The organism is Photobacterium sp. 53610 (assembly GCF_036409375.1).
Classification (GTDB): Bacteria; Pseudomonadota; Gammaproteobacteria; order Enterobacterales; family Vibrionaceae; genus Photobacterium.
Genome location: NZ_JAXOFS010000016.1, coordinates 1 through 57,671, shown reverse-complemented (window position 1 = coordinate 57,671; position 57,671 = coordinate 1). Strand labels below are relative to the sequence as shown.

Sequence of the window (57,671 nt, the reverse complement as noted above, 5' to 3'; positions counted from 1 at the left end):
TAGAAAAAGGTGCCGAGTCATTACCGCTTACGATGACTCAGCACCCATTAGTTGGCCCAAACGGTCAGGCATTGCAATGTCGCCCGGGGTTACCCGCTTCAAATTGTGTAAGACGCCACATATTACAAAATATTGAGCTGCGACAGGCGGGATGCCTTGCTTGAGCTGACTAATCCTTGGGTTTCAGGCGGCTTTATGGGCCGCCTTTGCCATTCTGAACCCGCCCGACGGGCAGGTCAGAACGGTGTCGCATCAGATTTTGATCGCGGTTTCCAGAGCAACCTGCATCATCGCGTGGAAAGATTTCTGACGGTCGTCAGAGCTCAGGTGCTCACCACGGGTAATGTGATCTGAAACAGTCAGAATCGTCAGTGCTTTTGCGCCCAGCTCAGCAGCAACGCCGTAGATACCGGCCGCTTCCATGTCGACACCCAGAATGTTCAGTTTGTTCATTTTGTCGAACAGGTCAGCTTCAGGGCTGTAGAACAGATCGGCAGAGAAGACGTTACCAACGCGAACCGGTACATTTTGCTCACGTGCTTCAGTCACTGCAGTTTCCAGCAGATGGTAATCTGCGATGGCTGCGAAGTCATGGTTATTGAAACGGATGCGGTTTACTTTCGAGTCAGTTGATGCGCCCATTGCGATCACGATATCCATTAGTTTGATATCATCGCTCACAGTACCGCAGCTACCGATACGAATAACGTTTTTCACGCCGAAATCTTTGATCAGTTCGTGTACATAGATTGAGCAGGATGGGATACCCATACCATGGCCCATGACAGAAAGCTTCTTCCCTTTGTAAGTGCCGGTGTAGCCGAACATGTTTCGGACATTACACACTTCTTTTGCATCTTCCAGGTATGTTTCGGCGATCAGTTTCGCGCGCAGCGGGTCACCTGGCATCAGTACAGTTTCTGCAAAATCACCAAGTTCAGCATTGATATGCGGGGTTGCCATAGCGGACTCCTGACAAGTTATTCGTAAAAAAAGTTATGAAAAGAAACGTTCAACTACTGCCTGGTACGCAATACCACCGAGGTAAACACCAACGATACCCATAATACCAGGCAGAACAGGTGGTGCTGGTAATGGCAGCTTCACCGCACTGAAGAACAGTCCTACAATTAATCCTGCAACAGTTGCGAGCAGAATCTCGTTCATGTGTTTACCCTCTGTATGTCGTACTCAGCGGTACATCTTGTCTGAAAAACTTCAACACAGCGGCGGCAATAAATGAAAGCATGCCAAAAGGCTGTCGTTGAATCTGGGGCCAGTCTAGGAAAGTTATGCCCCTTAACTTTTGAAATCGATCACATTTTATTGATTATCTGCGGTGTAATCCAGCATTACTTACCAATTCTGTTGAAAGTATGAAGCGAATCGTTTGCTTTTTATTCGATTTTCTGGACTCAAAAAGTGAGGAATGAAAATGCTCAATAAGCATTATTTCTTTTTTTAACAGTAATTTAATGCAAAAACTTTGAATTTTAATACTTTGACGACGGGAAGTGCCTGAAAGTTTTACAACCACACAATTGTAATCGATTTCATTTTTACGGGAGGAAAAACTGTGTTTGTGACAGAGTCATGAAAATTGCCAGTATCTGATTGTTTTTCCGGCAGCTTTAGTTGGCGAAAGTGGATAAATGGACTAAAGGTTTATGGGGCACAGACTGTTTTGGACTTTTTCTTCGAAGGGATCATGACCATGAAAAAAGTATGGATGTCATTGGCAATCGGAATGCTCAGCCTGCCAGCCAGTGCAGATATTCTGGGATTGTCAGTTGGCGCGCACGCTGGTGCTGCGCGGCTGGAGTACGATGGCAATTCTGATTACGGCTATGAATACGGTGTGGATGCATCATATCGCCTGACCAGTATTTTCAGCGTCAATGCCGGGCTGGCTATTGGCAGCGGGGAAGTGGATTCAGATTTAACCACAGCAAAAAACGACATTGATTATACGTCTGTGCCGATTACGCTGCAGGCCGATATCCCGCTGCTGGTCGGCAGTATCTACGCAAGAGCCGGCGGAAACTATTACGAAGTTGATCGCAAGCTGGCCGGGGTGAAACACAGCGATGACGGATGGGGATTCGCGGGCGGCGCCGGATTCGTACTAGGGATCATTCCACTGCTGGATTTGTCGTTGGGTTATGAATACCGTGATATGGGCGATGTGGACAATAATGCCATTTTGCTGAGCGTAGGTTTTAGTTTGTAACTGTGTTTCACAAAAAATCTCATCTTCGTGAAACCCGCAGCGAGATCAACGATCAGCGAACCAGAAACACTTAAACTTTAGGTATAGGGTGGCTGCGGAGGTGAATATGACAAACTATGAACGTTATCAGAAAACCTGCCAGGCTGTGTTTCTTGCATTGCAGGACTCGCAGCCTGCGCAGCAGTTATGGCTGCAGCAGCATATCCGATCGGAGTACCAGCCATTTGTGCTGCGTGGCTTGTCTCGCTTGCTGCCTCTCCGCCAGAATATGTATCGTCATGCCATTCAGCCCTGGCTGGAAAGTGCACACAGTGCACTCCAGCATACCGGGATGCCGGTGAATCAGCTGCTGACCAGTGATGCCTATCCATTTCCTTGCCGGGTCAACATTCAGGGCAATTACTTACCTTGCTGGGTTTGGGGAGAGTCCCGGGACTTGATGGTGCTCAGCGTGATAGAACCCAGAACCGGACAATTCGGTCCCCCGCGTCAAGTGCCTGCCGAACTTTTGGTTGATCGCCAGCGCTGGTTTGATGCGCAGGTCATTGATAGCGAAGAGGACTGTATCACGGAAGGACTGTCGCAACTGAACCTGGCCGGGACGGGAAGCGGACATACCGATGAACCATCCGTGATGGATGCAATCCGGTATCCCAGCCAGCGGACACTCAATCCGGTGATCAGTGTAGCTTTGATTACTGTGGTCGTGGTTGTATTTACCTGGGTGGTGTCTTCACATCTGGGTTTTTAGTCTTTGTGTCCGGGATATTTCTGAGCGGGTGAAAGGCTTCACATTCATACGGAATCCGATACTATGTCGCCCTTAAGCGACTCACACCTCACTTTAGGGATACATCATGCATAATTTGTGTTTGCTGTCGGATTCAGAAAAAAACCGAGTGGAACTGGATAAACAGGCAGCTTATGCCGTTTGGCAGCTGAAAAACGGCAAAGCTGGTCCGGAGGTGTTTTTCAATCAGGCTGAAAAAATTGCTGATGACGACGAACGTGCTTTTTTTGAGCAGTCCGTCGAGACATATAAAAGCATGATGGGGGTGGTCTGATTTCACCCCGCGCGTTGTCTGCGTAATTTTTTCAGCAGGCTGCCCTGATGAACGGACAGTACTTCACTGGCAGCCAGAGCACCCATCACAATCAGCGCCATCGCCAGCATGGTTTGTTCCGTCAGCGGCTCAGAGAATAAAGGAATGGCTATTAAAGCGGCCAGGACTGGCGTAAATGAGCCCAGAGCTGCACTGACTTCTGCCCCCAGCCTTGAAATTGCCATGGTATAACAAAGGCTGGAAATAATACCGACCCCGACCCCCTGCACCAGAAAATGATAAAACACCTCATGATGGTCTGCAGCCAGCAGATTGAAGGACATTTGACCACTCAGAGCGCCTGCCGCTAATAAAAGGCAGCCTGAAATGGCAATGACAGCAGCGCCCTCCATCGCAGTGAGTCCGGATAATCGCATCGCGATGGTAAACCACGCCCAACTGAAACTGGCAAACAGCAAAATGCTGTATCCGAGCAGCATACCAGGCTGGCCAGCAGCGAATGACTTGGCTACAAACCCCGCGACACCAGTGGCGATAAGCACCAGTCCGGCTTTCCGGGCTGGTGAAATGGTCTCCCGGTAACAGAAAACTGCAATCCCTGAAACAAACAGCGGCAGGATTCCGGGGATCAGTGAAGCGCCATCAGCAACCGGAACATACTGTAAGCCTTGTCCGGCAATTAAAAAATAAGGCAGGCCAGCTCCCCAGCAGATCAGGAGCAAATAGCGTTTCGGTGTCTGAAGGATGCGTCTGAACTTGTACCGGCATAACCAGCTGAACAGCACGGCTGCCGGAACGAAGCGAATCAGTGCAATGTCAGCTGTGGTGAGATTTGAATGCGTGGAGGCACGAAGCGAAAGGAAAAAACCGGACCAGATCAGCAAGGTGATCATCATAGCTGACAGCCCTGCCAGCAGTGTAGAGGCGGATTTTTGCATTGGTGTTATCCTGACTGTTGAGATATCTCCAGTATCAACAAATCTCAGTGAGAAATGTTGGCAAAATCAGCCCTCATTGTTTTTATTTTTGGTAAATATTACTAATATTTCATCCAATTTTAGTTTGTTTTCTCTTTCCCCAAACAAACGTCGTTGATGATTCAGTGACAGAACGCAGGCAGCAAGGATGATGGATAAAAAAGACAAGCAGATTTTGCAGGAAATTCAACGCGATGCGCGGCAAAGTACGGCAGAGATCGCTGATAAAGTCGGTCTGTCTGTGTCGCCCTGTGCCAGACGAATTAAAAAACTGGAATCAGACGGCATCATTTCTGGATATCAGGCCACTCTGGACAGGCAAAAGCTGGGACTGATGATGACGTTTTTCGTGAATGTCAGCCTGAATAACCATAATGATCAGCCGATTGATGCATTTGAGAAAGTGATGTGTGAAATGACCGAAGTGATCAGTGCGCATGTCATCTCAGGCGCTTACGACTACCTGCTCGAGGTGGTCGCCAGAGATTTGCCGCATTACGAGGCTTTTGTCCGTCAGCTTCAGATGTTAACGATGGTGAAGGATATCCATACCAATCTGGCGATCAGGACGGTGAAAACCGGCCGGCAGCTCCCCGTTTAGCGGGCCTGGTTCAGCATTGGGCCGGGAGTTTTCAATTCTTAAGGCATTCTTAAGGAACTGTCGTCAGGATAGGGCCATTTTGAGTTGGATGTTCTGACGAAATATCTCAGGAGGCGTGTTAAACATCACAAAATGACAAAACGAGGTCAGTCTGAATTGGAGTAAGCTCATAACTGAGCAACTTGCTGCTGACATCAAAGCAATTTTTCACTATTTTGTCCGACTTTAAAATTAGACAAGGAACACTATGAAGCCTGGTAACACTGGGGTGGTTCGCATCGTCAAGGCAACGGGGTATTCGATGCAAGGCCTGAAAGCGGCGTGGCAAAACGAAGCCGCAATCCGTCAGGAAATTTGTCTGCTTGTGCTGCTCACTGCAATCTCATTTTTTCTGCCTGTCAGTTTCGTTGAACACATCCTTCTTATTGCCAGTTTATTCCTGGTTGTCATTGTGGAGCTGCTGAACTCTGCGCTTGAAGCTGTGGTTGATCGGATCGGCAGCGAAATTCATGAGCTGAGTGGGCGTGCAAAAGATATTGGTTCTGCGGCAGTGTTTGTTTCGCTGCTTCTTGCCGGCGGGATCTGGCTGGCGATTTTATTGAAGCTGTACTGGTAGTCCGTTTTCCGGATGCCGTTTATTCGGATGTAGTTCTAATGCAAAAGCTGAAACAAAAAACAGGTTTGATGTTCCCTGTCATCCTGTTTTCTCTCATTTCTCTGTTTTTCCTGAGTCTCTCCCGTGTGCTTCTGACTGCCTGGCAGGCTGAACACGTGACGGGCTGGCAAGATTGGATGATGATTCTGACGCAAGGCGTCAGAGTCGATATCTCGACACTTTGCTGGCTTCTTTTATTACCTTCCCTGCTGGCAACGTTACTGCCTGTTCAGGGTGTTCTGGGAAAAATCTGGGTGTTCCTGCTCAGAGTCTGGCTGGTGGCTGGTCTTTGGGTGCTGGTTTATATGGAACTGGCGACGCCTACTTTTATTACCGAATATAATCTGCGTCCGAACCGTCTGTTTCTGGAATATCTGATTTATCCAAAAGAAGTATTCAGCATGCTGTGGGTTGGCTATAAGGCAGAGCTGGCAATTGGTCTGCTGGGCACTTTGCTGACCCTGTTCCTGGGCTGGAAGCTGAGCGGTTACGCCATGCGTGATCTGAAGGCTCCGAAATGGTACTGGCGCCCGGTGTTGGCAATTGCTGTGCTTGCTTTTGGTGTGATGGGAGCCCGTTCAACGTTTCAGCATCGCCCGCTGAACCCGGCAATGGTCGCATTTTCAACGGACCCGCTGTTGAATGACCTGACCCTGAACTCTGCTTACTCCGTGATTTTTGCGGCGAAGAACATGGGTTCAGAGAAAAATGCAGAAGAATTCTATGGCAAGATGCCGCTGGAAGAGGTTGTTGAAACGGTTCGTCAGGCATCTGGCCGACCAGACAGCTTTATTTCAGATGACATTCCGACGCTGAATACCACCCTGCCGACTTTTGCAGGTAAAAAGAATCTGGTGATTCTGTTGCAGGAAAGCCTGGGTGCGCGTTTTGTCGGCGCACTGGGTGGTCTGCCGTTAACGCCGAATCTTGACCAGCTGATGCAGGAAGGCTGGAACTTCACGCAGGTTTATGCCACCGGCACCCGCTCTGTGCGCGGGATCGAAGCGATGACAACCGGTTTTACGCCAACGCCGTCGCGGGCCGTCGTGAAATTAAGTAAAAGCCAGACCGGTTTTTACACCATTGCGGAACTGCTGGAGCGTCAGGGCTACCATACCCAGTTTATTTATGGTGGTGAAAGTCACTTCGATAACATGAAGTCTTTCTTCCTGGGGAATGGCTTTGAGGAAATCGTTGACCTGCCGGACTTTGAAAACCCGAAATTCGTAGGGTCATGGGGCGCGTCGGATCAGGATCTGTATCAGATGGCGGATCAGCAATTTACCCGTCTGCACAATACCGGTCAGCCGTTCTTCAGTCTGGTTTTCACCAGCAGTAACCACTCACCATATGAGTTCCCGGACGGTGAAATTGAACTGTATGAACAGCCTGAGCACAGCCGTAACAATGCGGTGAAATATTCAGATAAAGCCTTGGGTGAGTTTTTCGCGAAAGCCAAGCAGTCTGAATACTGGAAAGACACCATCTTTATTGTGATTGCAGACCATGACGCCCGTGCAGAAGGGAAAGTGCCGGTGCCGGTTGACCGTTTCCACATTCCGGCTCTGATCCTGGGGGGGGATGTGCAGCCGCGTCAGGATGACCGTCTGGCAAGTAACATTGATATGGCTCCGACGCTGCTGTCGCTGATTGGTGCGGATAATACCTCACCGATGATCGGTCATGACATGACAAAAGCCGTCGCACCGGAATACCAGCGTGCCATGATGCAGTTTGATAAGAACTTTGGTTATCTGACCAAGGACAAGCTGGTTGTTCTTCAGCCGGGTAAAGCGCCGATTGGCTATCACTATGATTTTGCGGCTCAGTCCATGACACCTGCTTCGGTTTCCGAGATCGAATCCAAGCGTGCACTGGCCCACGCACTGCTGGGCGGTAAGCTCTATCGGCAGGGGAGTTACAGACTCCCTCCGGCGACGGAGCAGCAGCTTGTCAGTGCTGAGCAATAAGCGCTGAGTTCTGAATCAACCGATGAAAGCCGCCTGTGATGGGCGGCTTTTTCGTATGCTGGCAGGGAAATCCGAGATGGCCTGAATTGCTGTCAGAATTGATAGGAGGCTGAAATCTTGATGTTGCGTCCCGGTTCAAGATCAGCGGTGTCCAGTCCACGGGCGAGACCTGAGCGGGAGGCGTGTGAGACATAGGCTTCATCAAACAGGTTGTCGATACCAAACGTCATGACCATACCGTCGATCTGCTGCGGAGCCCATTGCGCGTAAATGTTGTGAACATCATAGCTGTCTTTGACTGGCGTGCCCGGCAGGACGTTGTCTTCTTTCAGGACAAACTGACCCCGGTATCCCAGATAGAGATCGTAATCGTACAGGCTGTAATCCAGCGCCAGGCCGATGCTGTCACCCACGTCGCTGCTGCGGCCATTTGAAGCAATGATCGGGGTGTGATTGGTTTTGTTTTTGTTATCTGCTCTGGCGTATGAAAGTTTCGCCATCAGCGCCTCATAGCCATAGTAGAGGCTGGTCTCGAACCCTTTAATTTCAGCATCACCGTTGTTAAAGAAAATATACTTCCCGTCACGGTATTCGTTGGCCAGATAATCATCCAGCCGGGTTTTGAATACCGTCAGGGTTGTACCATAGCTGCTGCTTCCCTGGTGATGGCTCCAGCGCAGTCCTCCCTGAGTATTCTGGCCGCTTTCCGGTTTGATGTCTTCGGCCAGGAAAGTGACGTCCTGGAAGTTGACGAAGGTCTCCAGCAGCGGCGGAGCTTTGAACAGAGAGCGGGTGCTGGCAAACAGCGTCAGGTTCTCAGTGACGTCATAATCTGCGGCCAGTGCCCAGTTGATGTCATCAAACGTCTTCTCACCGGTCAGGGCATCCCGATCGACGGCATCGTAGCGCAGGCCGGGAGTGACGGTGAACGCATCGGTTATCCGGATGGTATCTTCGAGATAGAGCGCCCATGCCGTCAGGGTTTCCTTCATTTTCGGCTGCGTGCCGTAACGGCTCTTGCTGTCCTGAATATTGCCTTCGCCGCCATAACGGAAGGTGTGGCGCATATCAGCCAGATCCACACTGGAAACGGCCTGGATTGTCGTTCCGGTATTGATATTTTCAGCGGTATTCAGACTCTGCCGGTTTGACGGCCAGGGCATGAGTCCGGATTCGTCACGCTTGAGCTCAATCCGGTTCTGGTAAAGCGTGACGGACAGATCCAGTGCATCGCCCTGATCGAGATGGTAACGGGCACTGAAGGTATCGCGATCATAGTGGGTCGGAGCGAGCTGGTCCTGTGTCAGGCCGTTATTGGCTGCGGTCGACATATCCGGCCGGGGATTATAGTCACCCTTATCGCGATAGCGGTCATAGGTGAACTGAAGCCGTTGATTGGCGGCAGGCTCCCAGCCCAGCTTCAGCATCATATCGTCTACAGTGCCGTCATAACCGAGGGTTTCTGTTCCGTTTCCGTCTTTGAAGTTGTCCCGGTCGATCTGGTAGGCATAGAAGAGTGCATCCAGCGACTCAGTAAGCTGCCCATACAGGGACAATGAGCCCTGGGTGAAGGCGTTGCTGCCATATCCGGCAAAAATCCGCGCACCGTACAATTCTCCGGGACGCAGCAGATCTTTGGCGGATTTGGTCTCAAACATCACAGAACCGCCCAGCCCGCTGTTCAGGACTGAGTTTGCCCCAACCTGGACATCCACTGCCTTAATGATGTCCGGGTTCAGGGTCAGATTCCCGACATGGTGGAACATATTGGCGTACTGTGAAGCTCCATCCAGGCGGATATCCAGATCTGTCTCACCGAGCCCGCGGATGTTAATGCGCTGGTTCACGGAATGCGTGCCGCCTACGTCAACACCGGGAATATCCCGCAGCAAGTCTGAGAGGTGATCGGCTTGGCGAACTGAAATATCCTCGTCAGTCATGAATTCAGAAGAGCTGGAGACTTTGGCACCCCAGACGACCACTTCGTCAAGGTGCTGCTCTGCTTCTGCCGCATGGCTGCTGAAAGGGAAAGAGAGTGAAGCTGCGATGGCAATCGTCAGGGCTGAAATTCTGAAAGGTGAAAAATCAAAATGTTGGTCATTGAACATGTGAGCTTGGTCCTACCTGAAACATATCCATAAGAATTATCAATAATGATATTGATTCGCATTCATGATATTTTCATGGGCGGATTTTGAGAAGGCAGGATCGTTATGCCAAATCGTCTAACAGTTATTGGCAAATGACACAGCAGAAAGGGGCAGATGAGCGTGACCAGTCCAGAGAAGAACTCACCGAACTATGCCAGAAAGCGTGTTGTGATGACCCGGTTGAGTCAGGACAGCCAGAGTGCCGATCGCATTCTGTCGGACAATCGTCAGCCCAACGAAACGCTGCTGCAGGGGAAGTTTCAATATAGTCAGTTTCGCAGCGGATTGATTGTCCAGGCTGGCACTTTTCGTGAACTGGCTGATGCAGATGTGCTGTCGAATGCCGGTCCCTGCGTGTGTATTACGCTGTTACTGTCGGGGCGGATTCGTTTTGGTTATGACGGCATGGACAATGTGCTGGATGCCAGTGATGGTGTGAAAGCGCTCGCGGTGAATCTGGCCCGTCAGTGTGCATTCAGACGACACATTGTTGCCAGTGCGCAGGAGCAGGAGATCAGAAAGATCAATCTGCTGGTGAATCCGGAATGGTTTGATAAAAACAGTATCCCTCTGCCTGAATCTGTCCGTCAGTTTTTGCAGACCCATCTGGCCAGCTGGCGGTGGCAGCCGGATCAAGACATGCTGAAGCTCTGTGAAGAGATACTGACTTTAGATCAGGCTGAAGATCCCTGGATGCATCAGTTGATGCTGGAATCCCGAGGGCAGCTGATTCTGATGCAGCTGTGCCGGCAACTGGTGAATTGCTCACCGGCACAGTTTCAGCATGTTGCTGATGCGATGCATCATATCCCGGATCAGTTGTCGGCTGTGGTGGCGTATTTAGAAGCGCACTTGCATCATGACGTACGCTTACAGGAGGTTGCATCAGCGACGGCGATGAGTGTCAGCGTGCTGCAACGCCGATTCCGGACGGGATTAGGGTGTACGGTATTTGATTATGTGCGTAACCGGCGTCTGGAAAAAGCGAGAGATATGATGCAGCTGGAAAATGTCTCGGTCAGTGAAGCGGCCTATTTATGCGGATATAATCATCCGTCGAACTTTATTACAGCATTTAAGCGAAAATTTGGTATCACGCCGGGGGAATGCTGAACTGGCCGGGTTACCGGTTTCTGAGAATCCGTTTTGAGAATCAGTCATGAAGGAGAGAAAACATGACAGCTGTCTGGATCATTGCCATTATTTTTGGGGCGCTTGTCTTACAGCAATATCTGCGCCTTCAGGCGAAACAGCAGGAAAGTGAGCGACTGGCGAGCAAAGAAGCAGAATTGCTGCGCGCAGAGCTGAGTGAGCTGAAAGCACGGGTCGCGGTGCTGGAGAAAATCGTCACGGATAAAGGCTATCAGATTCAGGATGAGATTGATCATTTGCCCTGAATCAGTCAACCAGAGCGGCTTCTTCTATTATTGCCTGGCTGAGCGTCTGTTCCAGCTTGTCCAGTAACGGACCAGAACGCATCAGGATCAGCTCAGCTTCATCGGTCTGGACAAACTGCCCCTGCGAGGCAAGGTTTCCCAGTTTGACGATTTCAAGGAGTGCATCAGCCAGATGTTGCTGAAGGATGTTCTGTTTTGCCAGCTTGGTCAATCGGGCCGTCAGCGCGAAACGGGATGAGGGTAAATCCGGTTGATACCGGCGAACAATTTTTTCAATTTCTACCCGCTGGGCAATAAAAGCAAGTGAAGCGTCAACGCCCTGAAATCCATTGCTCGGGACGGCGCCATCAATTTCTGCGGAAGCCTGTTCAACTTTTTTCAGGACATTTTTCATTTCAACTTTAATGCCGCCCGGTAATTCCAGTGACTTGAGATAAGGAAAAACCCAAGGCAATGCTGCTAACACCATCAGGACAATTGTAATTGCGTCAATCTCTACTGTTTCGACAAAAATATGGGTACAGGCGAGAGAAAGAAAGATCAGAGAAAAACTGGTGGCAATAAACATCGTTCTTTCCTTGAATGACGGGTTATTTTTCGACGAGTGATGTGCTAACAATTTAATGGCAACTTGGTGAGTACGTTTCAAACTGTAGCAGGCGAGATGTCAGACGATGGATTTTTGACTGAAAACCATTGTGATTGTTCTCTCACTTTCAGGAAAGAATTGAAGCATTGCCATGTCCCGGCCACCGGGTTCAGATGGCCCGGATGTGTTCAGATCGCTAATACATTGTGTTCAAATTCCTGAATGCAATGATCAGCCGCGGATCTTAGTTTTGTCTTGAGGACACTGGCGTTATTCTCAACTAATTCTTCATAAGAGGGAGCGGATGCTTCTTCTTCAGGGACGCTTGCACAAAAGCCTTCAGCCAGAGTCGTTTCATTCCTGGCATCAACCAGTCTTAGCTTTGCTGAATAAATCACACGATAGTTGTCCCAGTCGGTCGGATAATAGACAAAGCTCCAATTGATGGTTTCTATGTCTAAAATCAGGTCAGCATCATGATAAGTCCGGGCAATGTCGGCGGCATTGTCTGAGTCGATCAGCTGCTGGCTTTCCGCCACAGAAAGCTGATATTTCTGCGCTAAGACTTTTCTCAGTGTCTGGCTGATATAGCTGGCCGGATCTTCCACATGATTTTGTTCAACAATCTCATTCCCTTCTGAAATCATTGCGGCGGCACCGAAGATACCCAAGTAGGCTTTGCCAGCGGTCATCGCTGAAAAGTCTGGTTTCTCTCGTTGCGTAACGGTAATGGATTTGGGTTGTGCAGATGTTAATTTTGCTTCATCAATCGGGATGTTATTTGTACTGACGCAGCCAGAAAGAATCAAGGTTGCTGCGAATGCAATACTTTTTCTGAACATGATTTTACCTTCTGTCATGATTAATTTTTTCATTGCAATACGGGCTTCAAGAATGAGCGAACCAAAAAACGAAATATGAGCAATCTTGAAAATCTCCCTGAATGGGCAAGTCACCAGTGATTTTTAGGGGGCAGAGCGCTGCATTCCCGAATGGAATGAACGTCCGGAGTCGATGATGAAATCATGCTGCTGTCTTTCAGGTAATTATCCGGATTGTTCCCAGGACCGGTATGCTCAATCGGTTAGGGAAATAAGATCTTCATTTCCCGAATCTTTTTATACATGTTTCATGTATCTGCCGGGTGTGATACCCATTGCACTTTTGAAATGACGGTGGAAATGACTTTGATCGTGAAAACCAGCTTCAATGGCTGCATCTTGAATGGAGCGTCCCTGTTTTAACAGTCGTCTTGCCAGCCTCAGCCTTGCCTGTATTTGATAAGCATGGGGCGGCAGACCAAATTTACGTTTAAAAGCACGCACCAGACTATACGGAGTCATACAGGCCAGCGCAGCCAGTTCCGTGAGTGTTATTTGCCAGTTTGAATATTCATCCAGAAATTCTTTCACCATCGACAGCGATTTGTCTGACCCTTTGGCTGGTTTGATGTCGATTCGCGAACATCCCTGCCGGATAACCAGCTGAGTCAGTGCTGTATAGATCAGTGTTTCTCTGTACAGCGGATCGGTGGAATGATCCAGGGTATCAAACAGCTGCCGAAAATGAGCGGCGAGCTGGTCGTCTCTGACGACCGACTGACGGAAATAAGGGGCGCCGTATTCGGGTTTGCCTAAATCCTGACTGATTTGCTCAAAGAGCTGGGGCAGCGGATACAAGGCCCGGTAACTCCAGCCATGATCTGTGGCTGCATAGCCGGTGTGAATTTCATCTGCATTGACCAGAATGATGGTATTTTGCGGCGCCAGATGCTCTGCATCATTGTGATAAAAACCCTGCGTGCCTTCACTGATCACACCGACGCAATATCCCTCATGGGCATGGCGGGAAAATGTCTGCTCAATGTAACTGGCATTGAGGTAGTCCAGCCCTTCAATTTCACTAACCTGACCATAAGTGACTGCTTGCTTTCTTCTTGACATCGGTACTACCAGACTCCTCTACCCGCATGTTGCCAATGTATCGTATTTTGCCTGATTTGTTTTGTACAAAGTTGTCTGGTGAAAGAACTTCGTTCAAGTGTGCACTGAACGGGAGTGAAAGAGATGATCGCCCTCGAAAATGAGGGCAATCCAGGCTGAAACAGAGAGAGGACGGATATAGAAATGAAATTAAGGCTTCATCGCAATCATTAATCGATTACCCGGGTTGTAGCCGGACAAAATATAAACGATGAACTCTTGGCCTTGATAGGTGAAAGGGAAAGGGTTAATTGCTTCATGTTCGGGAACAATTTTATGAACCACATCCCCATGAATATCGTATTTCCAGATACAGGCCATTTGCATTGCATAATTGTCAAAATAAATGGATTGATTATCTTCACTCCAGACCATGTTATAAATCGCCCATTCAAGAATGGGTTTATCTTTCATGATATTTGGCATGAGTTTGATACGATTCGTTTCACTATCAAAAACTGCGATATTATTTTTCTCTGTAAACGGGTGGCTCTCAGCGAATGATTTTGCTTTTTGGAATAGTGCTTCTACTTTTGAGTCATAAGAATATTTAGTTATTTCTTTTGATGGCAAGAGGTCATTTGTGAGTAAGGCTAGCTTTTTCTGGTCTTCTGAAAGTGCACTCGACGAGGATTCCTGATTTGTCCTGAATGACAATTCGTAATAGTCTTTTAAAGCAATATATTTGCCTACTTGAGGCTCTTCGTAAGCACCAATCACATGACTATGTTCCATTACCATGTCATCGGAAAAGTTAGTGTAGAAATATAACAGATCATTTTTGACGTAGATATCACCACTAACATTTGAAGCGATAAACCTATCTTCATGAGTTAAAGGCTTGTTTTCCCGAAGTTCATAGCCCCCCTTGGAATCATTGTAATATTTATAATAGATATAGATTTCATGATTGACAGAAGTTGCAATCGGAACGGTTGGATTTTTTGCATGATTCACTTCTTTTCTCAACCAGGGTTGATACACTTCTGCCGCAATATTCTTTGCCGCGTCCGCTGATGTTTGATCAAGAGCACTTTCATCAGGCAGCGCCATACCCTGGCTCAGGTGAGCGATATTTTCCTGGGACACTTTGATGAGCAGACGGTTGATCCGGTCTTGAAATACGGTTTCACATCCAGCTCGATCGTCACAACTGTTGTCCCTGAACTTGAGCCAGGAGCGTTGCTCAGTTTTCAGGGTATCGTTCCCCGGTGTTTTGAGTGCGCTTGTGTAGAGCTGATGAATGACTTCATCCATGGTACTTAACGACGGATTTGCACAAATCATTTTTTCAGTTGGTGTTGCGGCCAGCTCACAATTGAAGCTGGCCGCCTGAACAGATGTTGCCAATAAGGAAAGTAAAAGCAATGATTTCTTCATGAAAAAGAGTCCGGTTCATAACTTCAATTTTCCTCAAGCTACACAAAGCAAGAAAAAGACTCAATGCATTGAAATCAAACGTAAAAGTATTCGGAGCAATGTCACGTTTGCTTCGCCCAACCATGGGCAGAGAGGAACGGCGTTGGCAAGGTCAAGCTGGGATTTCAGCGTTGCTCTCTTTCTGCATTACTCACTTTCGACCATCTCAATGATCTTTCTGGCTTTTTCAAAGTGGTCCAGCTGGTGGGTCTGAATCCACCAGGTAGCGGCTTCCATCAGTAATTCCGGGTCATCGTTTTTGTTGGCAAAGAAGGCGTAGAAAGATACGCCGACATTGTCGCCTTTCTGAGCCATTTTCTTTTGGCAGACCTGAATGATTTTTTGTCGTAATGATTCGCGCATGCTGATTTCCTGAATTTTATACGTATTGATTGATCTCCAGTCACCAGCCCATATGTTGGGGTGATGGTCTGAACTGTCTTCGTGCTGAACGGAGTTACCAAGCATAGAATATCGATAACTCCGGTTTTAGGCTTTATTTTACGACATTGGTTTGTTGCTTCAGTATATTGACAGAAAACGGGAAATCCATTTGAAGGATGACATGATTCAGCGAACTTGCATGACCACCGTTGCAGGGAGAAGAGCTGCCCTTTAAATAAATACTCCCTGCACTTTTGCCGAACCTGAGATCGAAAGAATAACAATAGCCCGTATCCCAGAGCTGACCGTTCGGGCTTTTGATAAAAAGTTGATCCAGTGCATAGTGATTGACCCAGGCCCCATCATCTTCAGGCTGGCTTTCATCCGGCGTGACTTGGCTGACATAAAGGATATTGAAACTGGCAATATCATTGATCCCTTCACTTCTGAGTTGGGGTCCGTCTCGTTCATCTCCAATCATGTTCCGGGAATTTTCGATGAACTGAATACAGGAAATTTCAAAGTATTGTTCGTCTTCTGTCCGCCATGCAGCTGGAATAGCTGCCATGTCTTCATAGTCTTTGACAGGACAGGTTTCCGGTTTTGAAAATTGCGCTTCAAGGCTTTTTTCGCATTGAGCCAGATTGGTTTGGAGTGCTTTTTCTACTTTCGGCTCATGGCGGCCTGGGTTGCTCACCATCCATTGCGTATAGACCTCATTTCCCAGAGATACACAGCCCAGATCGTCACCCAGTTTTTTACGGTAAAACATGAGATCACTGATCAGCCACAGACCTTGATTGAAAACTGCATCTGATGTTTTGCTCATCTTGTAATAGTCACAGGTTTCTGAGTAATAGGTACTGAGCGTTTGTTCAGCGCCGGCAATATCCTTGTTTTTGTATGCAGACAGTGCCTGATTTCGAATCTGTTTGAATTCGTCTGCAGTGCACTCGGCGAAAACGTGTTCGGAACTCAGAAGCAGGCCAGCTGCCAGAAGGCGTTTCATCAAGTGATGGAAAGTCATGAATCATCGTGAATCAGGTGAGAAATGAATGCTCCGTACCATATAACTTCATGCGGAATAAGGCGATCAGGTGTCACGTTTTTTAGGTAAGGATCAATGAACTCAGCCAAGGCTGTTTGTGAGCTTTCTTCATTCCCGTTCCCTTTGTAATTACTTCTGTACGCAAAACACTCCGAATTTATTATTGTCGGGATCTCTGAAATACGCGGCAAACACGCCAGGTTTCCGTTCACCGGGTTCACCTTCATCTGTGCCACCCAGTTCGAGTGCAGTCAGGTAAACCTTTTTGACCATGTCTGTCGAATTGGCTTTCAGCCCAACCATGGTGCCATTGCCGTTTGTGGCCATTTCACCATCGTGAGGAAGGCAGACAGCAATACCGACGCTGTCGTTTTTCGTCTGCCATAAAACGGAGCGTTTCGTTTTCATCGTCTTTGTGGCATCAAATAACGCCAGCAGTGCATCGTAAAAGGCTTCAGACCTCGCGATATCATTGGTCCCTAAAAGGATATTGCTCACCATCTTGTCCGCTTCCCAGTTGTGAATTGCTCACAGTAAGTCTGGATTGGCTGACGTCAGTGTCCAATGAGTCAGTTTTAAACTGTGCACTTTGTCAATTCATTGAAGCAGGCGCTTTGAGTACAGCACGGTCCTCACGTGTGTTTGACGCGTTGAACTGGTGATCTGGCTGCAAATTGTTTTTGCCTGCGGCGCCTGGCCAGCAGGAAAAATGGCAGCGTGAGGATGAGGTTCGCCAGCAAAGCTGCGATGACACCAAACGCAATCCCGCTGAGTGTAAAGGGGATGCCGGGTTTGAAGTTGGTCAGTGTTTTTTCGAGATCATGGAGCCGGGCTGGATGGAACATGTAAATCGTTTTTGAAAACAGGTTGCCTTGCCGGAAAATTGTCATGCCGGCTTGCAGCTCCCGGTATCGGGCGAGGGTCGCCAATTTTTGATTGGCATCGGCCCGGACACTGGGTTCTTCATTGGTCAGATGCCTTTCTATCATGGCCTCTACGCTGGCATAGCCGAATCGGTGAGCTGTGGTCTGAAAGCCATTCACCTGCCATTGGGTTGATTCATAGAGTCCGGAAAGATACTGCTGATAATGATCGGTAAGCAGGGGCAGCTGAAGTGCGAGAAGTAATGCAGCGCCAAAAATCAGTTTGTCGAGTAGCTTTCCAATCACGTTTTTGTCTCCTGTTCCGACAACCAGTCGCCCGACTGTGATCCCGGAAATGGTCAATATCTAATGCGCCACTTTACACAGCAAGGTACTGGGCTGCTATGGGGGTATTCGATATTTACGTACCGGATCAACCCATTGACAGTTATTTGCTGATTGATGGTTTCAGGTTCAATAAACATTGATCTTTATTCCACTATTAACGTTGACTGGTAATAAAGTGAAAACGACAGGGTGAAACGACATTTTGAAATGAAAATTATTATTCTAATCAATGTCTTACGGTGATATTTTTGGCTGAAAGATATCTCAAGGGATTCATCATGGCATTTGATCATAAGCAACCGATAAGATATGTGAACGCAAGGTTTCAACCGCTGGAAGATTACAGCGATATCAACAAACAGCCTGCTCAGATACTTGAAAAGACCGAGGAGCCAACGGCTGACTTTGAATGCAATGTTCTCATTTACTGCCCCTCGGACCAGCTTAGCTCGTTACAAACTGGTTTTTGGACGCTGAAACATTCGGCGGAAGAAAAATCGATCATTCAATGGGAAACTTCTTCAACGCCGGAGGGACATGCGGTATTGACTGCACAATGCTTCCAGCAAGAAGAGAAGCACCTGCTGCATGAAGGTTTTCAGCATGCAGGCTCGCCAAAAGTATTTGAAATTCAGCCTCAGCCGAAAGGAAAAGGAGTGATGAATGCCGAATTTATTCCGGTGAAACTTGCTGTCCAGCTTGATGAGTACTTAGGCTGGGCAACGGCGGGTTATTTTTATCACTTTGTTGACAACAAGTTATATCAGGAATGCAAAATCATCGGTGAAGACCGATGGAGTTTTTATTTCACCCGCTCAGGTGCAACCACATTGACTGATGAACTGGTCTCTGAGCACCGTTTCTCGAGTCTGCTGCTGCCTTATCAGGTTGAAGGTCAGCCTGTTACCGGACAGTACATTTTATTTCGCCAGAAAAAACTGACCGATGATGAATTTAAACAAATCTCACAAGACTGGCTTGAAGAGCATGCCATTGCAATCGATCTGGAGAGCGCCATTGCCTGCCGCAGTCAAACATTGCACGAACGTCAATGCAATGTTGAAGAGCCCTCACACGCCCCCATTTACCATCAAGTTCAATTGAACAAGGACACCGGAGAGCGTGAACAGTGGCCGGATATTGCGCAACAATACGGCCTGACAGCCAAACAATTACTTGCTCTGAATCTTGATTATCATGACAATCCTTTAGCGCTGAAAGTGGGCGATAGTTTATTGGTAACGCCTGCGACCGCATATTATCAGCCGGATTATCCGGCGCCTCTCACAGAGTTTGAACCCGGCAAGGCCTATCCGCTGGGTGATATCTGGGGAGTCTATCAAGACAACCTCATGCCATGGTTGAAGAATATTCGTGAAAGTTCTCAACTTTTTGATCGCACGCCTGTCATCAATACATTTCGGATAAAAAAACGAGTGTTGCGCATTGGCGTGTTTTTTGATGGAACCGGTCAGAATAAAGAAAATGACCGATATAAAGAGACCTATGGCAATAAATCCCGCTCGAATATTGGCAGATTATTTGATGCTTACCCGGAAGAACCCGGGAAGATTGCGAAAATTTATGTGTCCGGGGTGGGAACTGTGGATGGTGCGTTCCTAGAGCCGAGTAAAATAGATGATGGGAAAGATGAAGCTAACATTGGCCAGGCATTAGGGGTCAGTGTCTTTGATACCACCGGCGCGTTTGGCAAGTGGCAGAGTTTGCTTCAGCAACTTATAACTATTATTCGAATACTAGAAACTGCACAAATTTATCAAGAAATTACCCATGTCGAATTTGATGTTTTCGGGTTTAGCAGGGGGGCTGCTTTGGCCCGGCATTTTGTTAATGCTGCCTTGAAAGGTTTACCCGATTACACCCGTCGGCGCAGGGGGAGAGATAATCTGGGAATACTCCCTAATTTGCTGGGTAAAGAAGATGAATTAATCTTCACTTCTAGAGAAGGGTATCATTTAGATACAACCCGGCAAACCTACGTTCGGTTTGTTGGTCTGTTCGACACCGTGGGTTCTTTCTACTGGCCCGGCAATGACGATGAAGGCAACTTCGACCTTACACTCAAGCCGGATTGTGCTGAACGTGTGGTACAGTTGTGTGCCCATCACGAGTATCGCGTGAACTTTCCGTTAACGATGTTGAAATCTCATGGCAAACTCCCTAAAAACTTTTACGAAGAAATCTTTCCCGGCGCCCACTCTGATGTTGGTGGCGGATATTCTTCAATTCAGCAATATGATAAAAAAGGCCTAGATGAGCGATATGGTTTTCCAATTGAAACGACATATAACCGGGTACGGATCAAGTCTCACTCCTTAGTGGGGATGAAGATCCAAACGGGCAATGGAACAAAAACGGTATCTGAAAATCCCGACAGCAAGCTCATTCCCCATCTTGAATTCATTCGGGCTGAGCAGGAGTTGGCTTGGAAGCAGCATTGTATGACAACCTACCAAAAGCATGGCGTAGTTGCACGAGAGGATTCGGTGCTGTATTACTACGCGCTTCAGCCCATAAATAATGCATTATCCGGTTTAACCCAGGCTCGGATGAAACAACAGGCAGAGCTTGCAGGGATCAATTGGGATAGCCGATTAGAGGAACCAGAAGATTTTGCAGGAGATTCAAATATTCAGCAGTTGTGGCAAAAATTATCGGCACAGCCGTTAGGAACGATTGTACCCAAACATTGGGCTGAGGAGGTCAGCCAGTTTGGTCATTTATGGATTCACCGGCCCCATGATGCTCTCATTAACCCGGGTTGTGTTACCTTCATGGAGTGGTTGGTGAGTAAACCTAACCGAGATGCACAAGACAATATCGTGAGGGAAAAATTTGAAAACAGTTAATTGGTCGCGGTTTTTGATTATCGTTTTGTTATTCAATCTGGCCGGGTGTTCATCCTTTGGTGACACCAAAACAATTGCCCGAATCGGTAATGCAGGATCTCTGGATGGCCCTTATTACCTCAAAAGAATTTATATTCAAGATACCCGAGGTGCCTGGGTGAATTTTGGCTATGGTGCCGTGAGTGGTTACCCCGGTGCCAGCTCAGATATTGGTGCAATCAGTTACCCCCAATATATTGAGGGGTTCTGGTCTAAAGGTCGTAATGTTGATGAAAAATACTTCAAAATTTCAGCCCCGATCGATCTGGAATTAGCCAAACAGAAAATCGATACACTCCGGGATTATTATGTGGATTATCACAATTACACAGCAGCAATGATTGTTGCTGTAGACGGGCCGCGTATTCAGGTTTTTTATACGATGCATTGTTATGCCAAGTTTAGTGGCTGTATACCCCGAGAAAATGCCGATCCAAATGGTTGGGTGATTCGTTCACCAGATAACACCACCGAAGTCGTTCTGCTGTTCGACGGCACCGGTGAATCTTCAGATACGCCGTTTCCGGGGTCGCCATACGATAAAAAAAGATAATCGTTTGCTCCTCATGGCGGTGCGTCATGAGGGGCTGGTCCCCTTTTCCTGAACCGAGATGAGACGTATCGAGCATGGCAAAACCTCAAGCGACATTTTTTCTGTTGGCGTTGGTGTTTATGATGGCCGGGTGTTCATCATTTTGGGGCACCAAAACAGTTGCCCGAATCGGCAATGCTGGTTCTCTGGATGGTCGTTACATTCTTAAAAGAATATTGCTTCAAGATGTCCGAGGCGCCTGGGTGAACTTTGGCTATGGTGCCGTGAGTGGTTACCCCGGTGCCAGCTCAGATATTGGGGCAATCAGTTATCCTCAAAATATTGAGGGCTTTTGGTCAAAAGGTTGGGATAAAAATGAAAAATACTTCAAAATTTCAGCCCCGATTGATCTGGAATTAGCCAAACAGAAAATCGATACACTCCGGGATTATTACGAAGATTATTATGATGTTTTGGCGACAGTAACTGTTGCAGTCGATGGGGCTCGTATTCGGGTTTTCTATTCACTGAATTGTTTTGACATGGATAGTAATTGTACTCCCCGTCAGAATGCTGACCCAAATGGCTGGGTGACTCGTGAACCCGATGGTGCAACTGAATCTGTGCTGCTGTTCGACGGCATCGGTGAATCTTCAGATACGCCATTCCCTGGGTCGCCATAAGATAAAAAAAGATAATCGTTTGCTCCTCATGGCGGTGCGTCATGAGGGGCTGGTCCCCTTTTCCTGAACCGAGATGAGACGTATCGAGCATGGCAAAACCTCAAGCGACATTTTTTCTGTTGGCGTTGATGTTGACACTGGCCGGGTGTTCATCCTTTGGTGAAACCAAAACTATTGCCAGAATCGGCAATGCCGGTTCTCTGGATGGCCCTTATTACCTCAAAAGAATTTTCATTCAAGATACCCGAGGGGCCTGGGTGAATTTTGGTTATGGATCCGTCGGCGGTTACCCTGGCGCCAGTTCAGATATTGGGGCAATCAGCTACCCGCAATTTATCAAGGGATTTTGGTCTAAAGGTCGTAATGTTGATGAAAAATACTTCAAAATTTCAGCCCCGATCGATCTGGAATTAGCCAAACAGAAAATCGATACACTCCGGGATTATTATGTGGATTATCACAATTACACAGCAGCAATGATTGTTGCTGTAGACGGGCCGCGTATTCAGGTTTTTTATACGATGCATTGTTATGCCAAGTTTAGTGGCTGTATACCCCGAGAAAATGCCGATCCAAATGGTTGGGTGATTCGTTCACCAGATAACACCACCGAAGTCGTTCTGTTGTTTGATGGGATTGGCGAATCTTCAGATACGCCGTTTCCGGGGTCGCCATACGATAGAAAATGATGCAATGCATTGTTTTCAGTGTCGCTTCGGATCAAGCCATGATCAGCTTGGTTTGATCACAAAGCCGCGTTCAATCCCAGATTGAAACCCGATGTTTTCGTACAGTTGGTGGGCGGCGTGTCGTGATTCGCCAGACAGCAGCATGACTTTGTAGCATCCCATTTCCCAGGCGAGCGACAGGGCATGTTCTAGGACCTTTCGGCTGAGTCCCCGACGTCGGAATGCTTCTGCCGTAATGACATGTTCAATCACCCCAAATGGCTTTCCGCCATTGGTCAGTGTCGGAATCACCCCTAACTGACAGCTTGAGGCGAGCTGGCCATCGATGTTGGCGACGATAATTCTGGTGTGCGTCTGACTCAGCAACGCTTGCCAGCAATCGTGTGCAAGTTGGCCGGAAAGTTCAGGATCGTTCGGCCGTAGTTCTCGATACAGCTGAAGCAGGTTGTCTAAATCATCCAACTGGCAGCAGCGAATCGTTTCCTCAAGGTTTTCCATTCACGTTTTCCATAAAGGTTGTCCACAAATCATGCCTTGAACTTGTGATTAGCAAGCATCTTCCTGACGGACTGCACTCAGCCCTTTCCAGTCTTCCAGATCCTGCGCCGGTTTTTCTTTTCGGAAACGGGCATACAGTTCAATACCGGCCTGATCTTCAAGAATATTGACCTGAAGTCCTTTGGCGAGCAGCATCCCTTCGTTACCCGCTGCATTCGTCACATCGCCGACAACCACCCGGGCAAAACCGCGCATGTATAACAGGGTCGCGCAAACGTCGCACGGACTCAGGCTGGTAAACAGCGTTGTTTTGCTGAAATCAATCCGGCCGGCATCCCGGATGGCAGAGGTTTCACCATGGTTATAAGGGTGATCTTCCTGAACCAGGGTATTGTGGCCTTTTCCGACAATTTGCCGGGTTTCATTGTCGATGATCACGGCACCAATCGGACAACCACCTTCGAGGTAACTTTTTTCCGCCAGCAGAACAGCAATGCGCATGAAATCGGCATCAGACAGTTGTTGCGTGTAGTCGCTGTCCATCAACACAGGCAGGCTGCGGGTTGGCATATGGGCGATGGCTCTGAGTGCTGCTTCATGGTTCTGCGAGTCGCTGCTGAGCGAGTCTTTCGTGAGTAAAGGGATCATGCGGTGCTCTCTTTTGAATAGTCCGGTTCAATGCCAGAAGTATAACGTCTGTTTGGGTTGCTAATTTCTGAAAAGGAAAGGTTTTTTCTGCAATATGGGCGCCCTCACAGGATGAGTGACGCCAACCTGAAACAGAATACCTGAGATGCGTTATTGGATGATCTCCAGCACACCGTCATGATTGATGACGTTGAACTGTGTTCCCTGCAGTGCTTCGATCTGAGTGCCGCTGATGGTGACAAAGCTGCCAATGCGAATTCCTTCGCCAAGCTGAACGGCCCCAATTTTAAGAGGGTATTTGCTGATGAAATGCCCCTCAGTATCCTCCGCAAACAAGCTCTCAAAAGACACCAGATTTGACTGGCCTTTTTGAGGCAATTCAATTTGTGCTGAAGGCGCAGGATCATCAATGGCGATATTCACGCACCCGGTCAGGAGCGCGACAAGACCGATTATCAAACGTTTTTTCACGGGGGTTTCTCTCATCATGTTGCTTTATGCTGATGATTTGAGGCGACCTTTTCCAGATGAGATGAGAACTCAATGATAAAACCGGGACTCAGCCCGGCGTGTGCCCGGCAACTTTCCAGATCCGGACGCAAAATGCGCCAAAATCTAACTGGCTGATGAGCGATCCGGATGGATGTGCATAACTGAATAATCGGCTGTAAAGCTTTGTTGCAGGTGATGAATTATCCAGCACCAGCACGACATATTTATCTTGTACTGTGGTGTTGGATAATAGCTTGCGAAAGTCGTTTTCAAGGAAACTGACCACTTTACTCTGATACTGGCCGCCGAGCACTTTCAGCTCAATGGCAAATTGGTCTTCTTTATACAGATCGAATCTATATTTAGTTGCATTGGTGCGCAGAGCGTCATCATTGAGGTAAAGATAGATATCTCCCTGCATCCACAGTTCCCGGCAGCCGCCAGCGTTCAGAATTTTAGCAATCTGTGTTTGTCTGTCTTTAAAATACGCGGGAAGCCAAGCAATTGCGGACTGATCCTCCAGGCTTGTTGTCCATGGGGATGTCTCTGTGTGTTCAGGTTTTTCAAGGCTGAGATCTTCAATCCTGTATTCTTCATAATCAATTTTCTGGTAAGTGCCTTCATCAAGTTTGAGCGTATGGAATGCTGGCTCGCCGTCCTGGTCCAAATCATTCACTTCCAGCCAGATCTGATCCTCTTCATCGATGGCCCAGACTTTCCAGAGTAAATTTGATTGCATGAGTCTGGCGTAGAGTAGTGCGGTTTGATAAAGGGGATGAGCCGTGCTTTGCAATGCAGACCCCAGGTCTGCCGGCAGACGGGTGACACGGACTAAATAGGAAACTTTTTTCAAAATGATCTCGTACAATGCGGGCAAATCTTGAATGTTCTCTGCGGCTGGAAAGGATGGATGCGTCTGCCGCAGAGGAATCATCGTTTGGGTTCAACTTAAATTGATGATGTGACTTTCTGTTTGATCGAATGCACCTGATCTAAAAATACTTTTTTTTCTGCCAACTTATTGCCTTTTGCAACGGATATCCATTGCAAACCTGTTTCGTCGGTGTGTTCGAATTCAATTTGAAGCTCATATTTTTTACCGGATACTAATGCGCCCATTGCACCGAAGAGAATACCGATCGGAGCGATGAGATAGCTAAACCCGTCAGGGAAAATGACCCAGACAACACTGGATACAATCAAACCAATCGAGATGATCCGAAGCAGGTGGTCTTTGAGGGTATTGATCTTCACTCTTGCATTTCGAATCCGGGTCAGTGAGTACTCATCCTGTTTATAGCGGAATGATTGATCGTAAATTGAAAAATCCTGTGCGCTGTTCATTAATTTTGGTTGTCCTTCGCTAAATTAATAATGGCCTGAATTGCTTGTCTTGCCTGCGGGCTGTTGTGCCAGCAGGTTGAACCCATCATGTGAGAGATTTGTCTGGTGATGTCCGCCGGGTCCTCTGTTGCCAGTTGGGCGAGCGAACAAAAACCGATTTGCTCGAGTCGTGAGATAACGGTTTCTCCGACACCTTTCAGTGCCAGCATATTTGCTTTTTCAGCGTCAGAAAATTTCATCGGTCTGTCCTGATCCTGGAGAATTGTTGATTCAGAATACTTACTGGTATGCCGCTAAAGAGGTGCCTTCCGTCTCACACGCCTTCCGGATTGCCGGTCGTTGCGCCAGCGCTTTTAAATATCTACCTAAATGTTCAAAGGAGAGGGGTGGCCGGGCAAATTCGCTGGCCCAGTGCGACAACATAAACAGGAAAAAATCGCAGACACTGATCCGGTCGCCAATCAGAAAATCCCTGCCTTTCAGGGAATCATCGAGATACGCGAACATGTCTGTGATCCGGGCTTCCTGCGCGCTGGCAATCGCTGCGGCTGTATCCTGCAGTAAGGTGTGCTTGTCCGGGTAAAAATACAGCATCAGCTCCGCCTGAAGGGTGGTTGTCAGGTAAAACAGCCATTGATAAAAGCGGGCTCTGTCCGGGTCACCGATGTCGGGCATCAGCTTGCTATCCGGGTGTTTATCGCACAGATGCAAGCAAATTGCCGCACTTTCAAGAATGATTTGATCATGATCCGCCAGGGTCGGAATGCGTCCGGTCGGATTCAGCCTCAGGTATTCGGGCGACTTTTGCTGCTCCGATTTTCGGTCAACCAGAATCAGCTCAAACGCTGTGCCGATTTCTTCAAGCAGCATGTGCGGTGCCCAGCTGGCATTTCCAGGGTAATAAAACAGTTGATACACGGCCATCTCCTTTGGTCTGTGAAATGTTTAGACAATTGTTCGATTATTTCCGGCCCGGTTCATGTGCTTCGTACTGAGGGAGGTCGATCTCCAGACTATCCCAGTTGGCTTTCGAGGTCATAAAATTATGGGAGATGGGCCGTTCGGTGATATCGCTGTCAAGAATGCCCAGTCTGAGCCGGATTCGGGCCGGATCGGCGGCATTAGAGCTGTAAACCGGAGACGCACAATGACGGCAGAAATAGCGCTTTCTGCCAGAACGTAATTCAAAAGAATTCAGTAAGTCCTGTCCCTGGGTGATGGTGAAATCTTCAAGGTTTACAAAGCCATTGGTGGCGAATGCAGAGCCGGTCGACTTTCTGCACAAAGAACAGTGGCAGTGGATGATGTCACTGATTTTTCCGGAGATTGACAGCTGAACACCACCGCAGAGGCAGCTTCCTTGATACATGCGAATACCTTTTGATTGATCCCGTGGAAATGGAAGCGTATCCGGCGATATTTCCCTGACGGTTTACCCCGACATGACTGGAAACACCGGACGGATAGCAGAGCCAATTGCGACGTATATTACCTTGTGCAATTGATTGATTTCACTGTTGTGATTGAATTCATGATCAATTTTGTGCGTTTGAGCAACCTGGTGAATACCCGGCTGCCCGGAAACGTCAAACAGATGCGATTTGGAATGACCGGCGCCATTCACTCGGTGTGACGCTGAACTTGCGTTTGAAATGATCCCGCAGTGAGGTGGCCGAGGCAAAACCAGCCTGACTGGCAACCGAATCAATGGGCAGGGTGGTTGTCTCAAGCAGTTCCTGAGAACGCTGAAGCCGTTCCGATAACAGCCATTCGCCCACAGAAATTCCGGTGGCTTTATGGAACTGTCGGGTGAACGTTCGGCGCGTCATCACCACGCGGTCGGCCAGGCTGTCGAGATCATGTTGCTGGTGCAGGTGGCTGCGCAGAAATTCAAGCAGGCTGTTCATCCGGGCATCCTGCGTCGTGGCGGGTACCGGGCGTTCAATGAACTGTGCCTGTCCGCCGTCACGATGGGGCGGAATCACCATGCGGCGGGCGACCTTATTGGCAATGGCGCTGCCATAACGCTGTCGCAGCAGATACAGGCAACAGTCCAGCCCGGCAGCGGTACCGGCTGAGGTCACAATATTGCCGTCTTCGACGTAGAGGGAATTGGTATCCAGCGTGATGTTGGGGAAGCGCTCTGTGAAATCCTGTTCAAATTCCCAGTGTGTTGAGGCGCGGCGGTTATCCAATAAGCCTGCATAAGCCAGCACATAGGTTCCAAGACACAGGCCGACAATTTGCGCGCCGCGATCATGGGCATCACGCAGGGCATTGAGCAAGGCTTCGTCGGGCAGGGCTTTGGTTTTTCGCCAGAACGGGACCACAATGATGTCGGCGTCTTTCAGGCCCTCCAGGCCAAACGGCGGTTCAACCGTCAGGCCGTGGCTGGAACGAAGGGGGCCGCTTTCTCCGGCGCAGATCCGCAGGTTGAACAGCTTCATGTCCGGCAGAATGTCATCAAAGATGATGCAGGGTACGGAAAAATGAAACGGACTGAACTGATGAAATGCAATCACTGCAACCGTGGGTAATGCCATGTTTCATGCTGCTCCTTGCTGTGGGCCTGTACTCGGGACGAATGTGCCCTGAATGATCACAGGGCACATCATAGGAGATGATCAGGCAAAAGTGTATGACTCACCATCTTCCGGCACCAGCGTCCGGTCTGTCATGCTGAACTCTGCCAGATAGTCGCGCAGCATCGGGCGGGACAGCACGGCATGATTCACTGCTTCCATATGGCTGGCAATGATGGTTGCATTCGGTGCGGCCTCATAAACACTGCGAACATCTTCCTTGTTCATGATGATGGGGCCAAGGCCAATGACTTGGGCATCACCGCTGTTGAGCACGATCACATCCGGCTGAAATTGAGAAATACTGGCGTGAACATGAGCGTTCCAGACCGTATCGCCGGCGATATAAAGTGTTTGCTCATCCGGATGACTGAAAACGACACCGGAGACTTCCCCCATACGTTCACCGATGACCGCCATCACGTCATCACTGCCATGCTGGCCGCCGGTGATGCTCAGTGTAATACCGTCATAATCCGTGTGCTCAGACAGAACCCGGATATTGGTGAAGCCGGATTGCTGAATGATTGCCGCATCTTGCTCATGCTGAGCAAAAAACAGCAAGTCTTTCGGAATGACTTGTTTGGCGACTTCGTCCCAGTGATCGGGGTGGGTATGGGTGACGATGACGGCATCGACATCGAGCAGGGTTTCGAGGGAAAAAGGTAAATCGACTAACGGGTTTCTCAGGTGGTTGTTAGGGGTCCCTTCAAATCCCGGATAGGTCCCTTTCTTTGCCAGCATGGGATCGATCAGGAATTTTTTTCCTGCAAAATCAATGATGAGCGTGGCGTTTCGGACTTGGGTGAATTTCATGGTTGACTCCTGAATGACATTGCTTATAAAAGATTGATGTGGAACAGGAGTCATTATCCGGGTACCGGCCTTGAGGGTGTGAGTGGCCCGTGGGACAGATAACAATGAAATCGGGACAGATTCAGTGGATGAAAATTGTGTGTGTTATCCAGCGTTGTCGTTCAGGACGCTAAATCAGCGCAAGCGCTCAGCCCATTGACCGTTGTTTTCCAATGCACAGCTTTCCTCCGTATCGTAGTGGATTTGGCTGGCAGGTTTTTTTAACCGGATGCCTGCAGCATTCAGTTTCTGGTGAATCAGTGTATCCAGCGCAGGCTTTCCCTGTTCTGCCAGGAAGTGTGACAAGTTTTCCCGGGTATCGAACACACAGACAATGCGAAGGCTATCCGGGAAGCTCGAATAATTCACCTGGTGGGTCAGCCACTGAAAACCAGGATAGGTTTCCAGTGCATGATTGCAGACATCAGTCAGAATTACTCTGAGCTGGTTTTCAGTTTTTTTATCGGTTTTACGCATATGGGTATCTGGATGTCAGGATTGATTTCAGCCGATACGGTAACTTTTTCACTGGCGCTGTCAATCTGACATCACGGATAACCGGAGGCTTTATTGAACGCCAATCTGAATTTCTACAACATTCTTGTCGGAGTCCGGCCCGCACCAGGTGTGGTAGACCTCACGACTTTCGCCGGTGAAACTGAGTTCCTGTTCGACGATATCTTTTACGAGCGGCTGATAACCTTGCTCAAATAAATGATCTAATGATCCTTCGTAGACAGCGCTGGCGCACTGGAAACGGGTTAATTCCCTGGCCTGAACCTCCTCATTCAGATATTCATCGCACTCGCCGGAAACGGGCAGACAGAAATCAATATCGAATTCAGTGTGGTTGTCCTGCGGCAGATTGTAGGCAATAAAATGCCATGGACCGGTCACATGGAGATTGGATTTATCAATGATGTCCTGAATGATCCGACAGCTGTCGACACTGGCCGGACCGATTTCAGAAATGATCAGACGGCGCCGAACAGACAAGACCTGGCCTGTGTGAGTCTCTTTGATTTGCATTGTGAGTCCTTATCAATACATCTAAATGTTGAACTGAAAACACAGCAAGTATTTCAGCATTCAGCCCGTGTGACAAAGGCAGCGCATTGGACTGGAATAATTATCACATTATGCTCCTGGTTGCATTTTGATGGTGTTATTCAGGCAGATGACTGTACATGGTGACCTGCTGGAGATCATGCTCCCAGCTGGCTTTGCTGGCAAGAAAGAGGTGTGCGGTCGGGCGAATATCAATGGCCTGATTCAGGCTGCCTGCCGGGACGACTAACAGGTTTCCCTGTTCCTGTAATGTCGGCAGCGCGGAGCCGCATACGGTGCAGAAACTCTTCTGATGTCGTGTCGAGGGCAGGGTAAAGGTGTTTACCTTATCCAGACCGGACAGCCACCGCAGGGTTGCCGTGGCTGAAAACAAATTTGCAGCGTGGGCAGAACCTGTATCTTTCTGGCAATACTGACAATGACACAGATAGAATGCATCAAAATCGCCTTCCACCTCAAATTGTACTGCACCACATAAGCAAGCCCCGGATTTGATTGGATACATTGTCTGTTCGCCTTTGCCGGATAAAGAATAGATGAAAGTTCTCAGAGTTCGGTGTGATGACAGCTTCAGGAGTCAAGGCATCGAAAATGAGCGATAAAATGAAGTCCGACAGCCCCTGTTGGTAGCCTCTGTGATCACACATCGTTACCTGTATACGATAAGATGGCAACTAACCCGGAAGACTGGGAATAATTGATGGTTATCACCCATCTTTCGATGTTTTTCGGACCCTGGTAGATGTCGTATGCGGTCGTCTTGAGATTTCCTGAATCTGACACGATCGCTTTGGTATATGTAAAACCACTGTCTTTGGGCGGCAGCCAGGCTTCCATACTGGCCTGGATTTCATCTGGATCTCCCTGATGAACAAATACGGAGCAAAGGCTCTTCGTTGCCAGCATGCTTAATCCATAGCTGCCTCGTTCATTTTCCAGCACCCAGGCTTTTCCGGGATTGCCGTACAGGTAATGCCGTGCAGCATCTGAAGGCGCCACATGAAAACCGTTTTTTTGTGCCAGTTGCTCTACAGCCGGTAAACCACTTCTCCCGACCACACAGGTCGTCATAAATAACTGAATAGGCTCGGACTTCCTGTACGCAAGATCATCACTGTCTTCTGCGGGCGAAGTTGATGAGCATCCGGCGACCGAAAGGAATGCTGCTGAAAGTAGTAAACTTTTCTTTATCTTCATCTGTCTGTGCGCCTTATGCGTCTCTCGCTGTTTTGCTGTTGAGAACATCGGATCATTTATGAAACCCGACTGAGGGCGGGTGTTTTGTGCCAAATGATAGCGACATAGGTAACGATATGCACTTATGGCATAAAAATTTGAGTGGTTGATCAGGTTCACAGCGGCTTCATTACTTCTGCCTATCTCAACAATCCGTGATTTCAATTATCTATTCGTATCGTGCTTGTCTAACATCAACTTAAATTAATTCAGTGGGTTAGAAGCATATGAAAAAGAATAAAGCACTGGTGGTTGAAGGAGGCGCTATGCGAGGCATTTTTGCCAGCGGTGTTCTGGATGCCTTTATGGAAGATGATTTTCATCCTTACGATTTAGCGATTGGCGTCTCTGCGGGCGCATCGAACCTGTTGGGATATCTGGCAAATCAGCCCAAGCGCAGTTATCGGGTCATCACACAGCTGGCAACGGATAAACGATTCTTTAATCCGTCCCGTTTCTTGCGCGGCGGCAATTTGCTGGATGTCAAATGGCTGGTGGAAGAGTCTATGCGCTTGTATCCCCTGGATCAGCAGCGCTTGTTTGGCAAAACGGCACTGATCGCCGCAACAACCAATATCGAAACCGGGCTGGCTGATTATTATTACGTGAGTGAAGACAATGTGAGTGATGTGATTGAAGCGACCAGCGCATTGCCTGTGGCTTATAAAGCGACACCCTGCTTTTCCGGTGGATGCTACACAGACGGGGGTGTTGCCGATTCGATCCCGGTGCGAGAAGCCTATCGGCGTGGCGCACGGGATATCACGGTGATTTTATCGCATCCGCTGAGCTATCAGATGAAACCGGCTAAACATCCGTGGCTCATTCAAAAGCTGTTTGCCCGTCAGCCGCAAATTGCTGGGACCATGCTGAAACGCGCGGAAAACTACAACGCATCGCTGGATTTCATCCGGAATCCGCCGGAAGACGCTACGATTCGGGTGATCGCACCGCCTGAAAACTTCAGCGTGAAGCGCTTATCTATGCGGAAATCGACACTGGATGAAGGCTATCAGATGGGGCTGAAAGCCGGGATGTTACATGTTCATCGCCGCCTTGAACTCAACGGCTCTCATGAAGAAGATTGTCATTTTTGTCTCTGAATACGTTCGTGCTCAAGTTTTCAGACAAAAATGAATGCAAACTTCAGGTTTAGATGGTGTTTCATCAGCTGATAATTTTAAACTGCTCAGAAATTACACATGATGAACAGATACGCGGAGATGCGGGAAATGCAAGAGGGTGCTTTAGTTTCGACGGATTGGCTTCAGCGTGAGTGTCAGAACCCTCAGCTCATTGTGCTGGATGCGACCATGGCGAGCATTACCAGTGAAAATGATGAGGTAGCGCGAAGAAAGTATATTCCCGGTGCGGTGATTTTTGATATTCCCGGGCAGTTTTCTGATCCTGCATCACCGCTGCCACATACTGTCCCGGATGATGATGCATTTCAGCGGGCAGTGAATCAGCTGGGGCTCCGGCCGGACTCAGTGATTGTGATTTACGATGCCAAAGGCATTTATTCGGCGCCGAGAGCCTGGTGGCTGCTGAAGCTGATGGGTCATCAGCAGGTGTATGTCCTGAATGGCGGTTTACCCGGATGGCTGGCCGAAGGGAAACCGGTCATGGATGTACCTGCCCCACCGGTTGCTGGCCGGGATTGGCAGCCAAAATGGCAGGCAAAACGTCAGCCAGCGTGGATTGCGGGTTGGCAGGACATCGTGCAAGTGGCCGGTCTTCCGGGCCATCACGTGATTGATGTGCGGGCAGCAGAACGGTTCTCAGGTCAGCAGCCTGAGCCGCGTCCGGAACTGAGAAGCGGACATATTCCACATGCGGTGAATTTGCCTTTTGCCGGTTTTCTGGAAGGAGGAAGATACCTTGCTCTGCACCGGTTGCGGGCCCGGTTTGAGGAACAACAGATTCACCCGAATGATCGGCTGTATTTCAGCTGTGGTTCGGGCGTCACGGCCTGTATCGGATTTCTGGCTGCTTATCAGTGTGGTTACAAGAATCTGGCCGTGTATGACGGCTCCTGGGCGGAGTGGGGACAGCGAACCGACTTACCGATTGCCTGAAATCAGTTTACTTCGATGGTGTGAATGAGTGTGTTTTGGATAAGATTCGAATGCAATCTGTCAGTTTTGTTTCCTTGCGATGAGCGTTCTAACAGGTTGTTTTAAAACGGAACGGTTCAATCACAATCGAGAACCTAAGTCATTGACAATCCCAGGGAAAAATTCATAGATGAATTTTTAGGTTGTCGGCGCAGGGAGCGCTTATAACCGGCCCGGGCAGCACGAGAGAAAGAAAAAGCATTTCTGGGCACTCTTTGTGCTCGCAAAGAGTGTCTGGCGCGCATCAGAAAATACTGAGATTGATTCGGAATTGATGCGCGACATACCATTGAGCAAAACACAAATTGCAGTCTGAATAAAATACGTTTGCCCCGTTGTGAGTGACGAATCCGGCAGGCTGAACGCTGTGCTCGAGTTAAGACTGGCCAACAGATCTGTCATATCAAGTATCAGATACGACAGATCATGCAAATTTAAGAGACCACCTGATAAGCCTGAATTTTGGGCAGCTTCAGTGAGATGAATGTGGTCAGTGCCAGAAACGCAAAAGACACCCACAGACAGGCTGACAATCCGGCGATCTGGAAGACCCAGCCAGACAGGACTGTGCCGACCAGCCGGCCCATTGCATTCGCCATATAGTAGAATCCGACATCCAGTGAAACCCCGTCGTCTTTGGCGTAACTGACAATCAGGTAAGAGTGCAGCGAAGAATTGATCGCGAACACTGCACCAAAAATCATCAGACCGGCGATAATGACCAGTTCTGGTTGCCATTCCAGTTGAACGCCCGTAGCAATGGCCGCAGTAATCAAGGCTAAAAGCAACGCCCAGCGTGTGGCCGCATGTCCGTCGGGCACCTTACCCTGTGCTTTTCCGGTAAAACGGGGCGCAAACCCCTGCACAAAACCATAAGCCATCACCCATGCTGCCATGAAGCCGCCGACGGCACTGTGGTTCCAGCCAAAGACAGAACCGAGGTAAACCGGCAGCGCGACCACAAACCAGACATCCCGGGCACCAAACAGGAACATCCGGGCTGCAGAGAGAATATTGACGCTTTCTGATTTAGAGAAGATTTCCGCGAATTTCGGCTTACTCTTTGCTTTCCCCAGATCCGCTTTCAGCGACATGATACTGCCGAGAAAGACAAGGGCCAGAACGCCAGCCATCGCCAGCACGGCATGCTGGAAGCCCATGATACTGAGCAGCAGACCCCCTAAAAAGAAGCCAGCGCCTTTCAGGGTATTTTTGGAGCCTGTCATCAGTGCGACCCACTGATACAACGCACTTTGTTTGTTGTCCGGCACCAAGGTCTTAATAGCGCTCTTGGCACTCATTTTATTGAGATCTTTGGCAATCCCGGACAGAGCCTGCGCCGCCATCACCCAGGGAATGGTCAGCATCGGATTGGGGACCGCCAGCATCAGCAGGGCGATAATCTGCATGCCCAGCCCAATGTTCATGGTCCGGTTCAGGCCGAGCCGGGCGCCCAGCCAGCCGCCAATCAGATTGGTGACGACGCCAAAAAATTCATAAAACAGAAAGAGAGAGGCAATGGCGAGGGTGGAGTAACCGAGTTCATAAAAATAAAGCACCACCAACATGCGCAGGGCGCCGTCAGTCACAGTGAAATTCCAGTAATTGAAAGTGACCAGCATGTACTGGCGAACCGGCTGGCTGAACTGAGCAAAATACTTGGCAAACATAGACAAGATACTCATTTGATTCGCCGCTTCTCTGCTCAGGGCGAAGAAACGGCGATGTTGTGATTATTCTGAGGCGACCTGAAGGATGTAGTCGACCTGCACAGCTTTGGTGAAGGCGCCCGGACGCAGCTCCTGAACCGCTTCAATGATGCGGGACAGCGGCCAGCCCAGTTCCAGCAGCAGGTGTGCGGCAAGTAAACCGGTCCGACCCGAACCGCCCATACAGTGCAGCGCGATGTCGCCCCCTTGTTCAATCATAGTATGCAAGTGCGGGCTTACTGCCTGCCATTGTGTTGCGAAATCGGCACCGGGTGCGGCGTCGTCTTCAATGGGGGTATGTGCCCACAGCATACCTGCCTCAACAACGAGCTGGCCTAATTCCGCGACGTCTTTCTCTGCCATTTCCTGTGCATTGATTGCCGTGACGACGGCCTGAACGCCCTGCGCTTTCAGCTGCGCTAGACTGTCTGACAGGGAGACGCCTTTCGTGCCGGGGCAAGGGGTCAGGACCAGTGAGCTGCGGTCATTGATCGGTAAAGTCCAGATTGGATGTGTCATGAAACTACTCCTTATGCCAGGCCGACTTTGCGAACCAGCTCTGCGGTCCGGGTGGCGTAGCCCATTTCGTTGTCATACCAGGCATAGATTTTCACCATGCGCTTGCCAACAACCATGGTCGACAGAGCATCAACGATGGTCGAGCGCGGATCGCCTTTGTAATCAATTGATACCAGCGGACGGTCTTCGTAGCCCAGAATACCGTTCAGCTCGCTTTGCGAGGCTTCTTGCAGCAGTTGGTTGACTTCTTCGGCGGTCGTGTCGCGTTTGACGTCGAAAATAATATCGGTCAGGGAGGCATTCGCCAGCGGAACCCGTACGGCGTGGCCGTTAATTTTACCTTTCAGTTCCGGGAAAATCTCGATGATGGCCGATGCGGAACCTGTCGTGGTCGGGATCAGACTCATGCCACAGGCCCGGGCACGTCGCAGATCTTTATGCGGCGCGTCGAGAATGGTCTGGGTATTGGTCAGATCGTGAATGGTGGTGAACGAAGACTGTTCAATGCCCAGTTTTTCGTGGATCACTTTGACCACAGGTGCAATACAGTTGGTGGTGCAGGAGGCTGCTGTCACAATGCGGTGCAGTTCGGGATTGAAGATATGATCGTTCACACCAACGACAATATTGGCAATGCCTTCTTCTTTCACGGGGGCTGAAACCACCACGCGCTTCACGCCCTGTGCCAGATATTTGTTCAGGAACGATGTTTTACGGTGCACGCCAGTGGCCTCAATCACCACATCGCAGCCGGACCAGTCGACCGCGTCGATGTCCTTTTCCTGCGTGGTGGCAATGGATTGGCCGTTGATCAGAATCTGGTTGCCTTTGGCCTGGACAGCATGATGCCAGCGGCCCTGCACTGAATCGAATTCCAGCAGATGGGCCAGCGTTGCTGCGTCGCCAGCGACATCGTTGATCTGAACGAAGTCCAGTTCCGGCCAGTCAAACGCCGCGCGCAGTGCCAGACGGCCAATGCGGCCAAAACCATTAATACCGACTTTGATTGTCATACCTGATTCTTCCTACAAAATGATTTTTCAATTGTTATGGGCAGCACACTGAACGCTGCTTCATGACCGCCAGTCGTTCACTGTCTTGCTGATATTCCTGTTCCAGACAGTTCGAATCGACCAGTCCGTGAATCTGTTTTTGCATCCAGCCGGGTAAGTCATCGGCCAGACGGTAGAACACCCACTGCCCCTGACGCACGTCAACCAGTAAACCACTGGCCCTCAGGAGCGCAAGATGACGCGAAACTTTCGGCTGACTGACCTGCAAAGCCTCTGTCAGTTCGGCGACACACAGACTTTGTTCTTTCACGATCAGGCGGACGCAGCGTACCCGGGTTTCATCTGCCAGCAGTTTGAAAAATTGATGGGGGAGCATGTTTATTACCATATTCGAATTTCCGTATATCTTAGTGCGATGGCCGAATGGATCAATCTCAGCGATGCAATTGTCATGAAACTTTCACAAAGAGGGCCGGCAGACCCTCATGCATCAGTGTTGCACTGCAGCGACCGGGTAAGTGCGCTTCATGCGAAGGGCGACGTTGACCAGGGCAATGAGGACGGGCACCTCAACCAGCGGACCGATCACACCGGCAAGTGCCTGATCGGAGTTCAGGCCAAAGACGGCAATAGCGACCGCAATCGCCAGTTCAAAGTTGTTGCCGGATGAGGTGAATGCGATGGATGCATTCTGGTCATAGGGCAGCCCCATTTTCCTTCCGGCCCAGAAGCTGAGAAAGAACATCACCAGAAAGTAAATCATCAGCGGCAGGGCCACCCGGAAAACATCCATTGGCAGTTCGAAAATCATTTCCCCTTTCAGGCTGAACATCAGCACGATCGTGCCCAGCAGTGCGATGAGGGTGACAGGAGAAATACGCGGAATGAATACCCGGTTGTACCAGTCTTCCCCTTTGATGCGAACCAGCCATTTCCGGCTCAGAAAACCGGCCAGAAAAGGAATACCCAGATAGATCAGAACACTTTTGGCAATATCCAGCATGGTGATATCCACGGCATAACCGCTGAAACCGAATAATGGCGGCAGTACGGTAATGAACAGCCAGGCCATAAAGCTGTAGGTCAGGATCTGGAAAGCGCTGTTCAGGGCCACCAGTGCAGCCCCGTATTCCCTGTTGCCGCCGCTGATATCATTCCACACCAGGACCATCGCAATGCAGCGCGCCAGACCAATCAGGATGACGCCCGTCATATATCCCGGTTCATCACCGAGGAAAATCAGTGCAAGCGAGAACATCAGCAATGGGCCGACCAGCCAGTTCATGACCAGAGATAAGGTGATTGCGCGTTTATCACGGGTGATTTTGCCCAGCAGCTGATAGTCGACCTTGGCCAGCGGCGGATACATCATCAGGATCAGACCGATCGCCAGCGGGATATTGGTCTGTCCGACAGTCATGGATTCATTCCATGCCGCAATGCCCGGAAAGGTGACCCCAATGCCGATACCGATGGCCATTGCCAGAAAAATCCAGACCGTTAAATAGCGGTCAAGAAACTGCATTTTACTGCGGGTCTTGAGTGTCATGGTGGTTTCTTGATTCATGATGGAACTCTCAATGGGGTGAACGGGTGACGAGTGCGAACAGCGCGGTTAATCTGCCTCTGCTCCTGTCTCTGCACTGATGAATAGCTTACTTATATTCATATTCGAATTTCCATATATCTTAGTCCGGAAATTCAAGAGATCAACAATCAGTGACCGTTGTCATCAGAAATTCATGGTCTGAAGCAGTAAGGCGAGTCACGCCGGATTTGGTTTGATCAAAGATGGGGTTCCGAACGGACAGTTTTCATCGTGGCGAACGGATAAAAATATACCCCGTCCGGCAAGCCTGAACGGGGTAGGGATGATGACCTGAAGATTAATTCATGTTGTCGTGCATGTCATCGTGGTCCATATGGCCATGGTTCATTTCATCATGACCCATGTCGTCGTCTTCCATATGGTCATGATCCATCCCTTCATGATCCATGTTGTGATGTTCCATTGGCTGGTTGCTTCCCATCTGGTAGTCGGCTTTTTCCACTTTCACTTCCACATCGACTTTACCGGCTTGTTTGAAGTACAGGGTCAGCGGGAAGTGTTCACCCAGTTTGGGAACAGATTTCAGGTTGAACATCATTACGTGATATCCGCCGGGCTGCAGCAACTGTGTGTCATGCGCCGGCACCTGAATGTCAGCGACCTGGCGCATTTTCATCATGCCATTTTCATGGGCGTGTTCGTGCAGTTCCACTTTTTCAGCAATCGGCGATTCAGCACGCAGCAGAACATCGTTTTCATCGCCATGGTTTTCAATTGAGAAAAATGCGGCAGCCACAGATGACATTGGCGGGACTTCTTTGGACCAGGGGTGTTCAATATGCAGTTGTCCGGCTTTAAATTCATGCGCCTGAGCCAGCCCGGCAGTGAAGACAGAAGCAGCCAGCAGCAGAGTTTTCATTATTTTCACAGTATTTTCAGTTTTCATAGCATTCTCCATGTAGAAATTGTTCAGCAATCAATTGAAAGTTATGTTCAGGAATTGCTGAATCCTGGCGGAGATTGTTTCGGACCGAATAAAGTATACAGCTTGTTATTGGCCCAGACCCGGGAAGCGATCCGGACACCGGCAAAAATAACGATGGCGGTCAGGATGACCTGGCGGAATTGATCCGGATTGGTACTGAGCGGTTGTAATGGGCTCAGCAGAGGGCATTGATTCTGCCAGTGTGCCTGAGTATGTTCTTCCTGCGGGTGAGTTAACTCGGCGACGGACACCCATTGCAGCCCGTGAACGGTACAAATCAGAACTTTATCACCGGTCAGCCAGTGACGGCCGTTCTGATGATAATCAGGGTTGATCACCACAATCGCAGACAACAGATTCAGCCAAACGACAGACGCCAGAATGAAGGTAATCATTCCGGTGCGGTATCGTGCTGAAGTCAACGTGTGTGTCATGCGAGACAGTCTGTGGTCAAAGAAGTCTGAAATAGTAGCAGATGCCCGGCATTTTCCGTAGCAACTTCATGCTAAGTCGCTGAAAAAGAGGACGTCATTTTGCATGTGTTTTGTTGGTGCGTTGTTTGATCGATGTCGTCCGTCACGCTTTCATTGAAGTTTGTGGTCATAAGCAACAGATTGAGCTTTCTGTTCGTGCGTGGTTGAATAGCGCCTCTGGTCAACGGAGGACAAGGAAAGCATGAAAGTTGCGATTTTGGATGATTATCAGGATGTTGTCCGGACTTTACCCGGTTACGCTCTGCTGCGTGAACATGAAGTGACGGTATACACCACGCCAGCCTCAGATTTGGATGCGCTCGTCGAACGTCTGAAAGACAAAGAGGCGCTTGTGCTGATTCGTGAACGAACTCTGATTGACGATGCACTGCTCAGGCACTTACCTCAGCTGAAACTGATCAGCCAGACCGGTAAAATCAGCCAGCATCTGGATTTAGCCGCGTGTACCCGGCATCAGGTCGCGGTGGCGGAAGGAACAGGTTCTCCCATTGCACCGACGGAACTGTGCTGGGCGCTGATCATGGCCGCCAGCCGCCATCTGTTTGCTTACTGTGAGCAACTGCAACAGGGGAAATGGCAGCAGTCGGGCAGTCTGGGGCTGGGCCGGGTACTCAGCGGCCGGACGATGGGGATCTGGGGATATGGCAAAATCGGCCAGCGGATTGCCCGCATTGCAGAAGCATTCGGGATGACAGTGCTGGTTTGGGGAAGTGAAACCTCGCGGGAACTTGCAGCCGGACAGGGCTACCGTGCGGCAGCCAGTAAAGCTGAATTTTTTGCCCAGTCCGATGTGTTGTCGCTGCATTTACGGCTGAATGCGCAGACCCGTGATAGTGTAACCGCCGCTGATCTGGCGCTGATGAAACCTGATGCCTTGTTCGTAAATACCAGCCGTGCTGAGCTGGTGGAAAGCGGTGCCTTAATTCAGGCCTTACGCGAAGGGCGCCCCGGGTTTGCTGCCCTGGATGTGTATGAAACGGAGCCGGTCAACCCGGATGAAGAGCCGTTGCTTGCCATGCCGAATGTGCTGTGTACGCCGCATCTGGGTTTTGTCGAGCAAGAGAGCTACACGCTGTACTTTGAGAAAGCTTTTGCGAATCTGGTGAACTTCAGCAACGGCCAGCCGACTGAAATTGCGAACCCTGAAGTGCTGACAACTGCGCGGCAACTTTAAAAAACCGGAAACGGGCTCTGAGGTCTCAGAAGGCCCGTTTTGATTTCATCGCTTTACCGCCCTTCATTGCGGGCTTCGGTATTTTCGTTCGGGTCGTCCGACACTGCCGTAGGACACTTCGGCGCAGAGTTCATCGGTGCTGACCAGATATTCAAGGTAACGCCTGGCTGTGGTGCGGCTGGCGCCAATCTCCTGACCCACCTGTTCCGCGTTCAGATGGATACCGGGTCCGGTAAAAACATTGCGGATTTTATCCAGCGTCAGACCGTCGATGCCTTTCGGCAGCCGGGGAGCATTCGCATTGCCGGTGTTCAGAGGGCTCGCCTCCGCATTGGCGGGCTGGAGCAGACCGTCGACATCACTCTGAACCAGTGATTCCATATCCGACAGTTTATTCAGATGGGCACTGTAGTGAAACAGAGCTGACTGCAGGCGTTCAAACACCACGGGTTTGAGAATGTAGTCAAAAATGCCGCTTCGCATCGCGGTGCGCAAGGTGTCGACTTCCTTCGCCGCGGTAATCAGGATCACATCGGTGTGATAATTTTTGGCTCGGATCTCGCGCAGCAATTCCAGACCGGTGCCGGTCGGAAACTGGTTATCCAGCAACAGCAGCTGTGGCCGGAAGACATCAATTAAGTCCCGGGCTTCGTCTAAGCCGTGGGCGATCCCCACGACCTGATAACCCGATGTCTTTTCAACGAATCTGCGTTGTATTTCCGCGATTTGCGGATCATCTTCAGCAATGACGACAGAAATGGGTGCTGTCACTGGTGTTCCTCACTTCCATGTTCTGCACCGTCGGACCGGCGCAGCGATTTCGGGATATAAACGGTAAAACGACTGCCTGAAGGCTCGGCCGGTTCAACGGTAATCAGGCCGCCCAGATGCTCGGTCAGTTGTTTGACTAAATGCAGGCCGATGCCATGTCCTTCTTGATTCTTCGTGGTATAGCCGCGGGTAAAAATTTTATCTTCATCGCCGGCCGGAACCCCAGGTCCCTGATCATCGACTTCAAAAATTAACTCTTTGCCTAAATCACTCATACTCAGGATGACAATACCACCGGCCCCCTGATGATGCAGGGTGGCCTCCAGCGCATTGTCGATCAGATTACCAAGAATACTGACCAGCTGCTCCCGGGGCAAAGCCGGGGGGATGTCTGACATTTGGCTGTTCTCATCGATTTGCAGTTCCAGATTCAGTTCCCGGGCTCGATTATATTTCCCCAGCAGACATCCTGCGAGAATACTGTCTGATGTTGCTCGCATAATGGTCTGAATAAAACTCTGATGACTGGATGTTTCCTGCCCGATAAGCGTCAGTGCCTGCCCGACGGCCCCGATCTGAATCAGGCCGGCGATTGTGTGGAGTTTATTATTGTATTCATGGGACTGGCTGCGAAGACTTTCCGCATACTGCTGGATTCGGGTCAGCTTACGGCTGACCAGATCGACTTCATTCTTCAGCCGGAAACTGGAAACAACGCCCGTGACTTCACCGTTCTGGATCAACGGAAAACGGTTGGCAATCAGGTTGTGATCATGCAGCCAGATTTCTTTATCGAAATGGTGCTCACCGCTTTTCAGCACATCCAGCATGCCGTTGTCGGGCAGCACGTCGGTAATGTGGCGACCGATATAAACTTCGTCTTCCGGCAGCTGGAGAGTTTTGATGGCAGCATGGTTAAACGTTGTGATGATGCCGTGCTGGTTGATCGCAACAATTCCTTCCCGCACGGTTTCCAGGGTCGCATTTCGTTCCTGAAACATCCGGCCGATCTGTTCCGGTTCCAGATTGAAGATGGCTTTCCTGAAATGATTGGCAAACCACAGGGCCATCAGCACGCTGAACAGAAAAGCCAGCGTAATCGCGACAATCATCGACAGCTGGTGGCGGCTGACAATCCGGTCGACTTCAGTCAGCAGATAGCCGACAGAAACGATGCCGATAATCTGTGAACCATCAGCACTGAATATGGGAGCTTTGCCGCGAATCGACCAGCCAATACTGCCCTGATCCAACGCGATATAAGACTTACCGTGAATCAGTGCCTGGCTGTTATCGTCGGTGTCATCGTCCGACATGGATTTTCCGAGCCGCTGCGGATTCAGGTGTGCAAGCCGTATTCCTTTTTCATCACCAATGACTACAAATCGTGCCTGCGCGGCTTGCGCCATACGGATGCTCAGCGGCTGGAGGAAGACGGTATTTTTTTCAGAGACGGCACGGATGACATCCGGCGAAGCAGCGATTGTCTGGGCGACCCGCATGGCCTGCTGGCCAATCTGTTCATGTAACACACTGTCTAGATAGCGAATGGTGAACTGGCCGAGGGCACCGGTTTGCAGGATCGCGATAAAACCCAGAATCAGCACCATTCTGGTTTTGAGTCGAAAATGACGCAGAGACAACAGCTTAGTCATGACAAGGTGAGTTCCATCCACCGGATAATACAAGCGAAACAGTGTAACGTCAGCGGGGTGAAATTGCTGTGAACAATATGAACTTAATACACTTTAAGCCCGATATTCACATTATTTTTACAATCTTTTCATATTTCCGGTGCTGGCATACTTTCAATCTGTATCAAATCAATATCAGAGCCTGAGCTGGTAAACCGGAGTGACAGATCGGTGCGGTCAATCAGGCCAGGGCAATGGAACCCAGTCTAATAACGAGGAAAAGGTATGTTTACTCAGTTTATATCCCGCAAACGTGTGTCTGTACTCGCTGCCATTATGGCTTCTGCACTGAGTATGAGTGCTCAGGCGAAAGTCGATACGATTCATTTCCTGGTCCCGGGCGGTGCCGGTGGCGGCTGGGACAGCACGGCTCGTGGTACGGGTGAAGTTCTGTCTCATGCCAATCTGGTCGACACCATTTCATACGAAAATATGTCCGGTGGCGGCGGCGGTAAAGCAATTGCTTACCTGATCAAAACAGCGGAACAATCCACCGACACTCTGATGGTTAATTCCACACCTATTGTGATTCGTTCGCTGTCTAAAGTGTTCCCTCAGTCATTCCGTGACCTGACCCCGGTTGCTGCGACCGTCGGTGATTATGCTGCCTTTATTGTGCCGGCAAACTCCAAATACAAAAGCTTCACTGAAATCGTGAACGATTATAAAAAAGACCCGAGCAGCATCACGGTTGCTGGCGGTTCTGCCCGCGGCAGCATGGACCATCTGGTTGCTGCAATGGCCTTTAAAGCCGGTGGTGGTGAGCCGCGCCGTCTGAAATATCTGGCCTATGATGCGGGTGGTAAAGCCATGGCTGGCCTGCTGTCTGGTGAAACCACACTGCTGTCGACCGGTTTGAGTGAAGCGCTGAGCCTGGCAGATGCCGGTGAGATCCGTATTCTTGCAATGACGGGCGACAAGCGTTCTCCATCAGCACCGGATGTTCCGACACTGCAGGAACTGGGATATGACGCGACCTTCGTAAACTGGCGCGGCTTCTTCGCAGCTCCTGGCATCAGCGAGCAGAAAGCGGATGAGTTTGCCGAAGTCCTGGGCAAAATGTACAACACGAAAGAGTGGCAAACCGTACGTGATCGCTACGGATGGACTGAAATCTACAAGCCGCGTAAAGAATTCGTTGCCTTCCTGGCTCAGCAGGAAACAGAAATTGGCAACCTGATGCGTGAGCTGGGCTTCCTGAAATAATCCCTGTCTGAATGACGTTGTTGCGCACCGCCTGCCCGGGTGGTGCGCGTGGTAACAAAGCGGCCTTAGCAATGAAGGCCGGGTCTGATAGTGGTGAGGATGACCATGACGATAACAAAAGATCATATCGGTGGGCTGGTGTTTCTGTGCCTGTCCATCGCCTACGGATACTACGGCAGTGAAATTGTTTTGTTCCCCGGAGATGAATTTCAGCCGTTTCACGCGAAATCTCTGCCGCTGGCACTGGCCGGAATGGGCATTTTCTTTTCATTGTGTCAATTGCTGACAGCCAGCCGCAGCGAAACAGACAAACTGGATCTGACCGGACTGGATTTTGTGCTTATGGCGAAATTGCTGGTGCTGATGCTGATTTTTGCTGCGGCACTGGAATGGATTGGTTTCCTGCTGTCGACGGTTGTTTTTCTGGTGGGGGGCTTCTGGCTGCTGGGTGAGCGTCGCCCGAAGATTTTGTTGCTGGCATCTGTCCCATTTGCTGCCGGTTTCTGGTTCCTGCTGACTCAGATCCTCGACATTTATCTGGCGCCTGGTCGTCTCATTACTGGCCTGCTTGGAGGATAACCTGATGTTTGATGGAATCTTGACAGGATTGAGCACGGCGGTGATGCCGTTCAATCTGATGATGGTTGTGGTCGGTTGTTTCGCGGGTACATTTATCGGCATGCTGCCGGGCCTGGGGCCAATTTCTGCGATTGCCCTGATGATCCCGATTACCTACGGTCTGGATCCGGCTTCCGGAATCATTCTGATGGCAGGCGTCTACTATGGTGCCGTGTTTGGTGGCTCGACGTCTTCCATTCTGATTAACGCACCGGGCTGTTCCAGTACAGTGGTGACAGCATTTGACGGCTTCCCGCTGGCACAGAAAAATCAGGCCGGTAAAGCGCTGGCTCTGGCCGCATATTCTTCCTTCACCGGTGGTACCGTCGGGGCCATCATCCTGCTGTTTGCGGCACCGGCACTGGCAAAAGTGTCGCTGAGCTTTCAGTCAAGTGACTACTTTGCCCTGATGATCCTGGGTCTGACGGCGGTTGCCGCTTTCTCTGGCAAGGGACAGGTGCTGAAAGCCCTGATGATGACGGTGTTCGGTCTGATGATCTCAACGGTCGGAAACGACGTGATGACCGGTGTTCCGCGGTTTACCTTTGATAATGTGGATCTGATCGACGGCATCAGCTTCCTGCTGCTGGCGATGGCAACCTTCGCACTGACGGAAGTGGTGATGACGGTGCTGCGCGGTGAGCACAAGCAAGAAGATGCCCAGATGGACATGAACAATCTGGGTAGCATGAAGCTGAGCAAAGAAGAAGTGAAGCATGTGGCCCCGACCATCGCCCGTTCATCGGTGTTTGGTTTTCTGGTTGGCGTTTTGCCGGGTGCAGGTGCGACAATCGCGTCTTTCCTGAGCTACGGCATGGAGCGGAATCTGGCACCGAAAGCGGAAAAAGAGAAGTTCGGGAAAGGTGCATTGCGTGGTCTGGCAGCACCGGAATCTGCAAATAACGCGGCTTCAACCGGTTCGTTTGTCCCGCTGCTGACTTTGGGGATTCCGGGGTCCGGTACCACGGCCATTATGCTGGGTGCACTGATTGCTTATGGTATTCAACCGGGACCGCGTCTGTTCGTCGACAATCCGGATGTTTTCTGGTCGGTGATCATTTCCATGTACTTCGGTAACTTGGTGCTGCTGATTCTGAACCTGCCGCTGATTCCGTACATCTCACGACTGCTGGTCATTCCGCGCCCGATTCTGATCCCGCTGATTCTGTTCTTCTCGATCACCGGTGTGTATCTGGTCAGCTTTAATGCCTTCGATATTCAGCTGATGGTGTTAATCACCGTTGTGGCAACTTTCCTGAAGCTGCTGAATTTCCCGATGGCTCCCATGTTACTGGGCTTTATTCTGGGCGATATTCTCGAGAAAAATCTCAGTCGCTCGCTGACACTTTCTGATGGTTCTTTTGCCTTCCTCTGGGAGCGTCCATTGACATTAACCATTATGATTTTGGCGGTCCTTGCTTTACTGATGCCTTTATTCAGTAACTGGCGTGACAAGCGCAAGCTTGCTGCTGAAGTTGCTGCCAAAGAAGGGGCACCACAGGTGTAAAAAACCAGCCAAATAAGTGTACTTTGCAAATACCGATCAAAAGCAGTCCCTACAGGGGCTGCTTTTTTCTTTATGCAGATAAATTAAATGTATCTGACAAATAATTTTATATTTTTGATCTTTGTTCCTATCGCCCGCGTTGACTTGTTATCAACATTGTTGCGCAAGATATTGTTTTGATATTCTGGGAACCTGTTCTTTTTAAAAGAATCATGCTGCTTTCCTGGCAATCAGGCAGGCATATGTAAGGCTGTCTCTTTTTTCCTCTCTCAAGAACAGTCAAAAAAATAATAACAATCTCCCCCAAATAACAAAGTAGTAGATTTCACATGTCGTCAGATAAAAAAGATCCGAATCAAGGGAATGAGAATCAACCACCAGTCCGTTATGTGAAGGCGCACTATACGCCGCTGACCGATCTGGAAAGCTATGTGTCGCCTAGCAAGTCGCCTGCAGAGACGAAGTCGGAACCGATACCGGAACATAAAATTGTGATTGAACTTGCGGGGCAATGGGCACCCAACAGTTCGACCCTGTCTTTATCCAAAACGGATGAACAATCAGAAAAGATTGCCAAACCACAAAAAGATAACCAGACCAAGCATCGTAGTCTGGCTGTGTTTGAGGGTTTGAATACAGAACCTAGAAATCTGTATATATCCTTGCCGATGCAGGATGTTCCGGCATCGATACGATTATTGCTGGCAGAAAATCTCCAGCCTGTGGAGAAAGCCGTATCAATGGCTGAATGGGATAATGTTCTGGTCCCGGTTCGGGCGCTGGTCTATCTCAGTGAGAAACAAGATAAAGCGAATGCGGCGGATCTGAAAAGCGGCTATCTGTATATTTTCTGGAAAGGAAAAGTATGGCGAGAGCTGGAAATCACACCAGACGGGCAATATCGTGACATCGACATTGTTTACTACCGGAATCGAGCCAAATATAGCACTGAACATGAGCATCGTGAGGCGGATGGCTATCCGTTGCCTCAGTTCTGGGTCCCTTACAAAATTCAGGGGGAACACCAGAAAGATACCTCTGGCGTGACAGTGCTTTTTTCACCCCGTCAGATGACAGTTCAGCAACTTGATGAGCTGGAAGAAAGATCTGATAGTCTTGCCCAAATCTCGACCACGCTGGACGAATTGTCGGTGTACTCGGAAACGAAGGCATTTGAACTACAGGCGCATACAGCACCGATCCACAGCGTGCAATTACCTACAGGTGAATCGTCAGACGAGAAGCCATGGCTGGATTTAGGGATGTGCCTTCTGGAGGACTTGAAAGCGACCCAAACAGCCGTGGTGTATCTGAAAGAGCCCTTGAATGATTCACCGAAATTTGAGTACGCAGTGGAACTGACCTGTTCTGAAGATACATTCAAAGCACTGAAATTAGATGAGGTCATCACCGTCGCGCCCACCGCAGCGGAAACAGAAACGGAAGCTTTGAAACGTGTTGAAAATAAAGATTCAGTCGTTTATGTGTCGAAGCTGCGGGTGAATGAAGCGAAGTCGCTGCAAGTGAAAAGCGGTGCGGGTGTTCTGAAAACATCCATTAATTCGGTGATGCCAGACCCGGTCAACACGCATCAGGCGCATGATGCGTTTATACCGGTTCAGCTGTCCGTTGAAATTGGACACCGGTTAGCCCTGCCGACCTCTGGTTACTATTACCATTTCATGGCCGATGCACTGCTCCATGAATATAAAATCACTCCAGATGATGACAACTGGCAGTATCAGGCGACGAAGTCAGTTGCGGGTCAGTTATCTGATGAATTACTGGATGACCATGAACTCAGTACGCTGATCCTGCCTTGGCGGGTTCAGGATCAGCCTGCGAAACGGCAGCATCTTTTGTATTCCCCGCACAAACTGACCCAGCAGGAATTTGACCAGATGGATGGGACGTGGCTGGATAAACATGCCACGCTGCTCGATCTGGAAGCGATGCGCAAAGCCGCGGAGCAAAATCTGGTGGATGTGGTTCAGCATCAGGGACAGGGGCAACTGTATACTATCCGGAAAGGAGATACCCTGACTGCGATTGCCAAAGCCCATGAAATCAAACTCAGTGAGCTGCTTGAACTGAATTCGGATTATCAGGTCGGCGATCGCAAAGACCATATTTTCCCCGGTGAAACCTTGATTCTGCCGGTAGAAGCACCGGACGCAGCAGAAGAAAGCGCGGTGATGAAAATTGATTATTTTCCGGTGAAAAAAGACGCCACGTTGGATGAAGTGGCGGCGAGCGCCGGTATCTCGAAAGCCATGTTGCTGGAATACAACCCTTATCTTCAGAAGGTGAGCGAAAGTGATCACGTCATGGCCGGGGATGTCGTGATCGTAAATAAAACGCAAGAACAAAACCCCGAACCGAGAATTCACGAGGTGAAAGCGATCAATGATGCGCTGGGCCATGAGAGCCTGAGCAGTATCGCTGCGCTTTATAACTTGTCGCCGAAACAACTGGCTGAAATCAACGGACTGGATATCTCCGACCCGCTGTTCAGTCTGCGTACCGGTCAAACGCTGAAAATCGATCCGCCTCAGAATCGGGCAGAAGGCGTGCAGCGGAATACCTTCCCGGCCGTTCTGGTAGAAGATTACAACCTTGCCGAGAATATGCTGTACCACTATGCGCAACCGAAGCTCGGTGGTAATTTCGCCCCGATGACTCAGGACAACCTGCTGGCACCTCAGGCAACCGTGGTGCGCGTGGCATCGTTAACGACCGCAGCAGATATTCAGACCATCAAGCTCTGTCTGGGCCGCTACGCTCTGGATGAGGTTGAAGCGCCTTATAACCAAAGTCTGGTTCTGGCGCAGAAGCAGGGCAAACACCCGATTCAGGCGGCCTTAAGTGAAAAGTACAAGGTTCATGCCCATCCGCTTGCAAGTGAAACCGCTCATTCGCTGACCATTCGCCAACTGCGCGAAGGCTATGTGTATGTTTACTATGTTGCTGCGAATACCAATCTCGCGGCACGATACCCGCATGCCGATGAATTGCATGAATTTCGTTATGCTGAGGGCTTGTTTGAACGTAACGACGAGAAAACGCCTTACCTGCCGTGCCACAGCCTGAATGGCTGGGCGTACATTGTTTTCTCTGAACGGGAATGGACAGAAAAACAGCGCAGCCAGTTTACGGGCGATCCGGAATTCCGTCAGGCGCTGACGAAAAATGCCGGTGCCGTTTACGATTTCAACCAAAGGCTGGTCAGCACAAAAGGTGAAGAAGAAGTCTTCAATGATTTGCCTCAACTGGTTGCCGACATTGATGCCGGCCCTGCCATTCAGGATCACCGCTTTGCCGATACCACGACGCCGACGAATCAAGCGGACACCGATGTTAAACCCGGCAGCAACGATAAGGATGCTAAGGCAGAAAAAGATGCCGAGGCTGAAAAAGAGCATTTCACGCCGGTTCAGTCGAACCAACCCTATCTGGATACAATTGACCCGGAAAAACCCCTGCATGCAGATATCCTGATCATCGAAGATGGCATTGCACTGGCAGAAGACAGCCTGAAACTCACCATTCTGGCCAATGATCTTCGGTCTCAGTGGCAGGAGAAAAACCTACAAGAGCTGAATCTGGCAAAAGCAGTCGGGGATTTTTGTAACCCTAAAATTTTGCCAGATAATCCACTGGTGAAAGAGCTAGAAGGCAAGGAGTTACTTCATGCGAAAATAACGAAGGCCATGATAGATGAGCTAATATACTTGCCTAAATCGAGGGGGCCAAATTCAGAATTCGATGACATAGAAGCAAAATATAAAAAAATGGGAATTAAACCAAATGTAAGCTATTTTACACGTCTGAATAATATTGTAGAGGCTTTAGGTTTAGAAACAAAAGAACCATTCAATATCCGTAAGGATAAATTTGCTGAACAAATTGACCAAACAATAAAATGGCGATCACGGGTTCGACTCAAAGAAGTCAATGAAGTAATTGTGAGACTTACGGAATCGAAAGTCGCCTATGATAACTGGGTTCAGTATGTTGCTAAATGTTCTTTTGTGACGCTCAATACATTGGGAATATCACCTGAACTATTATCTTTTGATTTGGAGAGCGAAGAACATTCAGATGAATTTGTTTCTCTTGTCACAAATTTCCAATTTGGCCTAGAACATACACTTCAAGGAAATGAACTGATACAACATAGAAATCAGTTCAACCCTGACCAACCATTGATAAACATTATTGGGAGCATATTTTATCAAGGAAATCAGGAGTTAAAAAATAAACTTGAAAAGTATATTCGATTTCTTATTGAAAATGGACCGAATGATGCGTTTAATCATCTCACCGAAATGGGCTTTAATTCTGAGCAGTTGATTAATCTCATTGATGAATCACATGAGTGGCATTTACAAGGTTCAAGAGCAGATCAATCAGCTTTGACTGTTGGTGTTTTAAGTTTCTGGGGGGCTTTTAAAGAAGAGTCTTTTGAAAAATGGGAATGGTATAAAAATAACATTCTTAGTCGATATAAAAATATTAAGAATTCATTTGCTAAGGGTGCAGTGAATTTACTTTCTCACCAACGGTTGCATTCTGTTAATCGATTAATTAGTCATTCACTTAATGAGCAACTTAGACTTTCACTAGATGTGGTACACAAATCCCCTGAAATGAAATGGGGAACAAGGTGGATCTCAAATATAATATCAAATCAAATAGCAAATGGTGAGATTTATCTTACAAAAGGTATGCAAAGTAAATTTGATGCATTTCGAAAGGAGGAATTAAATTCAACCCTGTGGTTGATGTGGATGGAAGATGGGAGAGTCAGAGCAACGGCAGAAGAGATTGAAGCGCAGAGAAATAAGATACTAAAGATTAGGTTAAATATATATTATCTCTTTGATATTGAAGATAAGAAATTCAAGAAAATTTTTAAGGCATTGATAGTCAATCAAGCGAATAAATATTATGATGCTGTGGAAAACTCAGGATCAAGAGGACTGAGCTTACTGATTATTGGCCTAAACTTTTTAGCCTTGATAGAGGATGTGGTAAATATATCAAAAAAACATAATAAGAGTGAAAAAGACGATCTTACGATTCAGTATCGAGTAGCTTATTTTCTGGATTCAATTCTCAGTCTAAATAAATCCACTTATTTAGCAGAAATGAGAATGATGCTGGAGTCAATAAATAGCAACGATTACAGTAAAACGGTTTATCAAAATTTGAGGTCAACTAATTTATTTACCGTAAGAAAAGGAATAAATGAATTAAGCAAGGAGAATAAATATATATATCATAGGGCAATTACCGTTAACTTAGCTGCAAACATGGCGTTGGTGACAGCTGGACTATTAGAAACATATCAAATAGTCAAATACGATATGTCTAATAAGAAAGGGCTCATATGGTATGTGCATGGCATGAAAGCGATATCAACTTTAGCTCAGTCATTTACCGGAGCTTTTCAGCTAGCAAATATGCTTGGTGCAGTAATTCCGGCCTGGGCTATCACTGGTCCTGCAATAGTAGCAGGTTTTGTTTATGCGTTATGCACAGCTTATTTAAATTTCATTCGTGAAGATGATGTCACTGATTGGCTGATTAAGACACCTTGGGTAGACACGAAATTTGTCGGTGATGATTCAGTTATTTGGGATTATTCAAAAGATGGATATCAAAAAGCTTTAGATGCATTAACACGACTCAAAAACAAACCAATGATCTATATTCAGCCAACAGCAGGTGAGAATTACTCGCATCGTGTAAAGCCCTATAATATGAAGATTCTTGATGGCTTATACAGTGTCAGTGGTTACTGGATAATGATTGATTTCCCCTTTGAATTACGTAACGAAGGTGTAAGAGTTGATGCATTATGGTATAGTAAAAATAACACCAAATCAGAATATATTCAGGTTGAGAATAAAGAAGAGTTCTTTCCAGATTGGGTTGTAAATAAAAGGCCATTTAAATTATTTAACACTGGTTCTTCGCCACGCATTCCTGCTCGGCCTCAGGATAAGATCGATTATATCAATACTTGGCCAGAGACTGGGGTGATGAATCAGCTATATCGGTTTTGGCTACCGCGCCCGAAAGATAGTCAGCTAAACTCTTTGCTGTTAATGGTATGGTATCCTGATGATTTAGAAAATCAAAATCAACCAGGATTTCAAGTTGGGCCACATTGTTTTGATAAGCAAATTATGCCAACATCAGTCAATACGACATCTGACTTTCATCTATATGGATTAAAATCGAAAGTGGAAGAATTGGAAAGTGCTTTTGGTGAAACATTGAAAGATTTGAAAGAATCGCAGCCCTATAAAGCAGCGGTTAAAATTGGAATGAAGTCAAATAAACCTCTTATGTTAGTTGGTAACAAGTAATAAACATATGAATAAATTAGAAAAAATTAAGCATAAATATCAACATGTTCAGTTTCAATTGAACAACGATCCGTCTCTTACTGGCTGGATGTCCAGAGAGAAAAAGTGTCGTGAGATTTACTCTAAAATTGTAAAAAATGAGCCTACGATCATGGAATGGGAAGTAGATTATTGGGGGCGATTTGGTAAATGGGGGTTACCATTTTTGATCTCTTTCTGTTATGCATTTATTCCGTTGTTTGTTTTGTATTGGTTTAATAGAGAACATGAGGATGTATATAAGTTAATTTTATTATGTTTTTTTGTACTTCCTTTTCCAATATTGGTTATGGTTTTAGGTGCTGAATGGTTCCCAACGCGATATTACCAGAAAATTACCGCATCTGGCTTTTATTCCTATGGTGTCAAAGTGGGCAGTGAAAGACGGAAAAAGATGGCGAAGTATTGCATGTTTGGCGGTTTTGCGATAGCTATCGTTTTGCTCTTTGTTGCAGGACCAATGGTCTTTGCGGGTGCCGGAGCTGCTTCACTCTCTTTCTTGAAATTAGGCTCGATTCCGGAACCTGAACCAGAAGAGAGTGCATGGCCTTGGTTGGGGATGTATAGCCTCGTTTTGTTAAAGAAACCGTTCTTATACAACCTTTATAAAGTGAGTACGCAAGGTGATAGCTATTTGATTCTTACGAAAGAAGAATTGGAAAAAGTTAAAGAGATTATGAAACAGTATGGTCAACATGAAATTGATATTTTAGATAAGGAAGAGGAATCATTTTACGACCGTTGGTGGCAACATCAAGATACGATGCCTTTCCGTCAAGTCGAGGCAGCAAATAGTCAAATGTCTACAACAGAAAAATAAATACGCAGAAGGTGAGCATAAGCTCACCTTTTCTTTAGGTTGATTGGCTTAATCAGATGGCATCAATGTCCGCCATGAAGAGTATTGGTTGGAAAGCTATTAAGTCGTTTCATGGAACACATTAAAAAAAGATACCAACAGGTTCAGCGACAACTCAACACTGACACAGAGCTAGAACACTGGGGACACCGGCAAGATAAGTGTAGAGAAATATATGCAAAGATTGTAAAGAGTGAACCTGCAATTTTAGAATGGGAAGTCGACTATTGGGGCCGATTTGGTAAATGGGGTTTACCAGTATTTGTTTTTTTGCTTTTACCTTTGTTCCATTCTTTCCACTATATTGGTTGGCTGGAGATCAAGATGATATATATGAAATTATGTTTATGGGATTTTTTGTTTTGCCATTACCAATCTTGATCATGGTGCTCGGTGCTGAATGGTTTCCAATACGATACTATCAAAAAATAACACCATCAGGATTTTATTCATTTGGCGTTAAGATGGGAAGTGAACGACGTCAAAAGATGGCGAAGTACTGCGTAATCGGTGGGATTTCAATAGCTGTCATCCTTTTATTTGTTGCCGGACCAATGGTATTTGTTGGCGTTGGTGCTGCTTCACTTTCATTTTTTAAGTAGGGTTCTATTCCTGAGCAAGAACCGGAGGAGAGTGCATGGCCTTGGTTAGGTGTATATAGCATTGTGAAAGAATATAAACCATTCCTATACGATAAGTATAAAGTCAGAACGCATGGGAAAAATTATCTTATTGTAACTATTGAACAATTAGAGCAGATCAAAGATATTATTAGAAAATATGGGCAACATGAATTAGATATAGGTAACAAAATAGATGGCAAATTTTTTAACCGATGGTACGAACACCAGGAGACAATGCCATTTAAACATTAGGTTTAATTTCACAAAGGTGAGCATAATTTCACCTTTTCTTCAGGTTGATTGGCTTAATCAGATCACGTCAATATCCGCCAAGAATAGTATTGACTGGAATTTTATTAACTCGTTTCATGGAACATATTAAAAAGAGATACCAACAGGTTCAGTGACAACTAAACACAGACCCTAAGTTGAAGCATTGGGGCCATCGAGAAGATAAATGTCGTGAAATTTATAGCAATATTGTAAAAAGTGAACCTGCAATTATGGAATGGGAGGTTGATTATTGGGGAAGATTTGGTAAGTGGGGATTACCATTTTTGATGATTTTCTCTTTTGCTATAATGCCTACATTGTTTGCAATGTGGGCGACAGGAGGAATATCTGATTTTATTGGTGAGTTTATTGCAGGTTTACTGATAGTCAATGTTCCAATATTAATTATTGTCTTAGGCACTGAATGGTTTCCGGTTCGGTATTACCAAAAAATAACTGCATCAGGATTTTACTCTTATGGTTTCAAGGTGGGGAGTACACGCCGTAAAAAAATGGCGGTACATTGTATGATGGGAGGGCTAATAATAGCTGTTATTCTGCTCTTTATTGCGGGGCCATTTGTATTTATTGGTGCTGGAGCATCAGCATTATCTTTCCTCTCATTAGGAAAAATTCCGGAACCTGAACCAGAAGAGAGTGCATGGCCTTGGTTGGGGATGTATAGCCTCGTTTTGTTAAAGAAACCGTTCTTATACAACCTTTATAAAGTGAGTACGCAAGGTGATAGCTATTTGATTCTTACGAAAGAAGAATTGGAAAAAGTTAAAGAGATTATGAAACAGTATGGTCAACATGAAATTGATATTTTAGATAAGGAAGAGGAATCATTTTACGACCGTTGGTGGCAACATCAAGATACGATGCCTTTCCGTCAAGTCGAGGCAGCAAATAGTCAAATGTCTACAACAGAAAAATAAATACGCAGAAGGTGAGCATAAGCTCACCTTTTCTTTAGGTTGATTGGCTTAATCAGATGGCATCAATGTCCGCCATGAAGAGTATTGGTTGGAAAGCTATTAAGTCGTTTCATGGAACACATTAAAAAAAGATACCAACAGGTTCAGCGACAACTCAACACTGACACAGAGCTAGAACACTGGGGACACCGGCAAGATAAGTGTAGAGAAATATATGCAAAGATTGTAAAGAGTGAACCTGCAATTTTAGAATGGGAAGTCGACTATTGGGGCCGATTTGGTAAATGGGGTTTACCAGTATTTGTTTTTTTGCTTTTACCTTTGTTCCATTCTTTCCACTATATTGGTTGGCTGGAGATCAAGATGATATATATGAAATTATGTTTATGGGATTTTTTGTTTTGCCATTACCAATCTTGATCATGGTGCTCGGTGCTGAATGGTTTCCAATACGATACTATCAAAAAATAACACCATCAGGATTTTATTCATTTGGCGTTAAGATGGGAAGTGAACGACGTCAAAAGATGGCGAAGTACTGCGTAATCGGTGGGCTTTCAATAGCTGTCATCCTTTTATTTGTTGCCGGACCAATGGTATTTGTTGGCGCTGGTGCTGCTTCACTTTCATTTTTTAAGTTGGGTTCTATTCCTGAGCAAAATCCTGAAGAAAGTGCCTGGCCATGGTTAGGTGTGTATAGTATCATTAAGGAGCGCAAACCTTTTTTATACGATAAATATAAAGTTCGAACGCATGGAAAGAATTACCTCATTTTAACTAAAGAGCAAATTGAAGAAGTGAAAAATATCGTTGATTATTACGGTCAACATAAACTCGATATCATTGATAAAATGGATGATAGTTTTTTTGATCGATGGAATGATCACCAAAACACAATGCCATTTAGAGACGACTTTTAATTTATTGAAAAGATGAGTTAGTTCTAATCTTTCCTTTTTAATTGGGGGAGGACTGATTGAGTGATTTTGAAACTTTAGACAATGAAATATTTTAAAGACGTTTTACAAATATACCAGGTTGTTCAATGCAGGATAAATTCAAATATTGATCTCGAAGATTATCTGGATAAAGAAAAAGAATGTAAAAAAATTTATGCTGAAATTGTAAAAAATGAACCTGCCATCATGGAATGTGAAGTGGATTATTGGGGGAGATATGGTCGGTGGGGAATGCCTGTTGTGTGGTCAATTTCAATCATTTTTTTACCAATAATATTTATATCCTTATTGGCGGGTAATTTATCTGAGAACTACCCGTACTTCATTGTTGGAATATTGGTTTTTTTATTACCAATTGTAGTGATGATCCTAGGCGCAGAATGGTTTCCAGTCAGATACTATCAAAAAATCACTGCATCTGGTTTTTACTCATATGGTGTTAAGGCCGGTAGTGAGAGACGGAAAAACATGGCGAAATATTGCATGCTTGGTGGGCTCTCCATTGCAGTGATTTTGTTATTTGTTGCCGGGCCGATGGTTTTTGCAGGTGCTGGCGCAGCATCACTTTCATTTTTGAAATTAGGCTCTATTCCTGAGCCGGAGCCAGAAGAAAGCGCATGGCCTTGGTTGGGTATTTATGGTCTTCTAGTTAAAAAACCGTTTTTATATGATTTATATAGAATTCAGACTCAAGGTGATAATTTCTTGATTTTGACAGCAGAACAGCTGGAAGAAGTGAAAGATATTATCCATCAATATGGATACCATGAATTAGAACTTTTGTTTAAGGAAGAAGATCGTTTCTACGATCATTGGTGGCATGTTCAGGATAGAATGCTATTTGATGACATCAATCCTAGATAGTTTTAAATGAAGTTAAACTATTATAATAATGTGATCGGTTGCTTACCTTATTAATTTCAATGATTTGAATTAATGGTAATTATTTGTGATATCAAGTCTATTTGATATTTTGTTGTAAAAATAAAAATAAAAATAAAAATAAAAATAAAAATAAAAATAAAAATAAAAAT

General features: G+C 47.8%; 59 protein-coding genes. 24 read left to right on the top strand and 35 right to left on the bottom strand.

Annotated elements, in window-relative coordinates:
- Window positions 1-252: 252 nt before the first annotated feature.
- Window positions 253-963: a purine-nucleoside phosphorylase gene (deoD, locus tag SPK40_RS21410; RefSeq protein ID WP_248143242.1), complete on the bottom strand. Its 711-nt coding sequence runs from the start codon at window positions 961-963 to the stop codon at window positions 253-255.
- 33 nt (window positions 964-996) lie between these two features.
- A complete protein-coding gene (locus SPK40_RS21405) occupies window positions 997-1,167 on the bottom strand; it encodes a XapX domain-containing protein (RefSeq protein ID WP_036756827.1) in 171 nt (56 codons plus the stop codon).
- A gap of 547 nt (window positions 1,168-1,714) precedes the next feature.
- On the opposite strand from SPK40_RS21405, the gene SPK40_RS21400 reads away from it, so the two are divergent.
- From SPK40_RS21400 to SPK40_RS21390, 3 genes are all read left to right on the top strand, one after another.
- Window positions 1,715-2,230, top strand: a complete 516-nt coding sequence (locus SPK40_RS21400; RefSeq protein WP_248143243.1) for a porin family protein — start codon at window positions 1,715-1,717, stop codon at window positions 2,228-2,230.
- A gap of 106 nt (window positions 2,231-2,336) precedes the next feature.
- Window positions 2,337-2,981 carry a hypothetical protein gene (locus SPK40_RS21395; RefSeq protein ID WP_330961842.1) on the top strand — a complete coding sequence of 215 codons (645 nt, stop codon included), beginning with the start codon at window positions 2,337-2,339 and terminating at the stop codon, window positions 2,979-2,981.
- A 106-nt stretch (window positions 2,982-3,087) separates the two neighbouring features.
- Window positions 3,088-3,294 (top strand): DUF3283 family protein, encoded by a 207-nt coding sequence (locus SPK40_RS21390; protein WP_330961841.1) that lies wholly within the window; start codon window positions 3,088-3,090, stop codon window positions 3,292-3,294.
- 2 nt (window positions 3,295-3,296) lie between these two features.
- Here SPK40_RS21390 and SPK40_RS21385 read toward each other — a convergent pair whose 3' ends face one another.
- The gene (locus SPK40_RS21385) at window positions 3,297-4,232 is read right to left on the bottom strand and encodes a DMT family transporter (RefSeq protein ID WP_330961840.1); all 936 of its coding nucleotides are present in this window, start codon (window positions 4,230-4,232) and stop codon (window positions 3,297-3,299) included.
- A 190-nt stretch (window positions 4,233-4,422) separates the two neighbouring features.
- On the opposite strand from SPK40_RS21385, the gene SPK40_RS21380 reads away from it, so the two are divergent.
- The 3 genes from SPK40_RS21380 (at window position 4,423) to SPK40_RS21370 (ending at window position 7,497) form a co-directional block, all read left to right on the top strand.
- Window positions 4,423-4,872 carry an Lrp/AsnC family transcriptional regulator gene (locus SPK40_RS21380; protein ID WP_248143374.1) on the top strand — a complete coding sequence of 150 codons (450 nt, stop codon included), beginning with the start codon at window positions 4,423-4,425 and terminating at the stop codon, window positions 4,870-4,872.
- Between the two features lie 247 nt (window positions 4,873-5,119).
- A complete protein-coding gene (locus tag SPK40_RS21375) occupies window positions 5,120-5,488 on the top strand; it encodes a diacylglycerol kinase (RefSeq protein WP_248143246.1) in 369 nt (122 codons plus the stop codon).
- Between the two features lie 38 nt (window positions 5,489-5,526).
- Window positions 5,527-7,497 (top strand): LTA synthase family protein, encoded by a 1,971-nt coding sequence (locus tag SPK40_RS21370; protein ID WP_330961839.1) that lies wholly within the window; start codon window positions 5,527-5,529, stop codon window positions 7,495-7,497.
- A gap of 92 nt (window positions 7,498-7,589) precedes the next feature.
- Here SPK40_RS21370 and SPK40_RS21365 read toward each other — a convergent pair whose 3' ends face one another.
- Window positions 7,590-9,605, bottom strand: a complete 2,016-nt coding sequence (locus SPK40_RS21365) for a TonB-dependent siderophore receptor (protein ID WP_330961838.1) — start codon at window positions 9,603-9,605, stop codon at window positions 7,590-7,592.
- 156 nt (window positions 9,606-9,761) lie between these two features.
- On the opposite strand from SPK40_RS21365, the gene SPK40_RS21360 reads away from it, so the two are divergent.
- Both SPK40_RS21360 and SPK40_RS21355 read left to right on the top strand, forming a co-directional pair.
- Window positions 9,762-10,760: an AraC family transcriptional regulator gene (locus tag SPK40_RS21360; RefSeq protein WP_330961837.1), complete on the top strand. Its 999-nt coding sequence runs from the start codon at window positions 9,762-9,764 to the stop codon at window positions 10,758-10,760.
- A gap of 62 nt (window positions 10,761-10,822) precedes the next feature.
- A complete protein-coding gene (locus SPK40_RS21355; RefSeq protein ID WP_248143251.1) occupies window positions 10,823-11,044 on the top strand; it encodes a hypothetical protein in 222 nt (73 codons plus the stop codon).
- Window position 11,045: 1 nt separating this feature from the next.
- Here SPK40_RS21355 and SPK40_RS21350 read toward each other — a convergent pair whose 3' ends face one another.
- The 8 genes from SPK40_RS21350 to SPK40_RS21315 all read right to left on the bottom strand — a co-directional run bounded on the left by SPK40_RS21350 (window position 11,046) and on the right by SPK40_RS21315 (window position 17,635).
- Window positions 11,046-11,612 carry a DUF4145 domain-containing protein gene (locus SPK40_RS21350; RefSeq protein ID WP_330961836.1) on the bottom strand — a complete coding sequence of 189 codons (567 nt, stop codon included), beginning with the start codon at window positions 11,610-11,612 and terminating at the stop codon, window positions 11,046-11,048.
- Window positions 11,613-11,821: 209 nt separating this feature from the next.
- Window positions 11,822-12,493 carry a hypothetical protein gene (locus SPK40_RS21345; protein WP_330961835.1) on the bottom strand — a complete coding sequence of 224 codons (672 nt, stop codon included), beginning with the start codon at window positions 12,491-12,493 and terminating at the stop codon, window positions 11,822-11,824.
- Window positions 12,494-12,751: 258 nt separating this feature from the next.
- The gene (locus tag SPK40_RS21340; protein WP_330961834.1) at window positions 12,752-13,576 is read right to left on the bottom strand and encodes an AraC family transcriptional regulator; all 825 of its coding nucleotides are present in this window, start codon (window positions 13,574-13,576) and stop codon (window positions 12,752-12,754) included.
- A 189-nt stretch (window positions 13,577-13,765) separates the two neighbouring features.
- On the bottom strand, window positions 13,766-14,995 hold the full coding sequence (locus SPK40_RS21335) for a lysozyme inhibitor LprI family protein (protein ID WP_330961833.1): 1,230 nt from the start codon (window positions 14,993-14,995) through the stop codon (window positions 13,766-13,768).
- Window positions 14,996-15,181: 186 nt separating this feature from the next.
- Window positions 15,182-15,397, bottom strand: coding sequence for a DUF6500 family protein (locus SPK40_RS21330; protein ID WP_330961832.1), 216 nt, complete (start codon window positions 15,395-15,397; stop codon window positions 15,182-15,184).
- Window positions 15,398-15,530: 133 nt separating this feature from the next.
- Entirely contained in the window at window positions 15,531-16,445 is a 915-nt protein-coding gene (locus SPK40_RS21325; protein ID WP_330961831.1) for a hypothetical protein, read from the bottom strand.
- Between the two features lie 150 nt (window positions 16,446-16,595).
- Window positions 16,596-16,967 (bottom strand): VOC family protein, encoded by a 372-nt coding sequence (locus tag SPK40_RS21320; protein ID WP_248143258.1) that lies wholly within the window; start codon window positions 16,965-16,967, stop codon window positions 16,596-16,598.
- Between the two features lie 131 nt (window positions 16,968-17,098).
- A complete protein-coding gene (locus SPK40_RS21315) occupies window positions 17,099-17,635 on the bottom strand; it encodes a DUF2937 family protein (RefSeq protein WP_330961830.1) in 537 nt (178 codons plus the stop codon).
- Between the two features lie 320 nt (window positions 17,636-17,955).
- On the opposite strand from SPK40_RS21315, the gene SPK40_RS21310 reads away from it, so the two are divergent.
- From SPK40_RS21310 to SPK40_RS21295, 4 genes are all read left to right on the top strand, one after another.
- Window positions 17,956-20,547: a DUF2235 domain-containing protein gene (locus SPK40_RS21310; protein ID WP_330961829.1), complete on the top strand. Its 2,592-nt coding sequence runs from the start codon at window positions 17,956-17,958 to the stop codon at window positions 20,545-20,547.
- Window positions 20,534-21,139 carry a hypothetical protein gene (locus SPK40_RS21305; RefSeq protein ID WP_330961828.1) on the top strand — a complete coding sequence of 202 codons (606 nt, stop codon included), beginning with the start codon at window positions 20,534-20,536 and terminating at the stop codon, window positions 21,137-21,139. The genes SPK40_RS21310 and SPK40_RS21305 overlap by 14 nt, the downstream gene beginning before the upstream one ends.
- Before the next feature lie 74 nt (window positions 21,140-21,213).
- A complete protein-coding gene (locus SPK40_RS21300) occupies window positions 21,214-21,801 on the top strand; it encodes a hypothetical protein (protein WP_330961827.1) in 588 nt (195 codons plus the stop codon).
- An 89-nt stretch (window positions 21,802-21,890) separates the two neighbouring features.
- Window positions 21,891-22,490, top strand: a complete 600-nt coding sequence (locus SPK40_RS21295; RefSeq protein ID WP_330961826.1) for a hypothetical protein — start codon at window positions 21,891-21,893, stop codon at window positions 22,488-22,490.
- A gap of 42 nt (window positions 22,491-22,532) precedes the next feature.
- On the opposite strand, the gene SPK40_RS21290 is transcribed toward SPK40_RS21295, so the two are convergent.
- The 14 genes from SPK40_RS21290 to SPK40_RS21225 form a co-directional block, all read right to left on the bottom strand.
- Entirely contained in the window at window positions 22,533-22,988 is a 456-nt protein-coding gene (locus tag SPK40_RS21290; RefSeq protein WP_330961825.1) for a GNAT family N-acetyltransferase, read from the bottom strand.
- Between the two features lie 48 nt (window positions 22,989-23,036).
- Window positions 23,037-23,636, bottom strand: coding sequence for a nucleoside deaminase (locus tag SPK40_RS21285; RefSeq protein WP_330961824.1), 600 nt, complete (start codon window positions 23,634-23,636; stop codon window positions 23,037-23,039).
- Between the two features lie 150 nt (window positions 23,637-23,786).
- Window positions 23,787-24,107 carry a hypothetical protein gene (locus SPK40_RS21280; RefSeq protein WP_330961823.1) on the bottom strand — a complete coding sequence of 107 codons (321 nt, stop codon included), beginning with the start codon at window positions 24,105-24,107 and terminating at the stop codon, window positions 23,787-23,789.
- 88 nt (window positions 24,108-24,195) lie between these two features.
- Window positions 24,196-24,981, bottom strand: a complete 786-nt coding sequence (locus tag SPK40_RS21275; protein ID WP_330961822.1) for a hypothetical protein — start codon at window positions 24,979-24,981, stop codon at window positions 24,196-24,198.
- 95 nt (window positions 24,982-25,076) lie between these two features.
- Window positions 25,077-25,472 (bottom strand): hypothetical protein, encoded by a 396-nt coding sequence (locus tag SPK40_RS21270; protein ID WP_330961821.1) that lies wholly within the window; start codon window positions 25,470-25,472, stop codon window positions 25,077-25,079.
- A complete protein-coding gene (locus SPK40_RS21265; RefSeq protein WP_330961820.1) occupies window positions 25,472-25,711 on the bottom strand; it encodes a hypothetical protein in 240 nt (79 codons plus the stop codon). The genes SPK40_RS21270 and SPK40_RS21265 overlap by 1 nt, the downstream gene beginning before the upstream one ends.
- Window positions 25,712-25,751: 40 nt before the next feature.
- Complete coding sequence (locus SPK40_RS21260) at window positions 25,752-26,396, bottom strand: glutathione S-transferase family protein (protein WP_330961819.1); 645 nt, start codon at window positions 26,394-26,396, stop codon at window positions 25,752-25,754.
- A 37-nt stretch (window positions 26,397-26,433) separates the two neighbouring features.
- A complete protein-coding gene (locus SPK40_RS21255; RefSeq protein WP_330961818.1) occupies window positions 26,434-26,841 on the bottom strand; it encodes a GFA family protein in 408 nt (135 codons plus the stop codon).
- Window positions 26,842-27,058: 217 nt separating this feature from the next.
- Window positions 27,059-28,015, bottom strand: coding sequence for a helix-turn-helix domain-containing protein (locus SPK40_RS21250; protein ID WP_330961817.1), 957 nt, complete (start codon window positions 28,013-28,015; stop codon window positions 27,059-27,061).
- A gap of 81 nt (window positions 28,016-28,096) precedes the next feature.
- Window positions 28,097-28,870 carry an MBL fold metallo-hydrolase gene (locus SPK40_RS21245; RefSeq protein WP_330961816.1) on the bottom strand — a complete coding sequence of 258 codons (774 nt, stop codon included), beginning with the start codon at window positions 28,868-28,870 and terminating at the stop codon, window positions 28,097-28,099.
- A 174-nt stretch (window positions 28,871-29,044) separates the two neighbouring features.
- The gene (locus SPK40_RS21240) at window positions 29,045-29,386 is read right to left on the bottom strand and encodes a Fis family transcriptional regulator (protein WP_330961815.1); all 342 of its coding nucleotides are present in this window, start codon (window positions 29,384-29,386) and stop codon (window positions 29,045-29,047) included.
- A gap of 90 nt (window positions 29,387-29,476) precedes the next feature.
- On the bottom strand, window positions 29,477-29,938 hold the full coding sequence (locus SPK40_RS21235; RefSeq protein WP_248141745.1) for a GyrI-like domain-containing protein: 462 nt from the start codon (window positions 29,936-29,938) through the stop codon (window positions 29,477-29,479).
- Between the two features lie 136 nt (window positions 29,939-30,074).
- Entirely contained in the window at window positions 30,075-30,482 is a 408-nt protein-coding gene (locus tag SPK40_RS21230; protein WP_330961814.1) for a GFA family protein, read from the bottom strand.
- A 134-nt stretch (window positions 30,483-30,616) separates the two neighbouring features.
- Window positions 30,617-31,333: an NMCC_0638 family (lipo)protein gene (locus SPK40_RS21225; protein ID WP_330961813.1), complete on the bottom strand. Its 717-nt coding sequence runs from the start codon at window positions 31,331-31,333 to the stop codon at window positions 30,617-30,619.
- A 107-nt stretch (window positions 31,334-31,440) separates the two neighbouring features.
- Between SPK40_RS21225 and SPK40_RS21220 the strand changes: the two genes are divergently transcribed.
- Together SPK40_RS21220 and SPK40_RS21215 are read left to right on the top strand one after the other, a co-directional pair.
- Entirely contained in the window at window positions 31,441-32,316 is an 876-nt protein-coding gene (locus SPK40_RS21220; protein WP_330961812.1) for a patatin-like phospholipase family protein, read from the top strand.
- A 99-nt stretch (window positions 32,317-32,415) separates the two neighbouring features.
- Complete coding sequence (locus tag SPK40_RS21215; protein WP_330961811.1) at window positions 32,416-33,291, top strand: sulfurtransferase; 876 nt, start codon at window positions 32,416-32,418, stop codon at window positions 33,289-33,291.
- A gap of 473 nt (window positions 33,292-33,764) precedes the next feature.
- Here the strand turns inward: SPK40_RS21215 and arsJ are convergent, their stop codons facing one another.
- From arsJ to SPK40_RS21180, 7 genes are all read right to left on the bottom strand, one after another.
- A complete protein-coding gene (gene arsJ, locus SPK40_RS21210) occupies window positions 33,765-35,015 on the bottom strand; it encodes an organoarsenical effux MFS transporter ArsJ (protein ID WP_330961810.1) in 1,251 nt (416 codons plus the stop codon).
- Window positions 35,016-35,063: 48 nt separating this feature from the next.
- Window positions 35,064-35,558, bottom strand: coding sequence for a phosphatase domain-containing putative toxin (locus SPK40_RS21205; protein ID WP_330961809.1), 495 nt, complete (start codon window positions 35,556-35,558; stop codon window positions 35,064-35,066).
- An 11-nt stretch (window positions 35,559-35,569) separates the two neighbouring features.
- Window positions 35,570-36,571: an ArsJ-associated glyceraldehyde-3-phosphate dehydrogenase gene (locus tag SPK40_RS21200; protein WP_330961808.1), complete on the bottom strand. Its 1,002-nt coding sequence runs from the start codon at window positions 36,569-36,571 to the stop codon at window positions 35,570-35,572.
- A gap of 34 nt (window positions 36,572-36,605) precedes the next feature.
- Entirely contained in the window at window positions 36,606-36,947 is a 342-nt protein-coding gene (locus SPK40_RS21195; protein WP_248141756.1) for a metalloregulator ArsR/SmtB family transcription factor, read from the bottom strand.
- 114 nt (window positions 36,948-37,061) lie between these two features.
- A complete protein-coding gene (gene arsB, locus SPK40_RS21190; protein WP_330961807.1) occupies window positions 37,062-38,138 on the bottom strand; it encodes an ACR3 family arsenite efflux transporter in 1,077 nt (358 codons plus the stop codon).
- A gap of 319 nt (window positions 38,139-38,457) precedes the next feature.
- Window positions 38,458-39,066 (bottom strand): copper chaperone PCu(A)C, encoded by a 609-nt coding sequence (locus SPK40_RS21185; protein ID WP_330961806.1) that lies wholly within the window; start codon window positions 39,064-39,066, stop codon window positions 38,458-38,460.
- 47 nt (window positions 39,067-39,113) lie between these two features.
- Window positions 39,114-39,539: a hypothetical protein gene (locus SPK40_RS21180; protein WP_248141759.1), complete on the bottom strand. Its 426-nt coding sequence runs from the start codon at window positions 39,537-39,539 to the stop codon at window positions 39,114-39,116.
- Between the two features lie 241 nt (window positions 39,540-39,780).
- Here SPK40_RS21180 and SPK40_RS21175 point away from each other — a divergent pair, with 241 nt between their 5' ends.
- On the top strand, window positions 39,781-40,773 hold the full coding sequence (locus SPK40_RS21175; RefSeq protein ID WP_330961805.1) for a D-2-hydroxyacid dehydrogenase family protein: 993 nt from the start codon (window positions 39,781-39,783) through the stop codon (window positions 40,771-40,773).
- A gap of 63 nt (window positions 40,774-40,836) precedes the next feature.
- On the opposite strand, the gene SPK40_RS21170 is transcribed toward SPK40_RS21175, so the two are convergent.
- Both SPK40_RS21170 and SPK40_RS21165 read right to left on the bottom strand, forming a co-directional pair.
- Window positions 40,837-41,544 (bottom strand): response regulator, encoded by a 708-nt coding sequence (locus SPK40_RS21170; protein ID WP_330961804.1) that lies wholly within the window; start codon window positions 41,542-41,544, stop codon window positions 40,837-40,839.
- Entirely contained in the window at window positions 41,541-43,199 is a 1,659-nt protein-coding gene (locus tag SPK40_RS21165; protein WP_248141764.1) for an ATP-binding protein, read from the bottom strand. The genes SPK40_RS21170 and SPK40_RS21165 overlap by 4 nt, the downstream gene beginning before the upstream one ends.
- 264 nt (window positions 43,200-43,463) lie before the next feature.
- Here SPK40_RS21165 and SPK40_RS21160 point away from each other — a divergent pair, with 264 nt between their 5' ends.
- The 9 genes from SPK40_RS21160 (at window position 43,464) to SPK40_RS21120 (ending at window position 57,501) form a co-directional block, all read left to right on the top strand.
- Window positions 43,464-44,444, top strand: coding sequence for a tripartite tricarboxylate transporter substrate binding protein (locus SPK40_RS21160; protein ID WP_248141766.1), 981 nt, complete (start codon window positions 43,464-43,466; stop codon window positions 44,442-44,444).
- Window positions 44,445-44,549: 105 nt separating this feature from the next.
- Complete coding sequence (locus tag SPK40_RS21155) at window positions 44,550-45,023, top strand: tripartite tricarboxylate transporter TctB family protein (protein WP_248141767.1); 474 nt, start codon at window positions 44,550-44,552, stop codon at window positions 45,021-45,023.
- Between the two features lie 4 nt (window positions 45,024-45,027).
- Entirely contained in the window at window positions 45,028-46,569 is a 1,542-nt protein-coding gene (locus tag SPK40_RS21150) for a tripartite tricarboxylate transporter permease (RefSeq protein ID WP_248141768.1), read from the top strand.
- Window positions 46,570-46,898: 329 nt separating this feature from the next.
- A complete protein-coding gene (locus SPK40_RS21145; protein ID WP_330961803.1) occupies window positions 46,899-52,946 on the top strand; it encodes a LysM peptidoglycan-binding domain-containing protein in 6,048 nt (2,015 codons plus the stop codon).
- A 7-nt stretch (window positions 52,947-52,953) separates the two neighbouring features.
- On the top strand, window positions 52,954-53,805 hold the full coding sequence (locus SPK40_RS21140; protein WP_330961802.1) for a hypothetical protein: 852 nt from the start codon (window positions 52,954-52,956) through the stop codon (window positions 53,803-53,805).
- 284 nt (window positions 53,806-54,089) lie between these two features.
- On the top strand, window positions 54,090-54,446 hold the full coding sequence (locus SPK40_RS21135; protein ID WP_330961801.1) for a hypothetical protein: 357 nt from the start codon (window positions 54,090-54,092) through the stop codon (window positions 54,444-54,446).
- Window positions 54,447-54,895: 449 nt separating this feature from the next.
- Window positions 54,896-55,678, top strand: a complete 783-nt coding sequence (locus SPK40_RS21130; protein ID WP_330961800.1) for a hypothetical protein — start codon at window positions 54,896-54,898, stop codon at window positions 55,676-55,678.
- A 284-nt stretch (window positions 55,679-55,962) separates the two neighbouring features.
- Entirely contained in the window at window positions 55,963-56,598 is a 636-nt protein-coding gene (locus SPK40_RS21125; protein WP_330961799.1) for a hypothetical protein, read from the top strand.
- Between the two features lie 81 nt (window positions 56,599-56,679).
- Complete coding sequence (locus SPK40_RS21120; RefSeq protein ID WP_330961798.1) at window positions 56,680-57,501, top strand: hypothetical protein; 822 nt, start codon at window positions 56,680-56,682, stop codon at window positions 57,499-57,501.
- Window positions 57,502-57,671 lie beyond the last annotated feature (170 nt).

Bases quoted from the DNA above. Each gene is read 5' to 3' on its own strand.
- deoD (WP_248143242.1), bottom strand. From the start codon at position 963: ATGGCAACCCCGCATATCAATGCTGAACTTGGTGATTTTGCAGAAACT.
- SPK40_RS21405 (WP_036756827.1), bottom strand. From the start codon at position 1,167: ATGAACGAGATTCTGCTCGCAACTGTTGCAGGATTAATTGTAGGACTG.
- SPK40_RS21400 (WP_248143243.1), top strand. From the start codon at position 1,715: ATGAAAAAAGTATGGATGTCATTGGCAATCGGAATGCTCAGCCTGCCA.
- SPK40_RS21395 (WP_330961842.1), top strand. From the start codon at position 2,337: ATGACAAACTATGAACGTTATCAGAAAACCTGCCAGGCTGTGTTTCTT.
- SPK40_RS21390 (WP_330961841.1), top strand. From the start codon at position 3,088: ATGCATAATTTGTGTTTGCTGTCGGATTCAGAAAAAAACCGAGTGGAA.
- SPK40_RS21385 (WP_330961840.1), bottom strand. From the start codon at position 4,232: ATGCAAAAATCCGCCTCTACACTGCTGGCAGGGCTGTCAGCTATGATG.
- SPK40_RS21380 (WP_248143374.1), top strand. From the start codon at position 4,423: ATGGATAAAAAAGACAAGCAGATTTTGCAGGAAATTCAACGCGATGCG.
- SPK40_RS21375 (WP_248143246.1), top strand. From the start codon at position 5,120: ATGAAGCCTGGTAACACTGGGGTGGTTCGCATCGTCAAGGCAACGGGG.
- SPK40_RS21370 (WP_330961839.1), top strand. From the start codon at position 5,527: ATGCAAAAGCTGAAACAAAAAACAGGTTTGATGTTCCCTGTCATCCTG.
- SPK40_RS21365 (WP_330961838.1), bottom strand. From the start codon at position 9,605: ATGTTCAATGACCAACATTTTGATTTTTCACCTTTCAGAATTTCAGCC.
- SPK40_RS21360 (WP_330961837.1), top strand. From the start codon at position 9,762: ATGAGCGTGACCAGTCCAGAGAAGAACTCACCGAACTATGCCAGAAAG.
- SPK40_RS21355 (WP_248143251.1), top strand. From the start codon at position 10,823: ATGACAGCTGTCTGGATCATTGCCATTATTTTTGGGGCGCTTGTCTTA.
- SPK40_RS21350 (WP_330961836.1), bottom strand. From the start codon at position 11,612: ATGTTTATTGCCACCAGTTTTTCTCTGATCTTTCTTTCTCTCGCCTGT.
- SPK40_RS21345 (WP_330961835.1), bottom strand. From the start codon at position 12,493: ATGACAGAAGGTAAAATCATGTTCAGAAAAAGTATTGCATTCGCAGCA.
- SPK40_RS21340 (WP_330961834.1), bottom strand. From the start codon at position 13,576: ATGTCAAGAAGAAAGCAAGCAGTCACTTATGGTCAGGTTAGTGAAATT.
- SPK40_RS21335 (WP_330961833.1), bottom strand. From the start codon at position 14,995: ATGAAGAAATCATTGCTTTTACTTTCCTTATTGGCAACATCTGTTCAG.
- SPK40_RS21330 (WP_330961832.1), bottom strand. From the start codon at position 15,397: ATGCGCGAATCATTACGACAAAAAATCATTCAGGTCTGCCAAAAGAAA.
- SPK40_RS21325 (WP_330961831.1), bottom strand. From the start codon at position 16,445: ATGACTTTCCATCACTTGATGAAACGCCTTCTGGCAGCTGGCCTGCTT.
- SPK40_RS21320 (WP_248143258.1), bottom strand. From the start codon at position 16,967: ATGGTGAGCAATATCCTTTTAGGGACCAATGATATCGCGAGGTCTGAA.
- SPK40_RS21310 (WP_330961829.1), top strand. From the start codon at position 17,956: ATGGCATTTGATCATAAGCAACCGATAAGATATGTGAACGCAAGGTTT.
- SPK40_RS21300 (WP_330961827.1), top strand. From the start codon at position 21,214: ATGGCAAAACCTCAAGCGACATTTTTTCTGTTGGCGTTGGTGTTTATG.
- SPK40_RS21295 (WP_330961826.1), top strand. From the start codon at position 21,891: ATGGCAAAACCTCAAGCGACATTTTTTCTGTTGGCGTTGATGTTGACA.
- SPK40_RS21290 (WP_330961825.1), bottom strand. From the start codon at position 22,988: ATGGAAAACCTTGAGGAAACGATTCGCTGCTGCCAGTTGGATGATTTA.
- SPK40_RS21285 (WP_330961824.1), bottom strand. From the start codon at position 23,636: ATGATCCCTTTACTCACGAAAGACTCGCTCAGCAGCGACTCGCAGAAC.
- SPK40_RS21270 (WP_330961821.1), bottom strand. From the start codon at position 25,472: ATGAACAGCGCACAGGATTTTTCAATTTACGATCAATCATTCCGCTAT.
- SPK40_RS21265 (WP_330961820.1), bottom strand. From the start codon at position 25,711: ATGAAATTTTCTGACGCTGAAAAAGCAAATATGCTGGCACTGAAAGGT.
- SPK40_RS21260 (WP_330961819.1), bottom strand. From the start codon at position 26,396: ATGGCCGTGTATCAACTGTTTTATTACCCTGGAAATGCCAGCTGGGCA.
- SPK40_RS21255 (WP_330961818.1), bottom strand. From the start codon at position 26,841: ATGTATCAAGGAAGCTGCCTCTGCGGTGGTGTTCAGCTGTCAATCTCC.
- SPK40_RS21250 (WP_330961817.1), bottom strand. From the start codon at position 28,015: ATGGCATTACCCACGGTTGCAGTGATTGCATTTCATCAGTTCAGTCCG.
- SPK40_RS21245 (WP_330961816.1), bottom strand. From the start codon at position 28,870: ATGAAATTCACCCAAGTCCGAAACGCCACGCTCATCATTGATTTTGCA.
- SPK40_RS21240 (WP_330961815.1), bottom strand. From the start codon at position 29,386: ATGCGTAAAACCGATAAAAAAACTGAAAACCAGCTCAGAGTAATTCTG.
- SPK40_RS21235 (WP_248141745.1), bottom strand. From the start codon at position 29,938: ATGCAAATCAAAGAGACTCACACAGGCCAGGTCTTGTCTGTTCGGCGC.
- SPK40_RS21230 (WP_330961814.1), bottom strand. From the start codon at position 30,482: ATGTATCCAATCAAATCCGGGGCTTGCTTATGTGGTGCAGTACAATTT.
- SPK40_RS21220 (WP_330961812.1), top strand. From the start codon at position 31,441: ATGAAAAAGAATAAAGCACTGGTGGTTGAAGGAGGCGCTATGCGAGGC.
- SPK40_RS21215 (WP_330961811.1), top strand. From the start codon at position 32,416: ATGATGAACAGATACGCGGAGATGCGGGAAATGCAAGAGGGTGCTTTA.
- arsJ (WP_330961810.1), bottom strand. From the start codon at position 35,015: ATGAGTATCTTGTCTATGTTTGCCAAGTATTTTGCTCAGTTCAGCCAG.
- SPK40_RS21205 (WP_330961809.1), bottom strand. From the start codon at position 35,558: ATGACACATCCAATCTGGACTTTACCGATCAATGACCGCAGCTCACTG.
- SPK40_RS21200 (WP_330961808.1), bottom strand. From the start codon at position 36,571: ATGACAATCAAAGTCGGTATTAATGGTTTTGGCCGCATTGGCCGTCTG.
- SPK40_RS21195 (WP_248141756.1), bottom strand. From the start codon at position 36,947: ATGCTCCCCCATCAATTTTTCAAACTGCTGGCAGATGAAACCCGGGTA.
- arsB (WP_330961807.1), bottom strand. From the start codon at position 38,138: ATGAATCAAGAAACCACCATGACACTCAAGACCCGCAGTAAAATGCAG.
- SPK40_RS21185 (WP_330961806.1), bottom strand. From the start codon at position 39,066: ATGAAAACTGAAAATACTGTGAAAATAATGAAAACTCTGCTGCTGGCT.
- SPK40_RS21180 (WP_248141759.1), bottom strand. From the start codon at position 39,539: ATGACACACACGTTGACTTCAGCACGATACCGCACCGGAATGATTACC.
- SPK40_RS21175 (WP_330961805.1), top strand. From the start codon at position 39,781: ATGAAAGTTGCGATTTTGGATGATTATCAGGATGTTGTCCGGACTTTA.
- SPK40_RS21165 (WP_248141764.1), bottom strand. From the start codon at position 43,199: ATGACTAAGCTGTTGTCTCTGCGTCATTTTCGACTCAAAACCAGAATG.
- SPK40_RS21160 (WP_248141766.1), top strand. From the start codon at position 43,464: ATGTTTACTCAGTTTATATCCCGCAAACGTGTGTCTGTACTCGCTGCC.
- SPK40_RS21155 (WP_248141767.1), top strand. From the start codon at position 44,550: ATGACGATAACAAAAGATCATATCGGTGGGCTGGTGTTTCTGTGCCTG.
- SPK40_RS21150 (WP_248141768.1), top strand. From the start codon at position 45,028: ATGTTTGATGGAATCTTGACAGGATTGAGCACGGCGGTGATGCCGTTC.
- SPK40_RS21145 (WP_330961803.1), top strand. From the start codon at position 46,899: ATGTCGTCAGATAAAAAAGATCCGAATCAAGGGAATGAGAATCAACCA.
- SPK40_RS21140 (WP_330961802.1), top strand. From the start codon at position 52,954: ATGAATAAATTAGAAAAAATTAAGCATAAATATCAACATGTTCAGTTT.
- SPK40_RS21135 (WP_330961801.1), top strand. From the start codon at position 54,090: ATGGGGTTTACCAGTATTTGTTTTTTTGCTTTTACCTTTGTTCCATTC.
- SPK40_RS21125 (WP_330961799.1), top strand. From the start codon at position 55,963: ATGGGGTTTACCAGTATTTGTTTTTTTGCTTTTACCTTTGTTCCATTC.
- SPK40_RS21120 (WP_330961798.1), top strand. From the start codon at position 56,680: ATGAAATATTTTAAAGACGTTTTACAAATATACCAGGTTGTTCAATGC.